The sequence below is a fragment of the Calidithermus chliarophilus DSM 9957 genome, from assembly GCF_000430045.1.
Classification (GTDB): Bacteria; Deinococcota; Deinococci; order Deinococcales; family Thermaceae; genus Calidithermus; species Calidithermus chliarophilus.
On the sequence record NZ_KE387023.1, the window covers coordinates 1,071,575 to 1,116,500 of the forward strand.

At 70.0% G+C, this 44,926-nt stretch carries 44 protein-coding genes, 1 CRISPR repeat array and 1 riboswitch; of the genes, 28 read left to right on the forward strand and 16 right to left on the reverse strand.

Annotated features, from left to right (window positions below; genetic code table 11):
* From MEICH_RS27805 to MEICH_RS0105140, 4 genes are all read left to right on the forward strand, one after another.
* Positions 1 to 536 (forward strand): DMT family transporter (locus MEICH_RS27805; protein WP_036218343.1); only part of this gene is annotated, 536 nt, incomplete at its 5' end.
* A gap of 21 nt (positions 537 to 557) precedes the next feature.
* Positions 558 to 1,025, forward strand: a complete 468-nt coding sequence (locus MEICH_RS0105130; RefSeq protein WP_027891720.1) for a DinB family protein — start codon at positions 558 to 560, stop codon at positions 1,023 to 1,025.
* Positions 1,025 to 1,291, forward strand: a complete 267-nt coding sequence (locus MEICH_RS0105135) for a YkgJ family cysteine cluster protein (RefSeq protein WP_027891721.1) — start codon at positions 1,025 to 1,027, stop codon at positions 1,289 to 1,291. The genes MEICH_RS0105130 and MEICH_RS0105135 overlap by 1 nt, the downstream gene beginning before the upstream one ends.
* A gap of 68 nt (positions 1,292 to 1,359) precedes the next feature.
* Positions 1,360 to 2,379, forward strand: a complete 1,020-nt coding sequence (locus tag MEICH_RS0105140; protein ID WP_027891722.1) for a DUF5694 domain-containing protein — start codon at positions 1,360 to 1,362, stop codon at positions 2,377 to 2,379.
* A 110-nt stretch (positions 2,380 to 2,489) separates the two neighbouring features.
* Here the strand turns inward: MEICH_RS0105140 and MEICH_RS0105145 are convergent, their stop codons facing one another.
* Positions 2,490 to 3,602, reverse strand: a complete 1,113-nt coding sequence (locus tag MEICH_RS0105145; protein ID WP_027891723.1) for an IMP dehydrogenase — start codon at positions 3,600 to 3,602, stop codon at positions 2,490 to 2,492.
* 256 nt (positions 3,603 to 3,858) lie between these two features.
* On the opposite strand from MEICH_RS0105145, the gene alaS reads away from it, so the two are divergent.
* The 8 genes from alaS to MEICH_RS0105185 all read left to right on the forward strand — a co-directional run bounded on the left by alaS (position 3,859) and on the right by MEICH_RS0105185 (position 13,914).
* A complete protein-coding gene (gene alaS / locus MEICH_RS0105150) occupies positions 3,859 to 6,558 on the forward strand; it encodes an alanine--tRNA ligase (protein WP_051303921.1) in 2,700 nt (899 codons plus the stop codon).
* A 132-nt stretch (positions 6,559 to 6,690) separates the two neighbouring features.
* A complete protein-coding gene (locus MEICH_RS30415; protein ID WP_051303922.1) occupies positions 6,691 to 9,429 on the forward strand; it encodes an EAL domain-containing protein in 2,739 nt (912 codons plus the stop codon).
* A 188-nt stretch (positions 9,430 to 9,617) separates the two neighbouring features.
* Complete coding sequence (locus tag MEICH_RS0105160) at positions 9,618 to 10,361, forward strand: HAD family hydrolase (RefSeq protein ID WP_027891725.1); 744 nt, start codon at positions 9,618 to 9,620, stop codon at positions 10,359 to 10,361.
* A 104-nt stretch (positions 10,362 to 10,465) separates the two neighbouring features.
* On the forward strand, positions 10,466 to 10,696 hold the full coding sequence (locus MEICH_RS0105165) for a hypothetical protein (RefSeq protein ID WP_027891726.1): 231 nt from the start codon (positions 10,466 to 10,468) through the stop codon (positions 10,694 to 10,696).
* Positions 10,697 to 10,703: 7 nt separating this feature from the next.
* On the forward strand, positions 10,704 to 11,717 hold the full coding sequence (locus tag MEICH_RS0105170; protein WP_027891727.1) for an ArsR/SmtB family transcription factor: 1,014 nt from the start codon (positions 10,704 to 10,706) through the stop codon (positions 11,715 to 11,717).
* 320 nt (positions 11,718 to 12,037) lie between these two features.
* On the forward strand, positions 12,038 to 12,451 hold the full coding sequence (locus MEICH_RS0105175; protein WP_027891728.1) for a DsrE/DsrF/DrsH-like family protein: 414 nt from the start codon (positions 12,038 to 12,040) through the stop codon (positions 12,449 to 12,451).
* Positions 12,452 to 12,461: 10 nt separating this feature from the next.
* Positions 12,462 to 12,707, forward strand: a complete 246-nt coding sequence (locus MEICH_RS0105180) for a sulfurtransferase TusA family protein (protein WP_027891729.1) — start codon at positions 12,462 to 12,464, stop codon at positions 12,705 to 12,707.
* Between the two features lie 67 nt (positions 12,708 to 12,774).
* On the forward strand, positions 12,775 to 13,914 hold the full coding sequence (locus tag MEICH_RS0105185; RefSeq protein WP_027891730.1) for an NAD(P)/FAD-dependent oxidoreductase: 1,140 nt from the start codon (positions 12,775 to 12,777) through the stop codon (positions 13,912 to 13,914).
* Positions 13,915 to 13,917: 3 nt separating this feature from the next.
* Positions 13,918 to 15,593: a CRISPR direct-repeat array (repeat unit 29 nt; unit sequence CGGTTCATCCCCGCGTGCGCGGGGAAAAC).
* 114 nt (positions 15,594 to 15,707) lie between these two features.
* On the opposite strand, the gene MEICH_RS0105190 is transcribed toward MEICH_RS0105185, so the two are convergent.
* The 7 genes from MEICH_RS0105190 to MEICH_RS0105220 all read right to left on the reverse strand — a co-directional run bounded on the left by MEICH_RS0105190 (position 15,708) and on the right by MEICH_RS0105220 (position 20,581).
* Positions 15,708 to 16,526, reverse strand: a complete 819-nt coding sequence (locus MEICH_RS0105190) for an ABC transporter permease subunit (protein ID WP_027891731.1) — start codon at positions 16,524 to 16,526, stop codon at positions 15,708 to 15,710.
* A complete protein-coding gene (locus MEICH_RS0105195; RefSeq protein ID WP_027891732.1) occupies positions 16,523 to 17,440 on the reverse strand; it encodes an ABC transporter ATP-binding protein in 918 nt (305 codons plus the stop codon). The genes MEICH_RS0105190 and MEICH_RS0105195 overlap by 4 nt, the downstream gene beginning before the upstream one ends.
* Positions 17,437 to 17,913 carry a methyltransferase family protein gene (locus MEICH_RS0105200; RefSeq protein WP_027891733.1) on the reverse strand — a complete coding sequence of 159 codons (477 nt, stop codon included), beginning with the start codon at positions 17,911 to 17,913 and terminating at the stop codon, positions 17,437 to 17,439. The genes MEICH_RS0105195 and MEICH_RS0105200 overlap by 4 nt, the downstream gene beginning before the upstream one ends.
* An 8-nt stretch (positions 17,914 to 17,921) precedes the next feature.
* The gene (locus MEICH_RS0105205; RefSeq protein WP_027891734.1) at positions 17,922 to 18,416 is read right to left on the reverse strand and encodes a hypothetical protein; all 495 of its coding nucleotides are present in this window, start codon (positions 18,414 to 18,416) and stop codon (positions 17,922 to 17,924) included.
* Position 18,417: 1 nt separating this feature from the next.
* Positions 18,418 to 18,603 (reverse strand): type II toxin-antitoxin system antitoxin, encoded by a 186-nt coding sequence (locus tag MEICH_RS0105210; protein ID WP_027891735.1) that lies wholly within the window; start codon positions 18,601 to 18,603, stop codon positions 18,418 to 18,420.
* A 67-nt stretch (positions 18,604 to 18,670) separates the two neighbouring features.
* Positions 18,671 to 19,567 carry an SPFH domain-containing protein gene (locus MEICH_RS0105215; RefSeq protein WP_027891736.1) on the reverse strand — a complete coding sequence of 299 codons (897 nt, stop codon included), beginning with the start codon at positions 19,565 to 19,567 and terminating at the stop codon, positions 18,671 to 18,673.
* 42 nt (positions 19,568 to 19,609) lie between these two features.
* A complete protein-coding gene (locus tag MEICH_RS0105220; protein WP_027891737.1) occupies positions 19,610 to 20,581 on the reverse strand; it encodes an alpha/beta hydrolase in 972 nt (323 codons plus the stop codon).
* Between the two features lie 121 nt (positions 20,582 to 20,702).
* Between MEICH_RS0105220 and MEICH_RS23705 the strand changes: the two genes are divergently transcribed.
* The 3 genes from MEICH_RS23705 (at position 20,703) to typA (ending at position 23,972) form a co-directional block, all read left to right on the forward strand.
* On the forward strand, positions 20,703 to 21,389 hold the full coding sequence (locus MEICH_RS23705) for a phosphatase PAP2 family protein (protein ID WP_084542185.1): 687 nt from the start codon (positions 20,703 to 20,705) through the stop codon (positions 21,387 to 21,389).
* A 53-nt stretch (positions 21,390 to 21,442) separates the two neighbouring features.
* Complete coding sequence (locus tag MEICH_RS29185) at positions 21,443 to 21,655, forward strand: hypothetical protein (protein ID WP_027891738.1); 213 nt, start codon at positions 21,443 to 21,445, stop codon at positions 21,653 to 21,655.
* Between the two features lie 487 nt (positions 21,656 to 22,142).
* Positions 22,143 to 23,972 carry a translational GTPase TypA gene (gene typA, locus MEICH_RS0105235; RefSeq protein ID WP_027891739.1) on the forward strand — a complete coding sequence of 610 codons (1,830 nt, stop codon included), beginning with the start codon at positions 22,143 to 22,145 and terminating at the stop codon, positions 23,970 to 23,972.
* A 177-nt stretch (positions 23,973 to 24,149) separates the two neighbouring features.
* Here the strand turns inward: typA and MEICH_RS0105240 are convergent, their stop codons facing one another.
* Together MEICH_RS0105240 and MEICH_RS0105245 are read right to left on the reverse strand one after the other, a co-directional pair.
* Positions 24,150 to 24,497 carry a type II toxin-antitoxin system PemK/MazF family toxin gene (locus tag MEICH_RS0105240; protein ID WP_027891740.1) on the reverse strand — a complete coding sequence of 116 codons (348 nt, stop codon included), beginning with the start codon at positions 24,495 to 24,497 and terminating at the stop codon, positions 24,150 to 24,152.
* On the reverse strand, positions 24,494 to 24,715 hold the full coding sequence (locus MEICH_RS0105245) for a CopG family ribbon-helix-helix protein (protein WP_027891741.1): 222 nt from the start codon (positions 24,713 to 24,715) through the stop codon (positions 24,494 to 24,496). Before MEICH_RS0105245 ends, MEICH_RS0105240 begins: the two co-directional genes overlap by 4 nt.
* A 123-nt stretch (positions 24,716 to 24,838) precedes the next feature.
* On the opposite strand from MEICH_RS0105245, the gene MEICH_RS0105250 reads away from it, so the two are divergent.
* A complete protein-coding gene (locus tag MEICH_RS0105250; RefSeq protein ID WP_027891742.1) occupies positions 24,839 to 26,122 on the forward strand; it encodes a D-arabinono-1,4-lactone oxidase in 1,284 nt (427 codons plus the stop codon).
* Positions 26,123 to 27,334: an alanine racemase gene (locus tag MEICH_RS23710; RefSeq protein WP_051303926.1), complete on the forward strand. Its 1,212-nt coding sequence runs from the start codon at positions 26,123 to 26,125 to the stop codon at positions 27,332 to 27,334.
* A gap of 505 nt (positions 27,335 to 27,839) precedes the next feature.
* Here the strand turns inward: MEICH_RS23710 and MEICH_RS26930 are convergent.
* The 4 genes from MEICH_RS26930 to MEICH_RS26935 form a co-directional block, all read right to left on the reverse strand.
* On the reverse strand, positions 27,840 to 28,835 hold the full coding sequence (locus MEICH_RS26930; RefSeq protein ID WP_051303927.1) for a glycosyltransferase family 2 protein: 996 nt from the start codon (positions 28,833 to 28,835) through the stop codon (positions 27,840 to 27,842).
* Between the two features lie 182 nt (positions 28,836 to 29,017).
* Complete coding sequence (locus MEICH_RS0105265) at positions 29,018 to 29,551, reverse strand: GNAT family N-acetyltransferase (RefSeq protein WP_027891743.1); 534 nt, start codon at positions 29,549 to 29,551, stop codon at positions 29,018 to 29,020.
* 67 nt (positions 29,552 to 29,618) lie between these two features.
* A complete protein-coding gene (trxA, locus tag MEICH_RS0105270) occupies positions 29,619 to 29,966 on the reverse strand; it encodes a thioredoxin (RefSeq protein WP_275052622.1) in 348 nt (115 codons plus the stop codon).
* 145 nt (positions 29,967 to 30,111) lie between these two features.
* Positions 30,112 to 30,732, reverse strand: coding sequence for a murein hydrolase activator EnvC family protein (locus MEICH_RS26935; protein WP_051303928.1), 621 nt, complete (start codon positions 30,730 to 30,732; stop codon positions 30,112 to 30,114).
* Positions 30,733 to 30,820: 88 nt separating this feature from the next.
* On the opposite strand from MEICH_RS26935, the gene MEICH_RS23725 reads away from it, so the two are divergent.
* On the forward strand, positions 30,821 to 31,201 hold the full coding sequence (locus MEICH_RS23725; RefSeq protein ID WP_084542189.1) for a DUF309 domain-containing protein: 381 nt from the start codon (positions 30,821 to 30,823) through the stop codon (positions 31,199 to 31,201).
* Positions 31,202 to 31,296: 95 nt separating this feature from the next.
* The gene (locus MEICH_RS0105285; RefSeq protein WP_027891745.1) at positions 31,297 to 33,264 is read left to right on the forward strand and encodes a PhoX family protein; all 1,968 of its coding nucleotides are present in this window, start codon (positions 31,297 to 31,299) and stop codon (positions 33,262 to 33,264) included.
* An 82-nt stretch (positions 33,265 to 33,346) separates the two neighbouring features.
* Here the strand turns inward: MEICH_RS0105285 and ribH are convergent, their stop codons facing one another.
* Positions 33,347 to 33,820, reverse strand: a complete 474-nt coding sequence (ribH, locus tag MEICH_RS0105290) for a 6,7-dimethyl-8-ribityllumazine synthase (RefSeq protein ID WP_027891746.1) — start codon at positions 33,818 to 33,820, stop codon at positions 33,347 to 33,349.
* 104 nt (positions 33,821 to 33,924) lie between these two features.
* A riboswitch (FMN riboswitch) is annotated at positions 33,925 to 34,044 on the forward strand.
* Positions 34,045 to 34,069: 25 nt separating this feature from the next.
* On the opposite strand from ribH, the gene ribD reads away from it, so the two are divergent.
* From ribD to MEICH_RS0105320, 6 genes are all read left to right on the forward strand, one after another.
* Positions 34,070 to 35,224 (forward strand): bifunctional diaminohydroxyphosphoribosylaminopyrimidine deaminase/5-amino-6-(5-phosphoribosylamino)uracil reductase RibD, encoded by a 1,155-nt coding sequence (gene ribD, locus MEICH_RS0105295; protein ID WP_027891747.1) that lies wholly within the window; start codon positions 34,070 to 34,072, stop codon positions 35,222 to 35,224.
* Positions 35,225 to 35,282: 58 nt separating this feature from the next.
* A complete protein-coding gene (locus MEICH_RS0105300) occupies positions 35,283 to 35,885 on the forward strand; it encodes a riboflavin synthase (protein ID WP_027891748.1) in 603 nt (200 codons plus the stop codon).
* Positions 35,878 to 37,077, forward strand: a complete 1,200-nt coding sequence (locus MEICH_RS0105305; RefSeq protein ID WP_027891749.1) for a bifunctional 3,4-dihydroxy-2-butanone-4-phosphate synthase/GTP cyclohydrolase II — start codon at positions 35,878 to 35,880, stop codon at positions 37,075 to 37,077. The genes MEICH_RS0105300 and MEICH_RS0105305 overlap by 8 nt, the downstream gene beginning before the upstream one ends.
* Positions 37,078 to 37,150: 73 nt before the next feature.
* A complete protein-coding gene (locus MEICH_RS0105310; RefSeq protein WP_027891750.1) occupies positions 37,151 to 38,146 on the forward strand; it encodes an asparaginase in 996 nt (331 codons plus the stop codon).
* A gap of 157 nt (positions 38,147 to 38,303) precedes the next feature.
* Positions 38,304 to 40,223, forward strand: coding sequence for a heavy metal translocating P-type ATPase (locus MEICH_RS23730; RefSeq protein ID WP_036218349.1), 1,920 nt, complete (start codon positions 38,304 to 38,306; stop codon positions 40,221 to 40,223).
* A gap of 77 nt (positions 40,224 to 40,300) precedes the next feature.
* Positions 40,301 to 41,461, forward strand: coding sequence for a pyridoxal phosphate-dependent aminotransferase (locus MEICH_RS0105320; RefSeq protein WP_027891751.1), 1,161 nt, complete (start codon positions 40,301 to 40,303; stop codon positions 41,459 to 41,461).
* A 6-nt stretch (positions 41,462 to 41,467) separates the two neighbouring features.
* On the opposite strand, the gene ung is transcribed toward MEICH_RS0105320, so the two are convergent.
* On the reverse strand, positions 41,468 to 42,148 hold the full coding sequence (gene ung, locus MEICH_RS0105325) for a uracil-DNA glycosylase (RefSeq protein ID WP_036218351.1): 681 nt from the start codon (positions 42,146 to 42,148) through the stop codon (positions 41,468 to 41,470).
* A gap of 129 nt (positions 42,149 to 42,277) precedes the next feature.
* On the opposite strand from ung, the gene MEICH_RS26940 reads away from it, so the two are divergent.
* The 3 genes from MEICH_RS26940 (at position 42,278) to MEICH_RS0105340 (ending at position 44,901) form a co-directional block, all read left to right on the forward strand.
* On the forward strand, positions 42,278 to 43,354 hold the full coding sequence (locus MEICH_RS26940) for a metalloregulator ArsR/SmtB family transcription factor (protein ID WP_051303930.1): 1,077 nt from the start codon (positions 42,278 to 42,280) through the stop codon (positions 43,352 to 43,354).
* A 57-nt stretch (positions 43,355 to 43,411) separates the two neighbouring features.
* Positions 43,412 to 43,597: a hypothetical protein gene (locus MEICH_RS0105335; protein WP_027891753.1), complete on the forward strand. Its 186-nt coding sequence runs from the start codon at positions 43,412 to 43,414 to the stop codon at positions 43,595 to 43,597.
* A 110-nt stretch (positions 43,598 to 43,707) separates the two neighbouring features.
* Positions 43,708 to 44,901, forward strand: a complete 1,194-nt coding sequence (locus MEICH_RS0105340) for an SRPBCC domain-containing protein (RefSeq protein ID WP_027891754.1) — start codon at positions 43,708 to 43,710, stop codon at positions 44,899 to 44,901.
* Positions 44,902 to 44,926: the final 25 nt, after the last annotated feature.

Sequence of the window (44,926 nt, forward strand, 5' to 3'; positions counted from 1 at the left end):
GCGTGACCGGCGCGGTGCTGCCGGTGCTGCTGGGGGCGGCGCTCGAGGGCCTCCCCGGCGGGCTGCAACTGCTGGGCTTCGGCGTGGGGCTGCTGGGGGTGTGGCTGGCCTCGAGGCCCGAGGGCGCGGTTCGCCCGGCGGGGCTGTCCTGGGCGCTCTTGGCCGGGCTGGGCTTCGGCGGCTACTTCGTGCTCATCGACCGGGTGGAGGGGCTGTTCTGGCCCTCGGCCGTAGCCAAGCTCACCGCGCTGGCCCTCACCCTGGCCTACGCCCTGCTCAACCGGCCCCAGCGCTGGCCCCGCCTGCGCGAACTGCCGCTGGTGGGCCTGGCCGGGGCCTTAGACGCCGGGGGCAACCTCTTCTTCCTGGCCGCCGCCCAGAGCGGGCGGCTCGACGTGGCCGCGGTGGTCTCCTCGCTCTACCCCGCCTCGACGGTGCTGCTGGCGAGGGCCGTGCTGCACGAGCGCCTGCGGAGGGCGCAGGGCCTGGGGGTGCTGCTGAGCCTGGGGGCCATCGCCCTGATCTCGGCGGGCTAGGGGCAACGGTATGCTTTGAGCATGAGCCCCTCGCTGATCCGCCGCCTCGAGACCGGCCTCGAGCCCCTCTCCGGCCTGCTGGCCGGCGCCAGCCCCGAGCAACTGCGCCAGCGCCCGCCCAGCGGCAAGTGGTCGGCCCACGAGAACCTGGCCCACCTCGCCCACTTCACCGCCGTCACCTTGGGCCGCCTCGAGCGCATCCTGACTGAGGAAAGCCCCCGCCTCGAGCGCCTGCGCTCCGACGAGGACCCGGTGTTCCTCGAGCTCTCCGCCCGCTCCACCGAGGCGGTGGTGACCGAGCTGCAAAAGCTGCGCACCGACCTGCTCAACCGGGTGCGCGGCCTGGGCGACGCCGAGCTGGCCCGCGTGGGGGTGCACGGCGCCGCCGGGCCCATGCCCCTGTCGCAGTGGCTCGAGCTCTACGCCGTCCACGAGGCCCACCACCTCTACCTGGCCTTCTGGGCGGTGCGCCAGGTGATGAACGCCTGATGGCCGAGCCCTATTCCTCCACCTTCTGGCACCGCGACTGCACCCTGTGCGGGGCCTGCTGCGCCGCCCCCGACATCGCCGCGCTGAACAAGCCCTTGGGCGTGCCCTGCCAACACCTGGACCGCGGGTGCAGGTGCGCCATCTACGAGAACCGGCCCAAAGTCTGCCGCAACTACACCCCGGACTGGGTCTGCGGCGAGGTGGCCCCGCTACCCACGCTCGAGGCCCGCGTCCGGCGCTTCCTGGAGATCTACGGCCTAGCTTAGCCACGGCGGTAAGAGCTGTCCTGGAGGACACTTGCAAGGGAGAAACCACGGCTTTTTAGAATAAAAGCGTGCTAAAAAGCTACAAGGCTCCCATCGAGGAATCCGAGAAGACCCAAGTCCTGATCCTGGGAAGCGGGCATCTGGGGAATCTGGGTCAGCAGTTCCGGCCTGCGCTGTTGGACAGCCTGATCGAGGTCCTTAGGGGCTACTCGCCGGACGTGATCGGCGTAGAGTCGCTCCCGTCCCAGGTAATTGTCGGGATGGAGGCGGCCCCCGAGAAGTACAGGCAGGCCCTCGAGATCTTCGCCAAGGACCGGCTCGAACTCGCCCGCCGGGCTCAGGAGGCGCTGGGCGTCTCGAGGACCGAGGCCGAGGGGAGGGCAAAGGGGCTGCTCGAGCAGGCCGTTCGCGGGGGGCTTTCTCCCGAAGGACGGCTCGACTTAGCCCTCAACCTCCTTGCCGCTTACGAGGTGGAGTCGGCGGTGCTGCAGTGGTCGTACCTGCCTGAAGTCGGGCAAGAAAGGTTGAGCACGATGGACGGGGGCCTAGCCGGGCAGTTCGACGCTCTTTTGAACTCGCCCGTCGAGAGCTTCTCCATCGGGGTACGGCTCGCCCGGGTGTTGGGGCTCCAAAGCATCGCCTGCATCGACGACCAGCAGGACACCGACATCTACTTCGAGATCGCCGACCGGCTCGAGCCTGAGCTCGAGCGCATCGGTTATCACACGGCCATCCGGGAGAGCGAGATCATCCGCAAACACCAGGAAAGCTCCCGGAGAGCCGTGGAGGCGGGCGACTTGCTTCCCCATTACCGGTTCATGAACTCCCCCGAGTACGTCCATGCCATCATGGACGCCGAGTACGTCTCCTACCTCCGTCCCAAGCTCCCGTCCCGGCTCGAGCGAACCCGGCTGGCTCAGCTAGAGGTACGGAACCTCAACATGGCCTCGCACATCCGTCGAGCCTCAGCCCGGCACCCCGGCCAGCGAATGCTGGTGATCGTCGGGGCCTCGCACAAGCCCCTCCTGGACCTGTACCTGAGCCAGATGCTCGACGTAAAACTCGTGCACCTCGGCGAACTCCTATAAAGCCGCTATCTGTCGGCGAAGAACGGGCCAGAAAAGGGCGAGCTGGTGGCCGCCCCTACAGCGTTTCGCGCTTGGCGTTCGACGTTCGGCGTGGGGCGTTCGGCATCCACTCAATGCACCCCCGCCTCCGTGATCGCCGCCGCCGAGTTGAGCGCGAACCGCACGTTCCCCCGGAACTCGTTGAGGTTGGTGGCGTTGACGTAGGTCATGGCGCTTTGCAGGCCCTCGCGCAGCCTCGAGACCGCCTCGCGGGCGTCCTTGTGGAAGGCCCGCAGCGTCTGGGAGGAGCCCTCGATGTAGTTGCGCTTCTCGGTCACCAGCGAGGAGGCCATGCCGAAGAGCAACACGCCCTCGAGGTGCCCGTCCTTCTTGATGAGCACCTCGTCCTCGAAGGAGCCGGAGGCGAAGAACTTGCCCATCATCACGCCCTCGGCGCGGGTGAGGGCTTTTACGAAGTCGCCCGAGGAGTTCACCCCGCCGTCGGAGATGATCTGGGCGTCGGTGTAGCCGGCGTGGTTGCGGAATTGCCAGATCTCCTCCAAAAGCGAGAGCTGGCCCACCCCCACCCCGGTGTTGATGCGGGTGGTGCACACCGAGCCCGGCCCCACGCCCACCTTGATCACGAAGTGCTTGAAGCCCGAGAGCTTCATCAGCCAGTAGGCGTAGGCGAAGCCCTCGACCGAGCCCACGTTGCCCAGGATGACCCCGCTCTCGACGCCCTGGGCGCGGATCTTCTCGAGCACCGGCAGCACGGCGGCGTTGGCCCCGTGGGCGATGTCGATGGAGACGAAGGCCAGGTTGGGCTGCTCGAAGAGCTCCCCCAGGAAAGCCTCCTCCTCGTGGATGCCCAGCGCCACCCCCACCAGGGCCGGGGCGCTGGCCCTCACGTCCTGGATGCGCTGGGCGTCGGAGAGGCCCACGCGGGGCAGGACATGGATTCCGCCGTGCCCCTCGTCCCACACGTCGCGGGCGAAGCGCGAGCGCATCATGCTCATCGAGGCCCCGAAGGCCGGGAAGGCGTCCACACTGCCCCGCACGGTGTGGAAGTGCTGGCGCACCTCCACCTGGCTGCGCGAGATGGGGCGGGTGAGGAAGGTGGGAATAATGGTCTTGTCGGCGAAGGTGTAGTAGGTCTCCAGGCGCGGGTAGGGGTAGCTGGCGATCGCGGCGCGGGCGTGCTCGAGGGCCTCGAGCGACATCTGGTCCAGGGTTTGGATGTTCACCCGACCAGTGTAGCGCCACGGCGGGAAGGGTCATCAAACTCCTTTACAAACGCATAAGGCGTTCGTATATTCAAAAGCCAGGTACGGCTTTGCGCGCGAGCCCACGAGAGTCCTCAGGAGCCGACTGAGCCCGATGAAACCCCTCAACCCCGCTCGAGCTACCCGCTGACGGCCTTCTTTCCTTCGGGAAGGAGCCGTGAGGGTTTGCGAGGGCGGGGAGTCTTTTTTATGCTTCTCTAGGCGAAAGGAACCGGACATGTCCACCACCCGAAAACCACCCAGCGGGCCTAGCACCGCCGAAATCCGCGAGAAGTTTCTCCGCTTCTTCCAGGGCAAGGCGCACCTGCGGCTGCCCTCCTTCAGCGTGATCCCCCAGGACGACCCCACCCTCTTGTTCATCAACGCCGGGATGACCCCGCTCAAGCCCTACTTCATGGGCAAGAAGCCGGTGTTCGCCGGGCACGAGGGCGAGTGGTACCGTGTGACCACCTGCCAGAAGTCGGTGCGCACCGGCGACATCGAGAACGTGGGGCGCACCAACCGCCACCAGACCGTCTTCGAGATGCTGGGCAACTTCTCCTTCGGCGACTACTTCAAGAAGGAGGCCATCGAGTGGGCCTGGGAGTTCCTCACCGGCCCCGAGTGGCTGGGCCTCGACCCGGACCGCATCTACGTCACCATCTACGAGGACGACGACGAGGCCTTCGAGCACTGGACCAAGGGCGTGGGCCTGCCCGAGAGCCGCCTGCACCGCTTCGGCGCCGACGAGAACTTCTGGCCGCAGGACGCCCCCACCAAAGGCCCCAACGGCCCCTGCGGGCCGTGCTCGGAGATCTATTACGACCGCGGCCCCGAGTTCGGCAGCGACACCTGGGCCGACTACTACGAGACCCGCGAGAGCAACCGCTTCGTGGAGATCTGGAACCTGGTGTTCCCGCAGTACAACCGCAAGGACGGGGGGGTGCTCGAGCCCTTGCCCAAGCCCAACATCGACACCGGCATGGGCCTGGCGCGGGTGGCGATGGTGCTGCAGGGCGTCACCGACTTCTACGAGACCGACGAGTTCATCCCCCTGATCCGGAGGATCGTCGAGCTGAGCGGCGTCAGCTACGAGGGGCCCTCCTCGCTGGCCCACCGGGTCATCGCCGAGCACGCCCGCGCCGTGACCTTCATCCTGGCCGACGGGGCCCACTTCTCCAACACCGGGCGCGGCTACGTAGTGCGCCGCCTGCTGCGCCGCGCGGTGCGCTACGGCTACCTGCTGGGCCTGCGCGAGCCGTTCATGTACGGGCTGGCCGAGGTGGTGGCCGAGGTGATGGGCGGGGTCTACCCCGAGACCCGCGAGAACCTCGCCAGCGTGCAGAAGCAGATCCGGCTCGAGGAGGAGCAGTTTTTGCGCACGCTCGAGGCGGGCATCAAGCGCCTGGACGGCATGCTGGCGGGGCTGAAGGAGGGCGACACCCTCCCCGGCAAGGACGCCTTCACCCTCTACGACACCTACGGCTTCCCCCTCGACCTCACCCTCGAGATCGCCGACGAGCGCGGCATCAAGGTGGACACCGAGGGCTACGAGCGCGCGCTGGAAGAGGCCCAGGAGCTCGCCCGGCGCAACATGGCCTTCGAGCGCGACCTCTTCAAGCAGTCCAACGAGGCCCTGGCCGCCCTCGCCAAGGACTACGGCGGCACCGTCTTCGTGGGCTACGAACAGACCGACACGCAGGCCGAGGTCAAGCTGCTGCTGGTGGGGGACCAGACCCTCCAGGAAGCCCCGGCGGGCAGCGAGGTGCAGGTGGTGCTCGACCGGACGCCCTTCTACGCCGAGGGCGGCGGCCAGATCGGCGACTCGGGGGTGCTCGAGTGGGCCGAGGGCTGGGCGCGGGTGAGCACGACCCAGAAGAACAGCGACGGCATCTTCCTGCACGTGGCGCGGGTGCAGCAGGGCACGCTCAGGGCGGGCACCACGGTGCGGGCGCTCGTCGACGCGCAGCGCCGCGACACCGAGAAGAACCACACCGCCACCCACCTGCTGCACGCGGCGCTGCGGGCGGTGCTGGGCACACACGTGCAGCAGAAGGGCAGCTACGTAGGCCCCGACCGCCTGCGCTTCGACTTCAGCCAGTTCGAGCCCATCGACCCCAGGGACCTCGCGCGCGTCGAGATGCTGGTCAACCGCTGGATCCAGGCCGACTTCCCCGTGACCTACGCCTACAAGGGCCTCGAGGAGGCCAGGAAGGAAGGCGCGATGGCCCTCTTCGGCGAGAAGTACGCCGACGTGGTGCGCGTGGTGAGCGTCGAGGGCGGCGTGGAGGGCGTCAGCAGCAAGGAGCTGTGCGGCGGCTGCCACGTGCGGCGCACCGGCGAGATCGGGGTGTTCGTGATCCGCTCCGACGAGGCGGTGGCGGCGGGCGTGCGGCGCGTCGAGGCCCTCACGGGCAGCGGCGCGGTGCAGTACGTGCGGGAGCAGCTCGAGCGCCTGGGCTCCCTCTCGCGCGAGCTGGGCGTGAGCCCCGAGGGGCTGGCCGAGCGGGTGGGCAAGCTCCAGGACGAGCTCAAGGCCCGCGAGAAGGAGGTCGAGCGGCTCAAGCTCGAGCTCGCCCGCGCCCAGCTCTCGGGCGGGGGCGGCGGCCCCGAGCTGCGCGAGGTGGGCGGCTACCGCTACCTGGCGGTGCGGCTGGAGGGCGTGGAGGCGGGGGCGCTGCGCGGCGCCGCCGACGAGCTGCTCGAGCGCCACAAGGCCGACGTGGTGGCGGTGGGCTCGGGCCAGAACCTCGTGCTCAAGCTCGGCAAGGGCGCCCAGGAAAAGGGCCTCGACGCGGGCGCCCTGATGCGCAAGCTCTCGGAGACCGCGGGCGGGCGCGGCGGGGGCAAGGGGGCGCTGGCCCAGGGCGGGGGCTTCGACCTCGAGAAGGCCTTCGCGGGGCTCGAGGGTGCTCTCATGAACCTGCCCCAACCTTGAAACCGAACCCGCCGGGCGGGGCGTCCCGACCAAGGCGCCCCCCCAACCCGGTGAAAAATTAGAATCTCATCATCCCGTTGTGACAAATAGCCTGGCGGGTAGCTCAGCCTGTTTTACAGTTGGGCTGAAGTCATGCAGTCCCAATCGCCGTACCACACCATTGAAGCCCCCCCGGCACTGAGCCGGCCGTTCTGGCTCGAGCGCTTCTTCCCAGTGGTCGTGCTCTTCATCGCCGTCACCAGCCTGTTAGGGGTTATCGCGCTCAACCGCTACGTGGACGACTGCCAGAGGGCCGCTGCCCAGGTCGAGCACGTGCGGGCCAAGGCTTACGCGCTGAAGGCGCTGGAGCTCGAGGCCGCCCAGGCCTGGCGCCCGGAGCTCGGAGCCGCGCTGGAGCAGGCCAGCCGCCACGCCCGCGCTCACCTGGAAATGCTCTCCCGTCTGGTGCGGCACAGTGGCTGGCTCGAGCGCTGGCTCACGTCCCCGGACATAGGCTCCGTGGCCGCCCGCATGCAGGCCGCCTGGGAAAATTACGAGGCCGTGGTGCGGGCCAGCGTCGAGCGCCAACGGCCCGCCCCCGCCACCGGCCCGTCGGGATCGAGCTTTGCCGCGCTCGAGGGGGCGCTCGAGGACGCCGCACGGCGGTACACCGGCCTGGCCGCGCGCGCGCGGGAGGTCGCCGACTTGGCTACGGTCCTGCTCAGCTTCTCCGCGACCTTGCTGCTGCTGGGGATGGTCTACCAGATCGACCGCATCCGGCGCATCGGGCTGATGGCGGCCACCGAGCAGCGCGCCATGCGCAAGAGCGCCGAACACTTCAGGGCCCTGGTGCAGCACGCCTCCGACATCATCGTGCTGCTCGACCGCGAGGCCAACATGCGCTACGTGAGCCCGGCGGCGGAGGCGGTGCTGGGCTTCGCGGCCGGTGAGCTGCTGGGCCGGAACGTGCGGGAGATCCTGCACCCCGACGACCGGCCCCAGGCCCGCGAAGGGCTGGCCTGGACGCTCGAGCACCCCGGCGCCCCCTACCAAGCCGAGCTGCGCCTGCGGCACCGCGACGGGGGCTGGCGCCACGTGGAGCTGCGCGGCACCAACCGCCTGGCCGACCCCGAGGTGCGGGGCGTCGTGCTCAACGTGCGCGACGTCACCGAGCGCAACCAGGCCCAGGAGGCGCTGCGGCAGAGCGAGGCCACCTTCCGCATGCTCTTCGAGGACCACCCGCTGCCCATGTGGGTCTACCACCGCCAGACCCTGCGCTTCCTGGCGGTCAACCAGGCGGCGCAGGACAAGTATGGCTACAGCCGCGAGCAGTTCCTGGGCATGACCATCCTCGACATCCGGCCCCCCGAGGAGCGGGAGGCCGTGCTGCAGGACGCCCAGCAGGAGCGGCCGCGGCTCCAGCACTCCGAGGGGTGGAGGCACCAGCTCCACGACGGGCGCGTCATCGAGGTGGAGATCGTCTCGCACACCCTGGAGTTCGAGGGGCAGGACGCGGTGCTGGTGGTCGCCCACGACGTCACCGAGCGCAGGCGGCTCGAGCGCCAGCTCACCCGGCAGGCCTTCTACGACCCCCTCACGGGCCTCGCCAACCGCACGCTCTTCACCGAGCGCCTCGAGCAGGCCCTGGCCCGCTCGCTGCGCCGGGGCAAGCCGGTGGCGCTGCTCTTCCTCGACCTCGACCGCTTCAAGCTGGTCAACGACAGCCTGGGCCACGAGAAGGGCGACCAGCTCCTGGTGGAGGTGGCCCGCCGCCTGCGCGGCTGCCTGCGCGGGGAGGACACCGCCGCGCGGCTGGGCGGGGACGAGTTCACGGTGCTGCTGGAGGAGGTGCCCAACGCCGAGGTGCCCCGCCAGGTGGCCGAGCGCATCAACCAGGCCCTCGAGGCGCCCTTCGTGCTCGAGGGTCAGGAGGTGTTCGTCAGCGCCAGCATCGGCATCGCCCTGGGCAGCGGCGTGGGGCAGAGCGCCAGCGACCTGCTGCGCGACGCCGACATCGCGATGTACCGCGCCAAGAACCACGGCCGCGCGCGCACCGAGGTCTTCGACGTAAGCATGGGCGCCCAGGCCTCGGAGTACCTGCGCCTGGAGAGCGACCTGCGCCGGGCGCTCGAGCGCGGGGAGTTCCGGGTGTTCTACCAGCCGCAGTACGACCTCAGGAGCGGGAAGATCGTGGGCCTGGAGGCCTTGGTGCGCTGGGAGCACCCCGAGCGCGGCCTGGTGCCGCCCGCCCAGTTCATCCCCATGGCCGAGGAGACCGGCCTGATCGTGCCCATCGGGCGCTGGGTGCTCGAGACCGCCTGCCGCCAGGGCAAGGCCTGGCAGGAGGCCTACCCCCACCACACCCCCCTGGCCGTGGCGGTCAACCTCTCCATGCGGCAATTCCGCCACCCCCGGCTGGTGGAGGAGGTGGCGGAGGTGCTCGAGCAGACCGGCCTGCCCCCGCAGTTGCTCGAGCTCGAGATCACCGAGAGCGTGGTGATGGACGACGCCGAGGCCACCGTCGCCACGCTGGGCCGCCTCAAGGCCCTGGGCGTTCAGCTCGCCATCGACGACTTCGGCACCGGCTACTCCAGCCTGGGCTACCTCAAGCGCTTCCCCGTCGCGGTGCTCAAGATGGACCGTGCCTTCGTGCGCGACCTCACCGAGGCCGGCGGCGACCAGGCCATCGTCAGCGCCGTGATGGGCCTCGCCCGCGCCCTGCGCCTGCGCGTGGTGGCCGAGGGCATCGAGACCGCCGACCAGCTCGAGCAACTGCGCGCCCTAGGCTGCGACATGGGCCAGGGCTACTACTTCGCCAGGCCCATGCCCGGCCCCGCCGTGAACACCTTGCTCGAGTCGCCGGGCTCGAGCTCGAGGATGCAGTCGAAGTAGCGGGCGGTGGGTGGCGATAGGCTCGTGGCTCATGGTGGACGGCGGTGAGCTTTCAGCCGTCAGCTCGTGGATTGTAGGCACGAGGAGAGGGCGGGCACGGGGGCCCGCCCCTACGTCGTGCGTTTGGCGTTTGGCTATCGGCTATCGACCCTCGACCATCGACCATCGACCCCATATCGTAAGCCCGTATGCCCTGGATCACCCTCGACCTCGACGGCACCCTGGCCGATTGGCCCTTCCGCCACTGCGTGGGCCCGCTGCTGCGGCCCTATTTCCAGCGCCACCCGGACGCCTGGGCCCTTCGTCACCGCGAGTTCGTGGGCCGGATGGCCTCGGCCGAGCCGGTGCGGGCCTTCGACTGGGACGACATCCACGCGGTGGTCTGCCGGGAGCTGGGCCTGGAGCCCTTCCCCAGCGTGCGCGAGCTGGTCGAGGCGGCGCGGTACGACCCCGCGCTGCTGTTCCCCGACGTGGCCGCGGCCGTCGAGCTGTGGCGCGAGAGGGGCTGGAAGATCGCGGTCGCCACCAACGGCTACGCGCTTTACCAGGGGGTGATCCTCGAGCGCCTGGGCTTCGCCTACGACCTCATGCTCGCCCCCGACCGCTGCGGCTACGTCAAGCCCCAGCCCGAGTTCTGGCGCGGGCTGGACGGGGAAGAGGTGGTGCACGTGGGCGACATCCTCAGCCAGGACGTGTGGGGCGCCAACGCCGCCGGGATCAAGGCGGCGTGGGTGTGGCGCACCATGCCCGAGGAGTGGGCGGTGATCCCGGCGGCCGAGCGGGCGCAGCGCCCCGAGCTGGGGGCGATCCTCGAGCGCGAGCTAAAGCTGGAGCTCGAGACCCACGGCAAGCCGGCGAACGCCCCCGCCCACCTGCCCCGACCCGACTGGGTGGTGACCGACCTGCTCGAGCTGGCCCAGACCATGTCCTGAGCGGTAATTTCCCCTGCCTGCACCGGCCTTCGATTTAGGCTTTTGCTTAATCCTTTGGCGAAGGCTTTACGCCGGGCGCATAATCGGGGCACAGGAGGGGGAGCATGTACGGGCTGAACGAAAAAGACTTCCAAGTGAGCCAACTGCGCCGCGAAGAGTACCTGCGCGAGGCCGAGCAAGCCCGCGAGGTGAAGGCCTACCTGGCCGAAACCCGCCCCTGCCGCACCTGGCGCTTCCGCCTCGCCGAGTCCCTGCTGGGGGTGGCCACGCGCCTGAGCCCCTACCACCGCGAGCTGATCCGGGGCCTGGGGGTGTCCGGGGTAAGCTTGCGCTAGGAGCCCCGTGGTCAACATCCACCTCTCCGCCGAGGACCTCGCCCGCGTCCGCTTCGCCTTCAGCACGCTGTGGGAGGCGGTGGCGAGCTACCGCGCCCTGCGCAGGCCGGAGAAGTACCCGCTGCACCTGCCCTGGATCCGCGAGGCCCGCGAGGCGCTGGCGGGGGCCGACCTGGGGCCGCTCGAGGCGCTGGTGATGATGGGGGGGTATCCCGACTTCCTGACCCCCCCACCCACCACGCCCCTGCCCGACTTCGCCGCCGAGGTCGAGCACCTGCTCCAGACCCCCCACGAGCTCGTCGCGCAGGACATCCGCAACGTCCTCGAGAGCTGGCCGCAGGCGGTTACCCCGGCGGTGCGCGAGGGCTTCGAGCCCTACCTGCGCGACCCCCGCGGCTCGCTCGAGCGCCTGGCCGACACCCTGCACTTCTACTGGGAGCGCACCCTGGCCCATCACTGGCCGCGCCTGCGCATCCTGCTCGAGGCCGACGTGATGTACCGCGCCCGCATCTTCGCCCTCGAGGGGCCGGAGAAGCTCTTCAACGAGCTCCACCCCGCCCTGCGCTACCAAAACCGCACCCTTCAGATCGTCAAGCACGGCTGGGACGCCGAGATTGACCTCTCGGGCCGCGGGCTGCTGCTGATCCCCTCGGTGTTCGCCGACCACACCCTCATGTTCGAGCCGCCCTGGCAGGAGACCCTACAATACGGCGCTCGAGGCACCGCCGGGCTGTGGTGCCCCGAACCGCCCCCGGCGGCGGAGGCGCTGGAGAAGCTGCTGGGCCACAACCGCGCCCGCCTGCTCAAGTACCTGGTCACCCCCTCCACCACCCGCGAACTGGCCTACCTCTTCGACGTCAGCCCCAGCGCCATCTCGCAGCACCTGGGCTGGCTGCGCGAGACGGGCCTCGTCGCTACCCAGCGCCACGGCAAGAACGTGTTCTACAAGCTCAGCCCCATCGGGGAGAGCCTGCTCGAGGCGTACGGGGAGTTGGAGACGCCCCTGGCGCTGGTGATTTAAGGGGTGAATGCTGGGTGCGGGTCGTACGTCGTACGTCGTACGTCCTACGCCGAGCGCTGAACACTGAACGTCGATAGCCGATAGCGGATAGCTGCGTCGGGGACAGTGATTGGGGTGATCCTGGCCTCGAGCAAGCCCCGTACCCTCGCAATATGCGAGGGTATACATTTTTATTATCCGATAAATATGGGCTATCTCAGCCAGTAGGCACACGAGAGAATTTTAGCAATATCGATAAAATCGGGACATTTTACCTGGGACATACATCCTGGGGGTATAGGCGCAGAATGGGGCTCGAGGAAAGGGAAAGGAGCAGGTTTATGGCGGAGAAATTTGCCATGATCATCGAGAGCGGCACCACCGACAAGCTGATGGCGGCTTCCATCCTCACGGCGGGGGCGGCGGCCATGGGCAAGGACGTGACGGTGTTCCTCACCTTCGGGGGGCTGATGGCCTTCAAGAAGGGCTACGAGCAGGCCCCCATGGTCATGCCCAACGAGTTCAAGGGCATGGAGGGCATGATGGCCCAGACCATGCAGGCCAAGCACATCCCCCACTGGATGAAGAACTTCCAGGACGCCAAGGAGGTAGGCAACGTTCGCATCCTCGCCTGCAGCGCCACCCTCGACATGTTCGACCTAAAGAAGGACGACCTCGAGCCCATCGTCGAGGACGTGGTGGGCGTGGCCTACTTCATCAAGGAAGCCGAGGGTGCCCAGACGCTGTTCATCTGAGGAGGCAGTTATGATCCAACCCCTCACCATCGCCAAGGAAATCGACGCCCGCGGGAGCTTCTGCCCCGGCCCGCTGATGGAACTCATCCGCACCGTGCGCTCGGCCGCCGTGGGGGACGTGATCGCGGTGCTCTCGAGCGACCCCGGCTCCATCAAGGACATCCCGGCCTGGGTCGCCAAGGCCAACCACGAGCTGGTAGCGCTCGAGGACGTCGGGGGCGAGGTCAAGCGCTTCATCGTGCGCAAGACCCATTAGCGAGGAAACCGTGCCGTGAGCGTAGCGGGCCCGGGGTCTCCCTGGGCCCCGCTGCCGAGGAGGAGTCATGAAACAGATTCTGGTGCTGGGCGGGGGCACGGGCGGAACCCTGGTCGCCAACCTGCTCGCCAAGAAGCTCAAGGACGAGGCCGAGATCACCCTCATCAGCGCCTCGCCCCGCCACCTCTACCAGCCGGGCTGGCTGTACGTGCCCTTCGGCTGGCAGGACCCCCGGGCGCTCTCGCGGAGCCTCAGGAGCCTGCTGCGCCGGGGGATCCGCCTCGAGGTGGCCCGCGTCGCCGGGCTGGACCCCGCCAACAACACCGTCGCGCTCGAGGACGGGCGCAAGCTGGGCTACGACTACCTGGTGGTGGCGACGGGCTCCCGCGTGACCCCCGAGGACGTGCCCGGCCTGGCCGAGGGCGCTCACCACTTCTACACCGAGGAAGCCGCCTGGCGGCTGCACACCGCCCTGGCCGAGTTCACCGGCGGCAAGATCGTGGTGGGGGTGGGCGGCCTGCCCCACAAGTGCCCGGTGGCCCCCCTCGAGTTCACCTTCCTGCTCGACGAGTACCTCTCCCGCCGCGGCATCCGCGACAAAACCGACATCACCTACACCTACCCCATCGACCGGGTGTTCACCATCCAGAGCGTGGCCGACCTCGCCGCCCCCCTGCTGGCCGAGCGCGGCGTCAGGACCGAGACCTTCTTCAACCTCGAGTCCGTGGACCCCCAGAAGAAGATCGCCTACAGCCTCGAGGGCACCGAGCTCCCCTACGACCTGCTGGTGATGATCCCCCCGCACCGGGGCGCGAAGTTCCTCGAGAACTCCCCCATCGCCGACGCGCAAGGCTGGGTCAAGACCGACCGCGGCACCCTCCAGGTGCCCGGCTTCCCCAACGTCTACGCCCTGGGCGACACCACCGACCTCCCCATCTCCAAAGCCGGCTCCACCGCCCACTTCGAGGCCCCCGTGATCGCCGAGCGCATCGCTGCCGCCATCCAGGGACGCGAACCCGACGCCCGCCACGCCACCTACCACGGCAAGGTGACGTGCTTCCTCGAGTCCGGCTACGACAAAGCCAGCATCCTGGCCTTCGACTACGACACCCCGCCCAAGCCCCCAGCCCCGAGCTGGCTCTACCACTACGAGAAGATGGCCTTCAACAAGGCGTATTGGTACTTGGTGCCTACGGGGGTGATTTAGGCGGGCAACGTCCCCGCGTGCGCGGGGAAAACGATCAGGTGCAGCGGTGGGTGCAGGCGATGGGCGGTTCATCCCCGCGTGCGCGGGGAAAACTGGTCTTCATTTCTCCTCCGTATAGCCATAACCGGTTCATCCCCGCGGGCGCGGGGAAAACGGCTCGCCCCTCGTGGGCGTGCCCCGGTCGCACGGTTCATCCCCGCGTGCGCGGGGAAAACTCTTTCGTAGTGGACGTGCTCAAGCGCGTCCCCGGTTCATCCCCGCGTGCGCGGGGAAAACGCACGCGCGTACGCCCTCGAGTTTTGACCCCACGGTTCATCCCCGCGTGCGCGGGGAAAACGCGGGGCCAGGAGGGGTCGGGCCAGCGCCCGGTGGTTCATCCCCGCGTGCGCGGGGAAAACGTAAAGAATTGTCCGTAAAAAACATTGTCAATCGGTTCATCCCCGCGTGCGCGGGGAAAACAGCCACGCGTGGTCGTGCCAGGGGAGGCCGCGCGGTTCATCCCCGCGTGCGCGGGGAAAACGAGCCATGGGTTTTCTCCTTGGGGTCTAGAGGCGGTTCATCCCCGCGTGCGCGGGGAAAACAGCCGGAACGCCTTACCCCGGTAGATTGAGGTCGGTTCATCCCCGCGTGCGCGGGGAAAACTGCCAGGTGTACGCGAAGTGGGTCTGGCCGGGCGGTTCATCCCCGCGTGCGCGGGGAAAACGGGCTGGGGGCCAGCTCGCGGGCCACCAGCACCGGTTCATCCCCGCGTGCGCGGGGAAAACGAAAGAGGGCCTAATGAAACCGTCATCATTTACGGTTCATCCCCGCGTGCGCGGGGAAAACGGTCGGCAACATCACCACCTCCACCACCAAGCTGGTTCATCCCCGCGTGCGCGGGGAAAACGGCCACGCGCAGCAGCGGGGTGCCGTACTCGTCGGTTCATCCCCGCGTGCGCGGGGAAAACGCATCGCCAGCAGTTGGCTCTAGATAGGTCCTCCGGTTCATCCCCGCGTGCGCGGGGAAAACCCCTCCTTCGGCACGGTGGCCCCGGTGGTGCTCGGTTCATCCCCGCGTGCGCGGGGAAAACTCGAGGTACGTCGCCCCCGACGGGCGCAAGGGCGGTTCATCCCCGCGTGCGCGGGGAAAACGCCGTCGGAGGCCAGGTACTCGCGGCTGGCCTCGGTTCATCCCCGCGTGCGCGGGGAAAACTTGGGCTTTCTCCTTTTTCCCGGACGCCCCTGCGGTTCATCCCCGCGTGCGCGGGGAAAACGTGGGGCTCTTGTCGGCGGGGAACACGGTGGCCGGTTCATCCCCGCGTGCGCGGGGAAAACTGTTTCAGCCACGTGTTTCTTGGCAGAAACTCCGGTTCATCCCCGCGTGCGCGGGGAAAACGACGCCTACGGCCTCCGCCACAAGGCCGGGGACGGTTCATCCCCGCGTGCGCGGGGAAAACGCGCGGCCCGTCGCGGCCCGTCCCAGGCCCGCGGTTCATCCCCGCGTGCGCGGGGAAAACAGCTTCTTGAGCTCGGACAGGATGGGCGTCTTCGGTTCATCCCCGCGTGCGCGGGGAAAACGGTCTGCGCAAGAGCCTGAGGCTCAGGGAGGCCGGTTCATCCCCGCGTGCGCGGGGAAAACTCGGTCATCGTCTTCCCTCGGAAAGCCCCCGGCGGTTCATCCCCGCGTGCGCGGGGAAAACACTTGGTCCTATCGAGCAAAACTGCCCCTCGAGCCCCCGGAAGTGTCTCGAGCCGGTTTTCAAGGATCGCCAACCCCTCGGGCCGATGGACCTATCCTAGCATCGGGCGGGCGCTCAGAGCCTCGAGGCCAGGTTGTCGCGGCGGAACAGGCGGAAGGCCAGGGTGAGCACCAGGGCGTTGAGGGCCCAGACCACCAGGCCCATCAGCAGGACTAGGCCGGTGCTGACGTACATCACGCCGGTGGCCTGCCCGATCACCAGCGCCACCACCGGCAGCACGATCACCCCGCCGAGCTGCATGGCCTCCTGGAAGGTGTTCACGCGGGCCGAGACCAGCACGGTCACGCCCAGGCTGAGCGCGGCCACGGCGGGGCCTAGCCACAGCGCGAGCGCGGCCCACAGCCAGTTGGGGAAGAGCAGCCGGCCCAGCAGGTTCCAGGCCACCAGGTTGCCCACCACGCTGTAGACCGCGAAGCCCAGCAGCCCGATGAGCACGGCGGCCAGCCAGGGGGAGAGGGCCTTGGCGAGGAAGAGCTCGCGGTCGGAGGTGGGGGTGTAGAGCAGGGCCTCGAGGGTCTTACGCTCCTTCTCCCCGGCGAAGCTGTCGGCGGCGATCACCGAGGAGACCATCAGCGGCAGGATGAGGTAGAGCGGGGCGAAGAAGTAGACCAGCGCCAGCACCGCGACCTGCTGGGCGGGGCTGTAGCCCGCCACCGAGGCCTTGAGGGCGGCGGGGGCGCGCTCGAGGAAGGTCTGGAGCTCGGAGAGGGTGTTGCCGGGGAGGTTGCCGAGCTGGGGGGCGAAGGTCACCAGCAGCGGCAGCAGCACCAGCATCACGACGGGCACCAGCACGATGGGGATCATCACCCCGCGGCTGCGGGTGACGGCCAGCAGGTCTTTGCGGAGCACGGCGAACAGGGCGTCGCGGTTCATGGGGCCTCCTCGGCGTGCAGGGCGAAGTAGACGTCCTCGAGCGAGGGCTCCTCCAGGCTCACCCGGTACAGCCCGACCCCGCCCGCGGCCAGGCGGCTCACCAGCGCCGGGACCTCCTCGCGCCGGACGCCGGGCACGCTCAGGCTGCCGTTCTCGCGGCGTTCGGCCTTGGGGAGCAGGCTCAGGGCGGCGGGCAGGGTGGCGGGGGTGACCTCGAGCACCAGCCGCACGCCGCCCAGCCGCCCGGCCAGTTCCTCCGGGGTGCCGATGGCCCGCAGCCTGCCGCGCTCGAGCACCGCCACCCGGTGGCAGAGCAACTGGGCCTCGGCCAGGTTGTGGGTGGTGAGGAAGACGGTGCGCCCCGCGGCCTGGAGCCCGCGGATCAGCTCGTGGACCTCGCGCGCGGCCACGGGGTCGAGGCCGGAGGTGGGCTCGTCGAGGAAGATCAGCTCGGGCTCGTGCAGCAGCACCCGCGCCAGGGCCAGGCGCTGCTTCATGCCCTTGCTGTAGCCGCCCACCCGCTCGTCGGCCCGCCCGGCCAGGCCGAACTGCTCGAGCAACTGCGCCGCGCGGGCGCGGGCCTGGGCGGGGCCCAGGCCGTAGAGCCGGGCGTAGATCTCGAGGTTCTCCCGGGCGCTGAGCCGCTCGTCCACGGCGGGGGTCTCGGTGAGCACGCCGGTGCGGCGGCGCAGGGCGGAGCCGTCTCGGGCGGGGGAGAGGCCCAGCACGACGGCCTGGCCGGAGGTGGGCTCGAGCACCCCGTTCAAGAGGCGCACGGTGGTGGTCTTGCCCGCGCCGTTATGGCCCAAGAAGCCGAAGACCTCGCCCGCGGCGACCTCGAGCTCGAGCCCGTCGAGGGCCAGGATCTCGCCGAAACGGCGGCTGAGCTGGTGGGTCTGGATCACGGGGTTCATGGGGGTTCGCCGAGGCGGGGCACCCAGCGGGGCACGCGGCGGCAGTAGTCGGCGTACGCCGCCCCGAAGCGCCGCCTCAGGTTAGGTTCCTCGTAGAAAATGACGAAGAGGTGAAAGGCCGACAAGACCAGCAGGGCGTACAGCAGCAGCCTCCACGAGCCGAAGAGCAGCGCCTCGCCCAGCAGCATCAGCCCCACGCCCAGGTACATGGGGTTGCGCACCCGGCGGTAGAGCCCCTGCACCACCAGCGTTTTGGGCGGGTCGAGGGGGGCCGGGGTGCCGCGCCCGCGGGCCGCGAAGTCCCACACGCACTCCAGGTAGACCGCGGCGCCCAGGGCGACGGGCAGCAGCCCCAGCCACTGCCAGGCGAGGGCGGGGCGGGGGTAGCTCCAGCCCAGCAGCCACAGGGGGACCCACAGCACCATCGTGGCGGGGGCCACCAGGGTGAAGAGCAGGGCCTTGAGCCAGACCATAGCGCCCTTCAGCTCGAGGCGGCAGCGCTGGACTGGTGGTCCTGCTCGAGCGCCTCGAAGGCGATCACGGCGGCCAGCGCGGCGACCTCGAGCGGCGCGGCGGTGGACAGGCGCACGTCCTTGCCGTCCACGCGCCCCCCGATGCGCCCGCTGAGGCGGTTGGGCACGGTGGTCTTGAGGCTCACGTCGTGCCCGATCTTCGGGCCGCCCAGCCGCCCGGTGAAGCGGGTGCGGCCGAGCTCGAGGCGCAGGTCCTTGCCGAGGGTGGCCCCGCCCAGGCGCAGGCTCAGGGCCTGGGGCCCCAGGGTGCCCCGCACGTCGAAGCCGACGTGTTTGCCCCCGACCCGCCCGCTCACCTCGCCGTCGCCGACGCTGAGGTGAACGTCCTTGCCCTGGTGCGCCCCGCCGATGCGGCCCGTGAGGTGGGCGCCGTCCCAGGTCAGGTTGACGTCGTATCCGGTGGCGAGGCCGCCGACCCTCCCGCTGATGCGCTGCTTGGTCATCTCAGTCCTCCTCCGCGGGGGCCTCGGACTGGGCTTTCACCCTCAGCCGCCCCGCCCTGCGCACCGACTCGCGCAGCACGAACTCGATCTGGGCGTTGACGCTGCGGAACTCGTCGTCGGCCCAGCGCTCGAGCGCCTCGTAGAGCTCGGGGTCGATGCGCAGGAGGAATTTCTTCTTCTCGGCCATAACTACACGGCTCGTGGCGGGTGGCCTGTGGCTTGCGGCTTACTCCGGGCCACGAGCCACCGGCCCGTCAGTACAGGCTGCCCGTGTTGATGATAGGCGAGGCCTCCGACTCGGAGACCAGGGCCACCAGCAGGTTGTTGACCATCGCGGCCTTGCGCTCCTCGTCGAGGTCCACCACCCCCTCGCTCTTGAGCTGCTCGAGGGCCTGCTTGACCATGCCCACCGCGCCCTCGACGATCTTCTGCCGCGCGGCGATCACCGCCTGGGCCTGCTGGCGGCGCAGCATGGCCTGGGCGATCTCGGGGGCGTAGGCCAGGTGGGAGATGCGGGCCTCGAGCACGTCGATGCCGGCGATCTCGAGGCGCTTGTGCAACTCCTTGCGCAGCTCGTCGCCCACCTCGTCGGGGTTGCCGCGCAGCGACTCGGTGCCGTCGTGGGTGTCGTAGGGGTAGCGGCTGGCGAGGGCGCGGATGGCGGTCTCGGACTGGATGGCCACGAACTCCTGGTAGTCCTCCACGTCGAAGGTGGCGCGGGCGCTGTCGGTCACGCGCCAGACGATCACCGCCGCGATCTCGATGGGGTTGCCCGTCGCGTCGTTGACCTTCAGCCGCTCGGAGTTGAAGTTGTTGACCTTCAGGCTCAGCTTCTGCTTCTTGGCGAAGGGGTTGACCCAGTACCAGCCGTCGCGGGTGATGCTGCCCGTGTACTTGCCCAAAAAGGTGAGGACCCGGGCCTCGTTGGGCTGCACCACCAGGAAGCCCCCCATCAGGATGAAGCTCAGCACCATCGCGCCCACCCCGTACAGCAGCGTGGGCAGCTCGGCCTGCTCGTTCGCGCGGCTGCCGATGACCTCGAGGACGAAGTCGCGGAATTGCAAGCCGCCCCAGGCCAGCAGCCCCAGCACCAGGATCAGGCCCAGAATCCCCGGCAGCGCCAGGGCCCTCTTCTCGCGGGTGACGTTCATACGGCCTCCTATAAGCGTTGGTGATAGGCAGTGTGGGTGTGTTTAGAGCGAAGCCTGCAGGAAGCGTACCACGGCCGCCAACAGGCCCTCCGCCAGCGGCAGCTTGGGGTCGCTGTAGGCGGCGATGTTGGCCTGGGGGTCGGCGGGGGCGCGCTTGAGCACGTGGTTCATGCCCTCGACGAGCACCTTCTGGGCCTTGGGGTTGGCGGCGGCCAGGGCCTCGGCCTCGGCGGGGCTCACCTGGAGGTCGGTGGTGCCCTGCACGACGAGCACCGGGACGTTCAGCTTGCCGAGCTCCCGGGCCGGGTCGTAGCGGAAGACCGAGATTAAGTAGGGCTGCACGCGGGCGCGGAAGAGCTGCGCCGTGAGCTGCGGGGGGAGCTGGATGCCGGCCTCGGGCACGGCACGCCCGGCCGTGAGCTCGCTCACCACCCGCTCGGCCTCCTGGTACATGGCGGGGGGGAGCTGCGGCTTGAGCTGCTCGAGCAGGATCTGCCCCAGCGGGCGGCCCGGCCCCGCCAGCGAGACGAAGGCGTCGGCCCCGGCCCGCTGGGCGGCGAGCATCCCGATGAGCGAGCCCTCGCTGTGCCCGATCACCGCCCGCTTGCCGAAGCGCCCGTCGCGGCGCAGCCACTCGAGCCAGGCCGCCGCGTCCTCGACGAAGCTCTCCAGGCGCACGTCCTCCTCGCGGGCCAGCGCGCCGGCGCTTTTGCCGATGCCCCGCTTGTCCACGCGCAGGCTGGCGATGCCCCGTGCGGCGAGCCCCTCGGCCAGCAGCTTCAGGCTGTCGTTCTTCCCGGGGAGCAGCGGGCTGTTGCCGTCGCGGTCGGTGGGGCCGGAGCCGGGGTGGATGAGGGCCACCGGGTACGGCGGGTTGGCGGCGGGCAGCTCGAGGGTGGCGTAGAGCTTGCCGGCGGGGGTCTCGAGCACCACCTCCTGGGCGGCGGCCTCGCCCCTGCCCAGCAACCCCGCGGCTGCGGCGATGAATCCTACGACGATGGGAATGCGTGCCATGATGCCTCCTGTTAGCAAAATGATATCACTTTGAAAGCGGATGTCAACGCCGCGTCCCGCGGAAAGGGCCCGGCGCTGCCGGGGTCCTCAGCCCAGGCAAAGCCGCCCGCTGTAGCCTGGAATGGCTGTGTGGAGCCGCGTCCTGAAGATCTACCGGCAGAACAGCGGCCGGCTGTTGCTGCTGTTCTTCGGGGTGCTGCTGCCGCTGTTGATCCTGGGCGACCTGGCCGAGGACGTGCTGCAGCAGGAGGACATGCGCCTCGACCGCTGGCTGAGCGAGTGGGTCAACGGCTTCGCCACGCCCTGGCTCGACCAGGCCGCCCTCGCGCTGCGCTTCCTGGGCGGCGTGGAGGTGCTGGGCCCGCTGTCGCTGGTGATCTTCGCCTACTTCCTCTCCACCCACCAGCCCTGGAAGGGCTGGTTCTTCGCCTTCGCCGTCGGGGGCGCGGCCGGGCTCAACCTCCTCGCCAAGGCCTTCTTCGGGCGCGAGCGCCCCGACCTCTTCACCCCGCTGGTGCTCGAGCCCAACTACAGCTTCCCCAGCGGCCACGCCACCGGCAGCGCGGCCTTCGTGAGTGCGCTCGTCGTGCTGGCCTGGTACACCCGCTGGCGCTGGTGGGCCGTGCTGTTGGGGGTGCCCTTCGCGCTGCTGGTGGGGCTCTCGCGGGTCTACGCCGGGGCCCACTACCCCTCCGACGTGCTGGGCGGCTGGCTGGCCTCGGTGGCCTGGGTGCTGGGCCTGCGCCAGGTGCTGCGCTCGCGCATCCGCCCAGCACTCCCCCCTTCCGAGGAACGGGCGGGTTCATGAAGGCGGGAAAGTGGCTTGTGTGCCCGGCAGCCTGGGTGTAGGCTTAATTCCCTATGGAGAAGCTGCTGGCCGTTTTGCCCCCAACGGAAGACCCCGAACGGGCGCTGAGCCAGTTGCTGCCCAAGCTCGCCAAGACCATCGCCTCCGAGATCCGCCACAGCGAAGCGCCTTCCACCGAGACCTTCCTGCTGCTCCTGATGAGCCAGGAACCGAGCGGCGAACCCCCCGAAGCGGAAGCTCCCGACCCCAGCGTTTACCTCGGGTAGCGGCAGGCCCGGCCCACCGGACCCCCTCGGCCGGCGGGGGCCGCAGGACCTCGTTGACATTGGCCACGATGTCGTTGTGCGCCTGGCTTTCCCCGGCCATCGCGTACACGAAGCCGTCGAGGTACTCGTAGCGCGAGCCGGTCTGCTTCTCCAGCTCGAGCCACTCCTCCTTGCTCAGTCGGGCGGGGCGAGGGGCACTCGCGGGCATGATCAGTGTGATCATAGTGCGATCCTGCCGAGCGCCATGAGCCGTACGTCGTAAGCGATACGCCGAACGCCAAACGCCAAACGCTAAACGCCAAACGCTAAACGCCAAACGCTGGGGTACGTCTGATCGATTGCCGGGTGTAGGGGCGAGCCCCCGTGCTCGCCCTTTCTCCCTATAGCTGCCCTATACAAACCCCTTCGCGGCAAGTACACTATGAAGGTTGTGCTGTTGCCGTTCCTCGAGCCGGGGAGAGGCAACCCATCCCCCGAAGAGGACAATATGGAACTCAGAAACATCGCGATCATCGCGCACGTGGACCACGGCAAGACCACGCTCGTGGACGCCATGCTCAAGCAGGCCAAGGCCCTCTCCCGCCACGACGTGGAGGGCGAGCGGATCATGGACTCCAACGACCTCGAGCGCGAGCGCGGCATCACCATCCTGGCCAAGAACACCGCCGTCGTGTGGAACGACGTCAAGATCAACATCGTGGACACCCCCGGCCACGCCGACTTCGGCGGGGAGGTCGAGCGGGCGCTGAGCATGGTGGACGGGGTCCTCCTGCTCGTGGACGCCGCCGAGGGCCCCATGCCCCAAACCCGCTTCGTGCTCAAGAAGGCCGTCGAGGCGGGGCTCAAGCCCATCGTGGTCATCAACAAGGTGGACAAGCGCGACGCCCGTCCTGACGAGGTCCTGAACGAGACCTTCGACCTCATGGCCGAGCTCGGCGCCTCGGAGGAACAGCTCGACTTCCCCTACCTCTACGCCGTCGGGCGCGAGGGCGCGGCCTGGCTGGGCGAGGCCAAGAAGGACAACCTCGAGGACCTCTTCCAGGTCATCCTGACCCACATCCCCGCCCCCCGCATCGAGGAGGGCCCCTTCCAACTGCGCGTCGCCAACCTCGACTACTCCAACTTCCTGGGCAAGATCGCGCTGGGCAAGGTGCACCGCGGCACCGTGCGCAAGGGCCAGGTCATCACCATCGTGGGCGAGCACGGCAACCGCGACGTCAAGGTGGTGGCGGCCTTCACCCACCAGGGCCTCGAGCGGCTCGAGGCCCTGGAGGTAACCCCCGGCGACATCGTGGCCATCGCGGGCATGGAGGGCGTGGAGATCGGCGACACCCTCGCCGCCAAGGAGGCCCCCGAGGCCCTGCCCCGCCTGGCGGTGGACGAGCCCACCGTGAGCATCACCATGACCCCCAACACCTCGCCCTTCGCGGGCAAGGAGGGCAAGTTCGTCACCAGCCGCCAGATCCGCGAGCGGCTCTTGAAGGAGCTCGAGACCAACGTGGCGCTGCGGGTCATCGAGGTCACGCCCGACACCTTCGAGCTGCACGGGCGCGGCGAGCTGCACCTGAGCGTGCTGCTGGAGACCATGCGCCGCGAGGGCTTCGAGTTCAGCGTGGGCCAGCCCAGCGTGCTGCTGAAGGAAGTGGACGGCCAGGTGCACGAGCCCTACGAGTACCTGGTAGTAGACGTCCCCGAGGCCAAGTTCGGCCCCGTGATGGAGGCGCTGGGCACCCGCAAGGCCCAGATGGTGCATATGGAGCAGGAGCCAGGTCAGGTGCGCCAGCACCCCGGCGGAGCCGGTACCCCTGGCGGGCGCGTGCGCGCTGAATTCACCGTCCCGGCCCGGGCCCTCTTCGGCTTCCGCACCCTTTTCCTCACCCTCACCGCCGGCGAGGGCGTGATGAGCCACAACTTCCACAGCTACGGGCCGCACGTGGGCGCGCTCGAGACCCGCACCACCGGCAGCGCGGTGGCGATGGAGGCGGGCGTGGCCTTCGCCTACAGCCTCCACCGCCTGCAGGAGCGCATCAGCTTCTTCATCGACCCCGGCACCGAGGTCTACGTGGGCATGATCGTGGGCGAGAACTCCCGCGACAACGACCTCAACGTCAACGTCTGCATCAACAAGAAGCTCACCAACGTGCGGGCCGCCGGCTCCGACGAGAACATCCGCCTGATCCCCCCGCGCAAGTTCACGCTCGAGGAGGCCCTGGAGTTCCTGGCCCCCGACGAGCTGCTCGAGGTCACGCCCAAGAGCCTGCGGTTGCGCAAGCGGGTGCTCGACCCCAGCCAGCGCAAGCGGGCCGAGGTGGTCTGAGCCGGCAGTGAGCCAAACCGGAGCAGGGTTTCCCTGCTCTTTTTTCTTCAGTGTGATACCCGATTCGGTCAGTCCGGCGCCGGACGGCAGCGACCTGACAGGGCCGAAGGGAATGCTCTGGGGTTCAAAAAGATAGCCCTTCGGATCGGACGATCAGCTTTCTGAACCCGGTATCGATCAGAGCTTGACCTCATCCGGCCCTAGCAACTCGAGCGCGATCGCCAGCGCGCGGTTTAGCGCTTCGAGCTTTTGGCTCGAGAGCCTGCCGACGTAGTTCGTGAGCCTACTCTTCTCGATGCGGGTCAGATCGTCGCAGCGAATGCTGCTCTCGTGCTTCAACCCCTCCTCGATACCCACCGGAACCTGTGTGCTGATGCCGTGGTAGCGCGAGAAAACGGGAGCGCAAAGCACCGTGGAGTGGGGCGAGTCGATCAGGAATTGCCGGCTAACGACGACGTAAACCCGCTGGCGCTTGGGGTCGTCGGAGGAGGGGTTGACCACGCGGTATAGCTCGCCGCGTTTCATGGCTCCGTCTGGTCTTCCAGCGACTCGAGCGCCTGGGTGTTCAGTTCCTGGGCGTGCCCGGCGTAGAGCTCCGCGTCCCGGGCCTCCCACTCGCGCTTGCGCTCTTCCCACAGCTCCTTGCGGATGAGCCGCTCGATGAATTCTGAGCGGTTAGGGTAGCGCTCGTCTATGGCCTCGAGCAACTCCCGCTCGAGGGTGATAGATGTCTTGACTTTCATACCACCAATATACTCCCTTGACCCTGGTTGGGCTGAACAACGAGAATCTACGCTAGAGGTTCAAGCATGCTCGAGGGGCTCAAAAGCTGGCTCGTACAGAGCAGTCGTCGCACACCTACGTCTATGGAAGCTCGCTCCTCGGGGGCCGAGTGGCAGAACTGGTCGGGCTATGTCCGGGGCCGCTCCCGAGCGTTTGCCCAGCCCGCCGACGAGGACGAGCTACGGGCTCTCGTGGCCCAGGCCCCCCGCGTGCGGGCGGTGGGGGCCGGGCACTCCTTCACGCCGCTGGTGCCCACCGAGCACCTGCTGCTCTCGCTGGACCGGCTCACCGGGCTGCTGGGCCACGACCCGCAGCGGTACACCGCCACGGTGTGGGGCGGGACGCGGCTGTACGAGCTCGGGCCCATGCTCCAGGAGGTCGGGCAGGCGCTGCCCAACATGGGCGACATCGACCGGCAGAGCATCGCCGGGGCGGTGAGCACCGGGACGCACGGCTCGGGGTTGGGGCTGGGGTCGCTCGCGGCGGGGGTGGCGGGCCTGCGGCTGGTGCTGGCGGACGGGGGCGTGCTCGAGTGCTCCCCCGCGCAAAACCCCGAGGTGTTCCGGGCGGCAGGGGTGAGCCTGGGCACCCTGGGGGTCATCAGCCAGGTGACGCTGCAGAACGTGCCGAGCTACCGGCTCGAGGAGCGCGTGCGGGTGGTGGGGCTGAGCACCCTGCTGCCCCAGCTCCCGAGCCTGGCGCAGGAGAACCGGCACCTCGACTGCCACGTGTTCCCCTTCAGCGGCCAGACCATCGTCAAGACCCTCAACCCGGCCCAGGAACCCGCCGGCAAAACCGAGGTCAACAGCTTCGTGGAGAACACCGTGCTGCGCTGGGCCTGCGAGGTCGCGCGCGCGCTGCCCGTCCTCAACGCGCCTTTGCAGCGGCTGGTGGGGGTGCTGGTGGGCTCGAGCCGCCGGGTGGGCGAGTCCTACCGGATCTTCGCCACGCCGCGCGAGGTGCGCTTCAACGAGATGGAGTACCACGTTCCCGCCGAGCGGGGGCCGGAGTGCTTGGAGGAGGTGTGCCACGCCATCCGCAGGAGCGGGGTGCAGGTCTTCATCCCGGTGGAGTACCGCTACGTGGCGGGCGACGGCTTCTGGCTCTCGCCCTTCCAGGGCGGGGCGCGGGCTTCCATCGCGGTGCACCAGTACCACAAGCAGGACCCCTGGCCGCTGTTCCGCGTGGTCGAGCCCGTCCTGCGGCGCTATGGCGGGCGGCCCCACTGGGGGAAGATGCACGGCCTGAAGGCGGGCGAATTGCGCGAGCTCTACCCCCACTGGGACGACTTCCGGCGGGTGCGGCTCGAGCTCGACCCCCGCGGCAAGTTCCTCAACGCGCACCTGCGCGAGGTGCTGGGAGCCTGAATGCTGCGCGACCAGGGCCAGCCCCACACCCCCTACTTCGCCGCCCTCAACCGCCTGCTGCGCGCGGAGGGGCCGGGGCGGCCCGTGCTGCTGATCGACCTCGAGCGCCTGGAGCGCAACCTCGAGCGCGTGCGGGCCACCTTCCCGCGCCACGCGGCGCTGCGGATCGTCAACAAGTCGCTGCCGAGCCCGAAGCTGCTGGAGCACGTGCTGAAAGCCAGCGGGACCCGGCGGCAGATGGTCTTTCACCTGCCCTTCCTGCTCCTGACCGCGCGGCTGTTCCCCGAGGCCGACGTGCTGCTGGGCAAGCCCCTGCCGGCGCGGGCCGTCGAGGGCTTCTACCGACACCTGCCGCCCACCGGCTTCGACCCCGGGCGGCAGCTCCAGTGGCTCGTGGACACGGCGGAGCGCCTGGGGCAGTACCTCGCCCTGGCGCGGGGCCTGGGGGTGCGGCTGCGGGTGAACCTCGAGATCGACGTCGGGCTGCACCGGGGCGGATTCCCCGAGCCGGCGGCGCTGGCTCCGGCGCTGCGGCTGATCCGGGAGAACCCCGAGCGGCTGGAGTTCGCCGGGTTCATGGGCTACGACGCGCACGTGGGCAAGCTGCCGGGCTTTCTCGAGAAGCCGGAGGTTTCGCTGGCGAAGTCCCAGGCGGCTTACCGGGCCTTCGCCGGCTACCTGCGGTCGCAGTTCCCCGACCTGTGGAGTCCCGGCCTCACCTTCAACGGGGCGGGAAGCCCCACCTTCCGGCTGCACGGCGAGGGCAGCCCGCTCAACGACGTCGCGTTGGGCTCGGCGCTGCTCAAGCCGCTCGACTTCGACCTGCCCCTCCTGGCCGACCTCGAGCCCGCCGTCTTCATCGCCACGCCGGTGCTCAAGGTGCTGGAGGGCACCACCCTGCCCGGCCTCGAGCGCTTTGCCCCGCTCCTCTCCCGCCTGAACCCCAACTGGGCCCGCACCCACTTCATCTACGGCGGCCGCTGGCCTGCCCGGCCGGTTTCCCCCGCCGGGCTCGCCGAGAACCCGCTCTACGGCAAGAGCTTTAACCAGGCCATCTTCAACGGCTCAGGGCGCACCGCGCTCGAGCCCGACGACTACGTGTTCCTGCGGCCCTACGAGAGCGAAAGCGTGCTCCTGCAGTTCGGTGACTTGCGGGTGGTGCGGGAGGGCCGGATCGTGGCGACTTGGCCGGTGTTTAGTGAGGAAGCGTAAAGCGGCTCGTGGTGAGGAGAGCGCCCGTTCCTGTGTGGGGAGGGGTGGAGGGGTGGGGTTGCGGTGCTGTGGTTTGGTGACCCCCGCTCCGCCGTCGGAGGGTGTAGGGGGAGGCCATTCCACATGGCGAGGGCATCGCGGTACGCGACCCGGCATACGCCGGAAACCTGCTCCCCCTCGCACCCTCCGAGGGACTCGCGGACACGCCGCCGGGCCTCAGTGCCCGCGTACGCGGGGGTGCGGGCCGTACCTTGACCCGGCGGCATGCTCGTCTGCGCCACCCCGCCCACCCCCTCCCGCGTGAGCCGCAAGAACACGGCCGGGGACGGGCTCACAGGTCGAGCGGGTGTCCCCTGGGGCGTGGGGCTGTAGTCGGCTTGTGGGGCGGGATGCGGCCCCAGTGGATGATCGATTTCAACAGGGCGTTCGGCTATCAGCTATCGGCTATGGGCTATCGGCTATCGACCATCGGCTATCGACCATCGGCCATCGACCATCGACCCTCTCACCGCAAACTCGCCCCCCGCGTCCACAGTCCTACCTCCTCCAGCACCTGCCGTCGTACCCGGCGCAGGGTCTTTACCCCGAAGGCGGCCAGGCAGCGGAGGTAGGTGGTGGGGCGGCCCCAGTGCACGATTTCCTTGGCGTACTGCCAGGCGCGGGCGGTGGCGCCGCGCTCCCAGGCCAGCAGGGCGGCGCGGTAGCTCGAGTCGGCCAGGTAGCCGCGGCGGCCCGGGCTCAGCAGGTCGCGCTCGCTGAGGCCGGGGACGGGGTGCTCGCGCAGGAATTCCTGGCTGTAGCGGTAGGTGCCCAGGGCCAGGTCGCGGGCCATGCGCCAGGTGGCCTGTCCGGGGCTCTGCCGCCAGTAGCCCAGCACCTCGGGGACGTAGGTGTAGCCCTGGCCAGGGTGGCCGAGCTCGAGCCAGGTGGGGAAGTCCACGACCGGCAGGTAGTGCGGCTGGCGGAACCCGCCGACGCGCTCGAGGGCCTCCCGCTCGATCATGACGGTGACGGCGGGGATGTAGAAGTCGCCGCGCAGGTAGCCGGCATACAGCTCGCGCGGCGCGAGCGGGCCCAGGTTGGGGTAGCGCGAGCCCGGGATGGCCTGCCCGGCGGCGTTGACGGCCTCCATACGCCCGAAGCTGAGGGGGCGGCCGCCGGCTTGGTGGGCCGGGACCTGCCGCTCGAGCTTGTCGGGGGGCCAGAGGTCGTCGCCGTCGAGCAGGGCGACCAGCGAGCCGCGGGCGGCGTGGAGCATTTGCCGGTAGTTCTCCCCCAGCCGCCATACCCCGCGGTTGTACGGGCTGCGCAGGGGCCGGATGCGCGGGTCGCGGCGGGCGTAGCGCTGCAGCACCTCCCAGGTGTCGTCGCTGGAGCAGTCGTCGAGCACGAGCAATTCCCAGTGGGGGTAGCTCTGTGCCAGGACGCTCTCGAGGGTCGCGGTGAGGTAGGCGCTCTGGTTGTAGGTGGGGGTGAGAATGCTAACCAGGGGGTGATCCATAGATCCTCGCGCGGCAGGGGAATTTTGGGGAAGCCCAGCCTCCCGGCCGAGCGTAGCAAGCGCAACTGTATGCCCGCTGAGCAGGCTGGCCGGGTTCCAAAAACCAGCCTGGCCCGGGGTGTCCTCCCCGGGGTTGGCGCTGCTTTCAGGCGGCTTCGGGTATTTTTAACCGCGCGGTAATTTCAGGCCCGGGGCGAGGGGGCGGCGAGCTGCTTGTAGAAGATCACCGTGTCGCAGTAGCCGTTGGGCTCGAGGGCGAAGTTGGGGATCACCCCGGCCTCCACCCAGCCGAGCCTGCGGTACAGCCGCTCGGCCGTGTAGCCCCGGCAGGTGTCGAGGACGAGCAGGGTGCGCCCGGCCTCGAGCGCGGCCTCCTCGACCGCGCGCATCAGCCGCTCCCCGATCCCCCGCCCGCGGGCGCGGCTATGTACGAGCAGCTTCTGCACCTCGGCGCGGTGCGCCCCGTTGGGGACGCGGGCGAGGTCGAGGGTCACCACGCCCACGACGGCGCCCTCGAGCCGGGCGACGAGCACCACGCGCTGTCCCTCGGCCATGGCCTGCAGGGCCTGCCGCCAGAAGCGGGCGGCCTCCTCGAGGGGCAAAGGCGGCAGGAAGCTCACCGAGGCGCCGCCGTCGACGGCGTCCTTGAGCAGCTCGGCCAGGGCGGGGAGGGCGGTCTCGGCGTCGCGGGGGGTCAGGCGCTCGATCTGCACCATTGGGCCAGTATGGCACAACAGGCCGAAGCCCGGCCGCGGGGGCCGGGCCGGAGGGCGGGGAGTGGGTTCAGGCGTTGGTCTGCTGGGGCACGTGCTTCTGCAGGCGGGCCTCGAAGTTGCGCTTGGGCTGGGCGCCCACGAGCACCTCGGCGGGCTCGCCGTTCTTGAAGAGGATGATGGTGGGGATGCTCATGACGCGGTACCTCATGGCCGTCTGGGGGTTGGCGTCCACGTCGAGCTTGCCTACGGTGACCTTGCCTTCGTACTCCCTGGCGAGCTCCTCGATCACCGGGGCCACCATGCGGCACGGCCCGCACCACTCGGCCCAGAAATCGACCAGCACCAGCTCGTTGTTCTTCAGGGTCTGCTCAAAATTGGCATCGGTCACTTCGATCGGCTTCTCCATAGCTTGCACCTCTAGCTTTGCTTTGCGCTGCTGTCCGCTCCCGAGGACTCCCGGGGTCGAGCGGCTCACACGGCCCACTCTAGCACCGCCCCCCGATCCTAAGGGGAGCAGGGCCACGTTCTGAGCGAGCGGCGCCGCAGGGGGCGCGCGGGCGTCAGTGCGCGGGAGGGCGCTCCTCGAGCCGCCGGCTCCGGCGCCCGCGGCCGCGGGAAAGCCCCCGCCCGGGGAGCACGGGGAGGGCGTGCATCTTCTCGAGCCACCTCTCGGGGTCGACGCGGGTGTGCAGGATCTCGACGAGGGCCTTGTCCCGGCGGTTCTTGAAGGTGGCGGTGGGCCAGTCGTTGATGGGGATGCGCTCGGGGCCGAAGAGCCGCACCTCGAAGTGCAGGTGGGCGCGGTAGGGCTTCTTGACGCGGGTGTCCCCCTTGCCGATGGTGCCGATCTGCTGCCCGGACCGCACCCGCTGGCCCGCCTGCACCAGGACCTGATCGCAGTGGGCGCTCAGCGTCCACACGCCGGGGCCCTCGTGGTGGATGAGGATGAGGTTGCCCCACACCTTGAAAAAGCCCACCTCTACCACGGTGCCGTCGGTGACGGCGTAGACCGGGTCGCCCAGGTCGGTGTCGCCGCCGCCGCGGCCGTTGTAGTCGGCCCCGGGGTGCAGCCAGCCGGTGGCCTGCTCGTAGGCGGGGTCGAGGAAGCCACAGCCCGGCTGCACGCTGTAGCGGTGCGCGGGGAGGCAGGGATGGAAATACAGGCGCTTGACGTTTGCCACGGCAATACCTCCAAAATGCGATACACCCCGACGGGTGGACGCGCGGCGCAGGCGAAGAGGCGGGGAAAGGCGGAGGGTGGTTGGACTCATGGTAGGGCAGGGTTCGCCCGGAAGTCCAGACGGCGGGGAAGGGGGCTGGCTCGAGGCCGCCCCCGAGTTCGCCCACGCCCGCGAGCTGTGGGAGCGCGGGGAGTTCTGGGAGGTGCACGAGGCGCTCGAGCCGTTGTGGATGCGGCTGGAGGGCGAGCGGCGCGAGGCGGTGCACGGCCTGATCCTGCTGGCCGCCGCGCTGCACAAGGCCCGCTCCAGCCCCACCGGCGGCTGGCGCAACTTCGCCAAGGCGCTGCGCCACCTCGAGGGCCTGCCGGGCGTCTACGCCGGGCTCGACCTGAGCGAGACCGTGGCCGAGGTGTGGCGGGCGCTCGAGCGGCCCGGCTACCGGCCGCGCCTGTGCAGGGCCTCCCCCTGAAGCGCCCTCTGGCGAAGCATCGGGAGGCGCATCACGTTTGACACAGGCCTGACAGCGGGCCTCGAGCATGGCGCTGAGCTCTTTAGGAGGAAGCCATGATCCAGCTCGAGCCCGACGCCCAGGAGTTCCACCAGGCCCCCCGCGGCAACCGCAGCCCGGCCACCTGCCGCTGGAAGTGCGGCGACGCCTGCGCCCAGCCCGTCCACAACCAGAGCGAAAACGCCTACGTGCGCGACGTGATCGAGGAGGCCCTCACCCGCCGCGGCTTCCTCTCGGCCAGCGCCGCCGGGCTGTTCGTGCTATCGGGGCTGGGCTCGTTGGCGGGGGCCCGGGCGTCCGGCGGCATCGGCTTCAAGGCCATCGAGCTCTCCACCGAGGACCGCCTGGTGCTGGCCGAGGGCTACAGCTCGGGCGTGGTCATCCGCTGGGGCGATCCCATCGGGCGGGGCGCCCGCCGCTTCGACCTCGCCAACTGGAGCGCCCGCGACCAGGAGGCCGCCTTCGGCTACAACTGCGACTACATCAGCTACCTGCCGCTGCCCTACGGCTCGAGCCGCTCGAGCCGCGCCCTGCTGTGGGCCAACCACGAGTACACCAACCCCGAGCTGATGTTCCCCGGCTACACCCCCGGCAAGCCCACCGAGGAGCAGGTCGGCGTCGAGCTCGCCGCCCACGGCGGCAGCGTGGTGGAGGTGATCCGCAACGCCGACGGCAGCGTGGAGTACCTGCCCGTCTCCGCCTTCAACCGCCGCATCACCGCCCTCACCCCCATGGAGCTCACCGGTCCCGCCGCCGGGCACCCCTGGCTCCAGACCAAGGCCGACCCCAGCGGGCGGCGGGTGCTGGGGATGCTCAACAACTGCGCCGGCGGCACCACCCCCTGGGGCACCGTCCTCACCGCCGAGGAGAACTTCAACCAGTACTTCGCCTTCAACGACGGCGTGAGCAACGAGACCATCAAGAAAATGCACGCCCGCTACGGCCTGCCCGCCAAGGAGTCGGGGCGGCGCTGGGAGGCGTTCTACGACCGCTTCGACCTCACCAAGGAGCCCAACGAGCCCTTCCGCTACGGCTGGATCGTGGAGATCGACCCCTACGACCCCACCATGACCCCCAAGAAACGCACCGCCCTGGGCCGCTTCAAGCACGAGGGCGCCGAGACCAGCCTGGCCGCCGACGGGCGGGTGGTGGCCTACATGGGCGACGACGAGCGCTTCGACTACATGTACAAGTTCGTCTCCAAGGGCCGCTTCAACCCCTCTGACCGCGCGGCCAACCTAAGCCTGCTGGACGAGGGCACCCTCTACGTGGCCCGGCTCAACCCCGACGGCACCGGCGAGTGGCTGCCGCTGGTCTTTGGCAACGGCCCCCTCACCGCCGCCAACGGCTTCGCCAGCCAGGCCGAGGTGCTCATCAACACCCGCGGCGCCGCCGACCTCCTGGGCGCGACCAAGATGGACCGCCCCGAGGACTTCGAGCGCAACCCCGTCACCGGCCTGGTCTACGCGGTGATGACCAACAACTCCCGCCGCACCGCCGCCCAGGTGGACAGGGCCAACCCCCGCCCCGACAACAAGGACGGGCACATCATCGAGATCATGGAGGAAGGCAACGACGCCGGGGCTACCCGTTTCCGCTGGGCGCTGTTCCTGGTCTGCGGCGACCCCAAGGACCCCAGCACCTTCTTCGCCGGCTTCGACAAGGGTAAGGTCTCGCCCATCGCCACCCCCGACAACATCACCTTCGACCGGGCGGGCAACATGTGGGTCGCCACCGACGGCATGGACGGCTCCAACCTCAAGGCCCACGACGCCATCTACGCCGTGCCCACCCAGGGCCCCGAGCGCGGCTACGTGCGCCAGTTCCTGTCGGCCCCCAAGGGCGCGGAGGTCTGCGGTCCGGTCTTCACCCCCGACAACCGCACCCTCTTCGCGGGCATCCAGCACCCCGGCGAGGGCGGCACCATCGAGAAGCCGGTGAGCCTGTGGCCCGACGGCGCGGGGGTGGCCCGCCCCTCGGTGGTCGCCATCCGCAAGAGCGACGGCGGCGTGATCGGCGGCTGAGCCGCCGGCGAGGAAAGCGCCTCGAGTGAGGCCGCGGCACGCGGTCCGGCGGCGAAGACGGGGGTGCGGCCGGGCCCGGGCGTCAGCCGGGGGTTTGCAACGCCCGCACGAGCTGCACCATTTCCACGGCGCTGTACAGCGCCTCCGCGCCTTTGTTGCCCGCCTTGCCCCCGGCCCGGGCCTCGGCCTGCTCGGGGGTGTCGGTGGTGAGCACGCCGAAGGCGACGGGCTTTTCGCTGGCGAGCATGGCCTGCATCAGGCCGCCGGCGGCCTGGGCGCTGACGTACTCGAAGTGCGGGGTCTCCCCGCGGATCACCGCTCCCAGGGCCACTACCCCGTCCACTTCGGGGCGTTGGGCCAGCTTTTTGGCGGCCAGGGGGAGCTCGAAGGAGCCCGGGACCCAGACCGTCCAGGCCTCCTCGAGGTTTCCCCCCAGGCGGGCATAGGCTTCGAGCGCCCCCTCCAGGAGGGCCTTGGTGACGCGCTCGTTGAAGCGGCTCACGGCGAAGGCCAGGCGGACGTCGCGGGCTGAGAGGACGGTTTGAATGCGCCTCATGCGGGCTATCCTACAGGCGGTCGGGCGCTTTTTCGACCGCTGCCCGTCCAAGAAGGCAGCGTGCCCCTACAATCCCGACCTGGCGGTGAGCTAAGCTTTACGGTGCCCTCCTTCAGGGCAGGGTGCGATTCCCGACCGGCGGTGAAAGCCCGCGAAGCCCCCAGGGGCCCGACCCGGTGAAATTCCGGGGCCGACGGTAAAAGTCCGGATGGGAGAAGGAGGTGAGTGCCGGGGCGACCCGGCGGCAGCGTGCTTGAACACCCTTCGCGGCGCGCTCTGGACGAGCGCTATTTACGACGAGCCTTACAACTAGCAGAACGGGCCCGGGGGCATACCCACCCCAACCCCCTGGTAGGCGCGGTGGTCGTCAAGGACGGGCGCATCGTGGGGGAGGGGTACCACCCCAGGGCCGGGGAGCCTCACGCCGAGGTCGTTGCCCTGCGCCAGGCGGGGGAACGGGCCCGGGGGGCTACCCTCTACGTGACCTTAGAACCCTGCGACCACCACGGGCGCACGCCCCCGTGCTCCGTGGCCCTCCTCGAGGCCGGGGTCTGCCGGGCGGTGGTGGCGACTCGCGACCCGCACCCGCAGGCCCGGGGAGGGCTGGAGCGGCTGCGGTCGGCGGGCGTGGAGGTGGAGGTGGGCCTGCTCGAGGCCGAAGCCCGGGCCCAGAACGAGGTGTTCTTCCACGCCCTCCGGCACCGGCGCCCCTTCGTGCTCTGGAAGGCCGCGCTGAGCCTGGACGGCCAGGTGGCTGCCCGCAGCGGCCACGCGGCCTGGGTCTCGAGCCCCCTCTCCCGCCGGGTGGCCCAGGGCTACCGCCAGTGGATGGCGGCAGTGATGGTGGGCGTGGGCACCGTGCTCACCGACGACCCCTGGCTCACCGTGCGCGACCCCGACTTCCGGGCTTTCCCCCACATGCTCGAGCCGCCCCCGCCGCGCGACCCCCTCAAGGTGGTGTTGGACACCGAGGCCCGCACCCCGCCGTCCGCGCGGCTGTTCGCGCCGGGCCCCAGGGGTGAGCCCGCACGGGTGGCGGTGCTGGTGGGGGAGGGAGCCCCCGCCGCGCGGGTCCGGGCCCTCGAGCGCCAGGGGGCGGTGGTGGCCGAACTGCCCCGGGCGGAAGGCCGGGTGAGCCCGGAGGCGGCCTTGGCCTGGCTCTACGCCCGGGGGGTCGATGGGGTGCTGCTGGAAGGCGGCCCTACCCTGGCCGGGTCCCTGCTGCGCGGGGGGTGGGTGGACAAGGCCGCCCTGTTCCTGGCACCCAAGCTGGTGGGGGAGGGGCGGGGGGCCCTGGCGGGGTTCGCCGCCGGGCGCATGGACGAGGCGCTGGGCCTGAAGACGCGGAGGCTGGAGGTCCTGGAGGGGGACATCTGGCTGGAGGCTCATCCGGTCTGGTCTTGAACCGCTGGGTTGCCGCTGTGGCTATCGGCGGCTTACGCGAGAAGCTTGCGAGGTGAGGATGTTTACCGGAATCGTCGAGGAAGCGGGGGTTATCCGCGAGGCCCGCGAGGTGGGCGGGCTGTGGCGGTTGTTCATCGAGGCTGGCCGGGTGCTGGAGGGCACCCGGACCGGGGATTCCGTCGCGGTCTCGGGCGTCTGCCTGACCGTGGTGGAGCTGGGGGCCGGCGGGCTCGCCGTGGAGCTGGCGAAGGAGACCCTTCGCCGCACGGCGGCGCGCTGGGAGGTGGGCCGGAGGGTCAACCTCGAGCGCTCATTGGCGCTGGGTGGCCGGCTGGGCGGGCATCTCGTCACGGGCCACGTGGACGGGCCGGCCCGGGTGGTGGGGGTGAACCGCGAGGCGGGAGCCTGGGACGTCGCTCTCGAGGTGCCGCGGGAACTGGCCCGCTACGTCGCCCCCAAGGGCTCGGTAGCCCTGGACGGGGTTTCGCTGACCGTGGCCGGGGTCCGTGACAACCGCTTCTGGGTGACGCTGATCCCCCACACCCTGGAGGTCACCACCCTGAAGGAACTGGCGGAGGGGGACGAGGTGAACTTCGAGGCCGACCTGCTGGCCCGTTACCTCGAGCGCCTGGTGGCCGTGCGGGGAGGGGACGATGCTTAGCCCGGTCCCCGAGCTTCTGGAGGAGCTCAGGGCCGGCCGCCCCGTGGTCCTGGTGGACGACGAGGACCGGGAGAACGAGGGCGACTTGGTCCTGCCCGCCGAGCACGCGACCGCCGCGTGGATGGCCTTCATGATCCGCTACACCGGCGGGGTGGTCTGCCTGGCGATGACCGAAGCCTGGGCCGACCGCCTCGAGCTGCCGCCCATGGTACGCGACAACACCGCCCCCCGGGGCACCGCCTTCACCGTCTCCATCGAGGCCCGCGAGGGGGTGACCACCGGCATCTGTGCCGCCGACCGGGCCGCCACCGTGCGCCTGGCGGCCGAAGACGGGGTGACGGCCGCGGACTTCGTGCGGCCGGGTCACGTCTTCCCGCTGCGGGCCAGGGACGGCGGGGTGCTGCGCCGCGCGGGCCATACCGAGGCCAGCGTGGACCTGTGCCGCCTGGCCGGGCTCAAGCCCGTAGCGGCCATCAGCGAGCTCATGCACGACGACGGCACCATGATGCGCCTGCCGGCCATCCTGGAGTTCGCCGGTCGGCACGGCCTCAAGGTCGGCACCATCGCCGACCTGGTCCGCTACCGCCTGGAGCGCGGCGACCGCTCCGTGGTGCGCGAGGCCGAAGCCGCCCTGCCCACCCGGTACGGGGAGTTCAGGGTCGTCGGGTACCGCGACGCCCTCACCGGCCAGGAGCACGCCGCGCTGGTGATGGGGGCGATCACGGACGGCGGGCCGGTGCTGGTGCGCGTGCACTCGGAGTGCCTCACCGGGGACGCCTTCCACAGCCTGCGCTGCGACTGCGGCTTCCAGCGCGACCTGTCCCTCGAGCGCATCGCCCGGGAGGGCCGTGGGGTGCTGGTCTACCTGCGGCAGGAGGGGCGGGGCATCGGCCTCATCAACAAGATCCGGGCCTACTCCCTGCAGGACACGGGCTTAGACACCGTGGAGGCCAACCTGGCCCTGGGCTTCCCCCCGGACCTGCGCGACTACGGGGTGGGGGCGCAGATCCTCCGCGAGCTGGGCATTCGCCGGTTGCGCCTCCTCACCAACAACCCCCGCAAGGTGCGGGCCCTCCGCGGCTTCGGCCTCGAGGTCCTCGAGCGGGTGCCTTTGCGGGCGGGGGATAACCCCCATAACGCGAAGTACCTGGCGGCCAAGCGGGAGCGGCTGGGCCACTGGCTCGGGGATTGAGGGGTGGGGCGTTCCTCGCCCGCGTTGTCCGGGATTGACAGGGGGGGGAGGAGGGGCACGATAAGCTAGGGGCGTGCAATCGTACGTCTACGCCTACCGGGGCGGCCTGATCGAGAACCGCCACCGCGTCTCCCTCGCCGTCGTCAACCCCGCGGGCGAGCTGCTGGCCCACAGCGGCGACCCCCAGCTCAGCGCCCACCTGCGCTCCTCGGCCAAGCCCTTCCAGGCGCTGGCGCTGTACCTGAGCGGGGCCGTCGAGCGCTTCGGCATCACCCCCGAGGAAGTGGCGCTCACCTGCGCCTCCCACGACGGCACCGCCCGCCACGTCGCGGTGTCGGCGGCCTACCTGCAAAAGATCGGCCTCGAGCCCTCCGCCCTGGTGTGCGGCGTCCACCCGCCCTTCTCCCGCAGCGCGCGCAAGGCGCTCGAGCAGGCCGGGGAGAAGCCCACCGTGCTGCACAACAACTGCTCGGGCAAGCACACCGGCATGATGGCGGCGGCGCTGGCGCTGGGCGCGAGCCCCCAGGGCTACGAGCAGCCCACCCACCCCGTGCAACAGCTCAACCTGCGCGTCCTGCGCGACCTCAGCGGCGTGGGGGAGGTGCCCTACGGCGTGGACGGGTGCAGCGTCCCCACCTTCGTGCTGCCCCTGGCCGCCGCCGCCCGGATGTTCGCCCACCTGGCCGCCCCCGAGACCGCCCCCGAGCCCTACCGGGCGGGCCTCGAGGCCGTCTACCAGGCCATGCGCGCCCACCCCGACCTGGTGGCCGGCTTCGAGAGCATCGACACCGCGCTGATGGAAAAAGTCCCCGGCCTCGTCGCCAAGCGCGGCGCGGACGGCTATTACGGCATGGCCCTGCGCGAGAGCCGCTGGGGCCCCGTCGGCGTCACGCTCAAGGTCGAGGACGGCTCGCAGGTCGCCCGCGAGCCCGCCGTGATCCGGCTGCTGGAACTGCTGGGCGCGCTCTCGCCCGAGGAGCCCCTCGAGTGGCGCCGCCCCCTGCTCAAGAACGTTCGGGGCCTCGAGGTCGGCTGGCTCGAGCCCAAGCTCGAGCTCCACTGGGCCTGAGGCTCGGGGAAGCCTTGGAAAGGCGCACGCGGTAGCGTTTTGCGTCCCGCGTTCGGCGTTCGGCTATCGGCTTTCGACAAATCTTGAGTCCAGGACTCAAGATTGAGGCTATATGTCCTGCGGCCCGGGTGCCATGCTAGGGCCGGGTAGGGCGCGCATGGCCTGGATCCTCCGGTGGGCCCAGAACCCGGTCGCGAGGGGCTCGTTCCTCACCGGGCTGACCCTCCTCGGCTTGCTGGCGGGCTTGGGGCTCGAGCGGCTCGAGCAGCCGGGGCTGATGTGGGCGGCCTACGGCGTCGCCTTCCTGGCGGGGGGCGTGCCCTCGGCCGTCAGTGCGGTCCGGGCGCTGCTGCGCGAGCGCAAGCTGGACGTCAACTTGCTGATGGTGGCGGCGGCCTTGGGGGCGGCGAGCGTGGGCCACGCCGACGACGGGGCGATCCTGCTCTTCCTCTTCAGCCTCTCCAACACCCTGCAGGACTGGGCCATGGCCCGCACCAAGCGCGCCATCCGGGCCCTCATGGCCCTCAAGCCGGCCGGGGCCACCGTGCGGCGGGGCGGGCAGGAGGTGTGGGTCGCCCTGGGGGCCCTCCAGGTCGGGGACGAGCTGCTCGTGCGGCCCGGGGAGCGCTTCCCCGCCGACGCCACCGTCCTCAGCGGCCAGAGCAGCGTGGACGAAAGCATGCTCACCGGGGAGTCGGTCCCGGTGGACAAGGGCCCCGGCGACCGCCTCTACAGCGGCAGCCTCAACCAGCAGGGCGTGGTCGTGGCGCGGGTGGACAAGCCGGCAGGGGAGAGCACCCTGGCCCGGCTGATCGCGCTCGTCGAGCAGGCCCAGGCCGCCAAGAGCCCCACCGAGCGCTTCGCCGCCCGCTTCGAGGGGCCCTACACCGTGGCGGTGCTGCTGTCCGCGCCGCTTTTGTTCGTGCTGTTCTACTACGGCCTGGGGGTCGAGGCCGCGGCCGCCTGGTACCGCGCCATGACCTTCCTGGTCGTCGCCAGCCCCTGTGCGGTGGTGATCGCCACGCCCGCGGCGGTGCTCTCGGCCATGGCCGCCGGGGCGCGGATGGGGGTGCTGTTCAAGAGCGGGGCCGCCCTCGAGGCCCTCTCGCGGGTTAGGATCATCGCCCTGGACAAGACCGGCACCCTCACCGAGGGCCGCATGAAGCTGGTGGCGGTGGTGCCGCTGGAGGGCAGCGAGCCCGAGGCCCACGCCCTGGCGGCGGGCCTCGAGCGCCACAGCGAGCACCCCATCGCCCGGGCCATCGTGCACAGCTACGCGGGCCCGGTCCCCCCCGTCGGGGAGGTCCGGGCCCTGCGGGGCAGGGGAATCGTGGGCCGGGCGCAGGCGGTGCTGGCCGGCGACCCCGCGGCCGGCCTCGAGCCCGAGACGGTCTGGGCCGGCACGCGCGCCCTGGCCCGCGAGCAGGGGGCGTCCCTCAGCCCCGACGCCGAGGCGCACCTGGCCTCGCTCGAGGCCCAGGGCCTCACCACCATGCTGCTGGGCCGGGGGAACCGGGTCGTGGCCCTGCTGGCCGTGGCCGACACCCCCCGCCCTGAAGCCCGGCACGCCGTCGCTACCTTGCGGCAGCGGGGCCTGCGGGTGGCGATGCTCACCGGCGACCGCGAGGCCGTGGCCCGCCACGTCGCCTGGGAGCTGGGCCTGGAGGAGGTCCACGCCGAGCTCCTGCCCGAGCACAAGCTCGACACCCTCCGCGCCCTGCGCGCCGAAGGCAAGGTGGCGATGGTGGGCGACGGCATCAACGACGCCCCCGCCCTGGCCATGGCCGACGTGGGCGTCTCGATGGGCTCCGGCACCGACGTGGCCCTCGAGAGCGCCGACTTGGTGCTGATGAAGAACGACCTCTCGAGGCTGGCGGGCGCCCTCGACCTCGCCCGCGCCACCATGCGCACCGTGCGCTTCAACCTGGGCTTCGCCCTGGGCGTCATCGTGGTCGTGGGGACGCTCTCGCTGTTCGGCTTTGTGCCCCTGCCCCTGGGCGTGGTGGCGCACGAGGGGGGAACGGTCTTCGTGTGCCTGGTGGGGCTGCGGCTGCTGGGCCACCCGGTGCGGTCGTAGCTTCGGCCCCACCCGGTCGCGGCTTTGGTATACCGGGCCTTGACCCCCTGCCCCCCGACCCTCGACAATACTCGGGTATGCGAGGCTTGTCCCAGCGCGTCAAGACGCTCAAACCCAGTGCTACGGTGGCGGTCAACGCCAAGGCCCTCGAGCTGCGCCGCCAGGGCGTGGACCTGGTCGCCATGACCGCGGGCGAGCCCGACTTTGACACCCCCCAGCACATCAAGGATGCGGCCCTGCGGGCCATGCAGGCGGGCAAGACCAAGTACGCGCCCCCGGCCGGCATCCCCGAGCTGCGCGAGGCCATCAGCGCCAAGTTCAAGCGCGAGAACGGGCTCGAGATCCCCGCCGACCAGACCGTGGTCACGGTGGGGGGCAAGCAGGCGCTGTTCAACCTCTTCCAGGCCATCCTCGACCCGGGCGACGAGGTGATCGTCATCGGGCCCTACTGGGTGTCCTACCCCGAGATGGTGCGCTTCGCCGAAGGCAAGCCGGTCGAGGTGCTCACCGGCCCCGAGTCGGGCTTCGTGCCCGACCCCGAGGAGATCGAGCGCAAGGTCACGCCGCGCACCAAGGCGCTGGTGCTCAACTCCCCGGGCAACCCCACCGGCGCGGTGTACCCGCCCGAGGTGATCCGGGCCATCGCCGAGCTCGCCAACAAGCACGACTTCTACCTCGTCTCCGACGAGATCTACGAGCACCTGATCTACGAGGGCGAGCACTTCTCCCCGGCCCACGTCGCCCCCGACCGCACCATCACCGTCAACGGCGCGGCCAAGGCCTACGCCATGACCGGCTGGCGCATCGGCTACGCGGGCGGGCCCAAGGACGTGATCAAGGGCATCATCGACGTCTCGAGCCAGTCCACCACCTCCCCCGACACCATCGCCCAGTGGGCCATGGTCGAGGCGCTCACCAACACCGAGGCCTCGAGCCAGTTCATCGCCATGGCCCGCGAGGCCTACCGCAAGCGCCGCGACCTCATCGTGAAGGGCCTCAACGACATCGGCCTCACCACGCCCATGGTCAACGGCGCCTTCTACGTGCTTTCCGACACCAGCCGCATCGACCCCGACGAGAACAAGGCCGCGCTGCGGATGCTCGAGGAGGCCAAGGTCGCGGTGGTGCCCGGCACCGACTTCGCCGCGCCCCACCACGTGCGCTTCAGCTACGCCACCAGCGAGGCCAACATTCAGAAGGCGCTCGAGCGCCTGGCCGGACTGGTCAAGGTGCGCTAGCCCGGTTCAGGCCTCCAGCCGCCAGTCGATCTCGCCCCGCCCTGCCGCGCGCAGGGCGGCGTTGATCTTGGAGAAGGGCCTCGAGCCGAAGAAGCCGTTCTTGGCCGAGAGCGGGGAGGGGTGGGCCGACTGGATGACGCTGTGGCGGCGGGCGTCGATGAGCCCGAGCTTCTTCTGGGCGTGAGCGCCCCACAGCACGAAGACCACCGGCTCGGCCTTGGCGCTCACGGCGCGGATCACCGCGTCGGTGAACTGCTCCCAGCCCTTGCCCTTGTGCGAGGCGGGCTCGTGGGCCCGCACGGTGAGCGAGGTGTTGAGCAGCAATACGCCCTGCTCGGCCCAGCGCTTGAGGTAGCCGGTCTTGGGGCGGGGGATGCCGAGGTCGGCCTCGAGCTCGCGGAAGATGTTGAGCAGGCTGGGCGGGGGCCGCACCCCGGGCCGCACGCTGAAGGCCAGCCCGTGGGCCTGCCCCTCGTCGTGGTAGGGGTCCTGCCCCACGACCAGCACCCGCACCTCGTCGTAGGGCGTGTAGCGCAGGGCGTTGAACACGTCCTCCTGCGGCGGGAAGACCTGGTGCTGGGCGCGCTCGGCCTCGAGGAAGGCCTCGAGCTTGTCCATGTAGGGCTTGTCGAACTCCTCCCGGAGGACGGGCTTCCAGGGGGGCGGGATCTGCTCGAGCAGGTTCATGGGAGGGCTCCTCCGAACGGCGTGACCTCCGTAGGCTACGGAGGGGGCGCGGCAGCGTCAAGCGCGGGGCACTCTCAGGCGCCTCAAACCCGCCTCGAGCCCGGGGTCTGCTAATATAGGCATTGACCTATGGACTCGCCGGATATCCTGACCTTCAGCACGCCCAAGGTGGAGACGCCTTCGGTCGAGGCGATGCCCTCGCCCACCCTCGAGCTCGCCTACGTCTACTACGTGCTGAACCGTCCCGATAGCCAGCAGAAGGGCCGCGAGATGCCCTGGCTGGGCCTGCTCTACGAGCAACACCCCGAGCTCGTGGAGCGGGTCCGCACCTTCTGGCCCGAAGCGGAGCGCGACTACGCCGGCTTCGACCTCTTCTGGCTCGTGGCCGACCTGGGCTACGCCCGCGACCCCAGCCCCCAGCGCCTGCTCGACGACCTCGCGAGGCTGCCGGGCCGCTTCGTCAAGCACCTCGAGGCCCAGCGCCGCAAGGTGCTCGCCGAGTGCACGGGCGACGAGGCGCGCCAGAAGAAGGAGACCAAGAAGTTCCAGGGGCCCCTCGACCGCTTCAACCGGCTCAAGCAGGGCAAGGAGATCCGCCGCTACACCCAGATGCTCGGCGACCTGTGGGCGGTGCTCGAGCCCCTGTGGCTGGGGGAGGGGCTGGAGGAGGCCCGCCGGGCGAGCGAGCTGTTCCAGGCCAAGTACCAGCACAGCGGGGACGTGCTCGAGGCCCTGCCGCCCCACCACTTCGTCCAGTTCGAGGCGGCGGTCGAGGAGATCCGGGCCTCCCAGAAGAAGGGCTCGCTGGTGGTGGTGCCGCTGTACTTCGCGCTGGGCGGGGGCTTCAACTTCGACATGGCCGACGCCCACTACATCGGCTACGGCATCCAGAGCGAGCGCTTCTACGAAGAGCTCAGCGCCCAGGTGGAGGCCAGCGCCGCGCACATGAAGGCCCTGGCCGACCCCACCCGCCTCATGCTCCTGACCCTCATCGCCCGCTACGAGAGCTTCGCCATGACCGTCAGCGACCTCGCCAAGCAGCTCGGGGTGAGCCAGCCCACCGCCAGCGGCCACCTCAAGCAGCTCAAGGAGGCGGGCCTGGTCAGCTTCGAGAAGCACGGCAACAAGACCCTCCACAAGGTCAACAGCGCGGCCTTGGAGGCCACCCTCGAGGGCCTGCGCAAGCTGCTGCTCCACCCTAAGTAGATAGCCTATTGACAATATAGCCAACTGCCTATACACTCCTTTCATAGGAGGTTGGCTATGAAGTTTACGTACGACGTACTGCAAGCCAAGGCCAACGAGCACATCGCCCGGCTCCGCCAGGAGGCCGAGGTAGAGCGCTCGCTGCGGCAGAAAGTGAAGGAAGCTGTCCAGGTCCTGGCCTCTGCTCGTCGGCGCGAACGGCGCCAGCCCACCTCCGAAGCTCCCTCGCGGCGTTCCGCCTAGAGCCGAGCTGAGACGGACCCGGTCAGAATTGAGCCTCCTGACCGGGCCTGTTTTTTAATCCCGCACCCTTGTATAGGCAAGTGGCAATACAGGATGGAGGAGGTCAGAGTATGGCTGCCGAGACCCAGGCCCGCACCACCCTTACCCAGAGCGTTCAGGCCCCCCGCGCCTCCGTGTTCGAGGCCTTCACCACTGCCACGCGGCTGTGCGAGTGGTTCAGCTACGACGCGCAGCTCGAGGCCGCCCCCGGCGGGCGCTTCTACGCCTACTGGCGCGAGCCCGGCTTCTACGCGGTGGGGGAGTACCTCGAGGTGCGGGCCCCCGAGCTCATCCGCCTGCGCTGGTCCGACAAGGACAACCCCCAGCCCGTCGAGGTCGAGATCGCCTTCGCCGAGTCGGAGGGCGGGACCGAGGTGAGCGTGCACCACCCCGCCATGCCGGCGGCGCTCGAGCCCCTGTGGCGGCGGGCGCTGGCGGTGCTCGCGAGCACCCAGGAGCGCGGCTACCACCTCGACCTGCTCGAGCGCCCCATGCTGGGGGTGCTGCTCAGCGGCGACGTCACCGCGGAGAACGCCGGGCAGTACGGGGTCCCGGTGGCCTACGGCGCGGCCTTGCAGGGCACGCTGGCGGGCCTGTCGGCCGAGGCCGCAGGCCTGCGGCAGGGCGACGTGATCGTGGGGATGGACGGCAAGGAGGTTCGCACCGTGCAGGACATCCCGCCCATCACCCGCCAGCACAAGGCCGGGGACACCGTCGTGGTCGAGTTCTACCGGGGCGCCGAGCGGCACGCCGTGCCGATGGAGCTTCGGCCGCGCAACCTGCACCCCTACCCCGAGAGCCTGGAGGACCTGGCCCGCACGATGGCCCGCGAGAAGGAGCGGCTCATCGGCGAGCTGCGGGCCCTGCTGGCGGGCGCCACCGACGCCGAGGCCGAGCGGGCGCCCGCGCCGGGCAAGTGGAACGCCAAGCAGATCCTCGCCCACCTCGTCGCCAGCGAGCGGGAGAGCCAGGCCTTCATCGCCTCGCTGGCGGTGGGCAACGAGCTCGAGGTCTTTACCGCCAACCTCGACGCCCGTGTCAACGCCCTCGTCCGGCGCTACCCCACCCTGGCCGCGCTGGTGCAGGCCCTCGAGGACGCCTACGCCGAGACGCTCGAGATCGTCCGGGGCCTCCCCCAGGACTTCTTAGCCCGCAAGGCCAGCGTGGTGCGGGTCCAGCTCGCCGCTGAGGCCGACCCCTTCCACGTGCGGCACCACTTCGGCCAGGTCCGGCGCGCGCTCGAGGCCGCCCGCCAGGCGGCGTAGGGCGCGCGGCCGTCCGGGGTCGCGG

Excerpts from the sequence above, each read along its gene's own strand:
- MEICH_RS0105130 (WP_027891720.1), top strand. The coding sequence starts at position 558 with ATGAGCCCCTCGCTGATCCGCCGCCTCGAGACCGGCCTCGAGCCCCTC.
- MEICH_RS0105135 (WP_027891721.1), top strand. The coding sequence starts at position 1,025 with ATGGCCGAGCCCTATTCCTCCACCTTCTGGCACCGCGACTGCACCCTG.
- alaS (WP_051303921.1), top strand. The coding sequence starts at position 3,859 with ATGTCCACCACCCGAAAACCACCCAGCGGGCCTAGCACCGCCGAAATC.
- MEICH_RS30415 (WP_051303922.1), top strand. The coding sequence starts at position 6,691 with ATGCAGTCCCAATCGCCGTACCACACCATTGAAGCCCCCCCGGCACTG.
- MEICH_RS0105160 (WP_027891725.1), top strand. The coding sequence starts at position 9,618 with ATGCCCTGGATCACCCTCGACCTCGACGGCACCCTGGCCGATTGGCCC.
- MEICH_RS0105165 (WP_027891726.1), top strand. The coding sequence starts at position 10,466 with ATGTACGGGCTGAACGAAAAAGACTTCCAAGTGAGCCAACTGCGCCGC.
- MEICH_RS0105175 (WP_027891728.1), top strand. The coding sequence starts at position 12,038 with ATGGCGGAGAAATTTGCCATGATCATCGAGAGCGGCACCACCGACAAG.
- MEICH_RS0105180 (WP_027891729.1), top strand. The coding sequence starts at position 12,462 with ATGATCCAACCCCTCACCATCGCCAAGGAAATCGACGCCCGCGGGAGC.
- MEICH_RS0105185 (WP_027891730.1), top strand. The coding sequence starts at position 12,775 with ATGAAACAGATTCTGGTGCTGGGCGGGGGCACGGGCGGAACCCTGGTC.
- MEICH_RS0105190 (WP_027891731.1), bottom strand. The coding sequence starts at position 16,526 with ATGAACCGCGACGCCCTGTTCGCCGTGCTCCGCAAAGACCTGCTGGCC.
- MEICH_RS0105195 (WP_027891732.1), bottom strand. The coding sequence starts at position 17,440 with ATGAACCCCGTGATCCAGACCCACCAGCTCAGCCGCCGTTTCGGCGAG.
- MEICH_RS0105200 (WP_027891733.1), bottom strand. The coding sequence starts at position 17,913 with ATGGTCTGGCTCAAGGCCCTGCTCTTCACCCTGGTGGCCCCCGCCACG.
- MEICH_RS0105205 (WP_027891734.1), bottom strand. The coding sequence starts at position 18,416 with ATGACCAAGCAGCGCATCAGCGGGAGGGTCGGCGGCCTCGCCACCGGA.
- MEICH_RS0105210 (WP_027891735.1), bottom strand. The coding sequence starts at position 18,603 with ATGGCCGAGAAGAAGAAATTCCTCCTGCGCATCGACCCCGAGCTCTAC.
- MEICH_RS0105215 (WP_027891736.1), bottom strand. The coding sequence starts at position 19,567 with ATGAACGTCACCCGCGAGAAGAGGGCCCTGGCGCTGCCGGGGATTCTG.
- MEICH_RS0105220 (WP_027891737.1), bottom strand. The coding sequence starts at position 20,581 with ATGGCACGCATTCCCATCGTCGTAGGATTCATCGCCGCAGCCGCGGGG.
- MEICH_RS23705 (WP_084542185.1), top strand. The coding sequence starts at position 20,703 with ATGGCTGTGTGGAGCCGCGTCCTGAAGATCTACCGGCAGAACAGCGGC.
- MEICH_RS29185 (WP_027891738.1), top strand. The coding sequence starts at position 21,443 with ATGGAGAAGCTGCTGGCCGTTTTGCCCCCAACGGAAGACCCCGAACGG.
- typA (WP_027891739.1), top strand. The coding sequence starts at position 22,143 with ATGGAACTCAGAAACATCGCGATCATCGCGCACGTGGACCACGGCAAG.
- MEICH_RS0105240 (WP_027891740.1), bottom strand. The coding sequence starts at position 24,497 with ATGAAACGCGGCGAGCTATACCGCGTGGTCAACCCCTCCTCCGACGAC.
- MEICH_RS0105245 (WP_027891741.1), bottom strand. The coding sequence starts at position 24,715 with ATGAAAGTCAAGACATCTATCACCCTCGAGCGGGAGTTGCTCGAGGCC.
- MEICH_RS0105250 (WP_027891742.1), top strand. The coding sequence starts at position 24,839 with ATGGAAGCTCGCTCCTCGGGGGCCGAGTGGCAGAACTGGTCGGGCTAT.
- MEICH_RS23710 (WP_051303926.1), top strand. The coding sequence starts at position 26,123 with ATGCTGCGCGACCAGGGCCAGCCCCACACCCCCTACTTCGCCGCCCTC.
- MEICH_RS26930 (WP_051303927.1), bottom strand. The coding sequence starts at position 28,835 with ATGGATCACCCCCTGGTTAGCATTCTCACCCCCACCTACAACCAGAGC.
- MEICH_RS0105265 (WP_027891743.1), bottom strand. The coding sequence starts at position 29,551 with ATGGTGCAGATCGAGCGCCTGACCCCCCGCGACGCCGAGACCGCCCTC.
- MEICH_RS23725 (WP_084542189.1), top strand. The coding sequence starts at position 30,821 with ATGGTAGGGCAGGGTTCGCCCGGAAGTCCAGACGGCGGGGAAGGGGGC.
- MEICH_RS0105285 (WP_027891745.1), top strand. The coding sequence starts at position 31,297 with ATGATCCAGCTCGAGCCCGACGCCCAGGAGTTCCACCAGGCCCCCCGC.
- ribH (WP_027891746.1), bottom strand. The coding sequence starts at position 33,820 with ATGAGGCGCATTCAAACCGTCCTCTCAGCCCGCGACGTCCGCCTGGCC.
- MEICH_RS0105300 (WP_027891748.1), top strand. The coding sequence starts at position 35,283 with ATGTTTACCGGAATCGTCGAGGAAGCGGGGGTTATCCGCGAGGCCCGC.
- MEICH_RS0105305 (WP_027891749.1), top strand. The coding sequence starts at position 35,878 with ATGCTTAGCCCGGTCCCCGAGCTTCTGGAGGAGCTCAGGGCCGGCCGC.
- MEICH_RS23730 (WP_036218349.1), top strand. The coding sequence starts at position 38,304 with ATGGCCTGGATCCTCCGGTGGGCCCAGAACCCGGTCGCGAGGGGCTCG.
- MEICH_RS0105320 (WP_027891751.1), top strand. The coding sequence starts at position 40,301 with ATGCGAGGCTTGTCCCAGCGCGTCAAGACGCTCAAACCCAGTGCTACG.
- ung (WP_036218351.1), bottom strand. The coding sequence starts at position 42,148 with ATGAACCTGCTCGAGCAGATCCCGCCCCCCTGGAAGCCCGTCCTCCGG.
- MEICH_RS26940 (WP_051303930.1), top strand. The coding sequence starts at position 42,278 with ATGGACTCGCCGGATATCCTGACCTTCAGCACGCCCAAGGTGGAGACG.
- MEICH_RS0105335 (WP_027891753.1), top strand. The coding sequence starts at position 43,412 with ATGAAGTTTACGTACGACGTACTGCAAGCCAAGGCCAACGAGCACATC.
- MEICH_RS0105340 (WP_027891754.1), top strand. The coding sequence starts at position 43,708 with ATGGCTGCCGAGACCCAGGCCCGCACCACCCTTACCCAGAGCGTTCAG.